Source organism: Corynebacterium sp. 22-2729 (genome assembly GCF_053479475.1).
The window spans coordinates 1-57036 of sequence record NZ_JBRBCA010000011.1; the positions used below are offsets into that span (position 1 = coordinate 1).

55 protein-coding genes and 1 pseudogene (1 of these 56 only partly in view) are annotated in these 57036 nt (G+C 58.2%); 41 read left to right on the forward strand and 15 right to left on the reverse strand.

What is annotated here, in order from left to right; translation table 11 throughout:
- Positions 1-396: 396 nt before the first annotated feature.
- From ACUY2T_RS08605 to ACUY2T_RS08620, 4 genes are read left to right on the forward strand one after another with little or no spacing between them, the layout of a single operon-like run.
- Entirely contained in the window at positions 397-1047 is a 651-nt protein-coding gene (locus ACUY2T_RS08605; RefSeq protein ID WP_434828373.1) for a tRNA-dependent cyclodipeptide synthase, read from the forward strand.
- On the forward strand, positions 1040-2251 hold the full coding sequence (locus ACUY2T_RS08610) for a cytochrome P450, cyclodipeptide synthase-associated (RefSeq protein ID WP_434815899.1): 1212 nt from the start codon (positions 1040-1042) through the stop codon (positions 2249-2251). The genes ACUY2T_RS08605 and ACUY2T_RS08610 overlap by 8 nt, the downstream gene beginning before the upstream one ends.
- A gap of 8 nt (positions 2252-2259) precedes the next feature.
- Positions 2260-3591, forward strand: a complete 1332-nt coding sequence (locus ACUY2T_RS08615) for an MFS transporter (protein ID WP_448308290.1) — start codon at positions 2260-2262, stop codon at positions 3589-3591.
- Between the two features lie 23 nt (positions 3592-3614).
- On the forward strand, positions 3615-4499 hold the full coding sequence (locus ACUY2T_RS08620; RefSeq protein ID WP_448308291.1) for a helix-turn-helix domain-containing protein: 885 nt from the start codon (positions 3615-3617) through the stop codon (positions 4497-4499).
- 44 nt (positions 4500-4543) lie between these two features.
- Here ACUY2T_RS08620 and ACUY2T_RS08625 read toward each other — a convergent pair whose 3' ends face one another.
- Positions 4544-5362, reverse strand: coding sequence for a DUF3515 domain-containing protein (locus tag ACUY2T_RS08625; RefSeq protein WP_448308292.1), 819 nt, complete (start codon positions 5360-5362; stop codon positions 4544-4546).
- Between ACUY2T_RS08625 and ACUY2T_RS08630 the strand changes: the two genes are divergently transcribed.
- From ACUY2T_RS08630 to ACUY2T_RS08650, 5 genes are read left to right on the forward strand one after another with little or no spacing between them, the layout of a single operon-like run.
- Positions 5341-5715, forward strand: a complete 375-nt coding sequence (locus ACUY2T_RS08630; RefSeq protein WP_448308293.1) for a hypothetical protein — start codon at positions 5341-5343, stop codon at positions 5713-5715. The genes ACUY2T_RS08625 and ACUY2T_RS08630 overlap by 22 nt on opposite strands.
- Before the next feature lie 59 nt (positions 5716-5774).
- The gene (locus ACUY2T_RS08635; protein ID WP_296213163.1) at positions 5775-6710 is read left to right on the forward strand and encodes an ABC transporter ATP-binding protein; all 936 of its coding nucleotides are present in this window, start codon (positions 5775-5777) and stop codon (positions 6708-6710) included.
- 25 nt (positions 6711-6735) lie between these two features.
- The gene (locus tag ACUY2T_RS08640) at positions 6736-7476 is read left to right on the forward strand and encodes an ABC transporter permease (protein ID WP_448308294.1); all 741 of its coding nucleotides are present in this window, start codon (positions 6736-6738) and stop codon (positions 7474-7476) included.
- Positions 7477-7495: 19 nt separating this feature from the next.
- Positions 7496-8425 carry an ATP-binding cassette domain-containing protein gene (locus tag ACUY2T_RS08645; protein ID WP_448308295.1) on the forward strand — a complete coding sequence of 310 codons (930 nt, stop codon included), beginning with the start codon at positions 7496-7498 and terminating at the stop codon, positions 8423-8425.
- A 2-nt stretch (positions 8426-8427) separates the two neighbouring features.
- Positions 8428-9162: an ABC transporter permease gene (locus ACUY2T_RS08650; RefSeq protein ID WP_448308296.1), complete on the forward strand. Its 735-nt coding sequence runs from the start codon at positions 8428-8430 to the stop codon at positions 9160-9162.
- Here ACUY2T_RS08650 and ACUY2T_RS08655 read toward each other — a convergent pair.
- The gene (locus tag ACUY2T_RS08655; protein ID WP_448308297.1) at positions 9155-9736 is read right to left on the reverse strand and encodes a TIGR03089 family protein; all 582 of its coding nucleotides are present in this window, start codon (positions 9734-9736) and stop codon (positions 9155-9157) included. The two genes, ACUY2T_RS08650 and ACUY2T_RS08655, sit on opposite strands and share 8 nt — an antisense overlap.
- Complete coding sequence (locus ACUY2T_RS08660) at positions 9736-11421, reverse strand: LCP family protein (RefSeq protein WP_448308298.1); 1686 nt, start codon at positions 11419-11421, stop codon at positions 9736-9738. Before ACUY2T_RS08660 ends, ACUY2T_RS08655 begins: the two co-directional genes overlap by 1 nt.
- 47 nt (positions 11422-11468) lie before the next feature.
- Between ACUY2T_RS08660 and ACUY2T_RS08665 the strand changes: the two genes are divergently transcribed.
- The 4 genes from ACUY2T_RS08665 (at position 11469) to ACUY2T_RS08680 (ending at position 15027) form a co-directional block, all read left to right on the forward strand.
- The gene (locus ACUY2T_RS08665) at positions 11469-12293 is read left to right on the forward strand and encodes an SDR family oxidoreductase (protein ID WP_448308300.1); all 825 of its coding nucleotides are present in this window, start codon (positions 11469-11471) and stop codon (positions 12291-12293) included.
- An 11-nt stretch (positions 12294-12304) separates the two neighbouring features.
- On the forward strand, positions 12305-13174 hold the full coding sequence (locus ACUY2T_RS08670; RefSeq protein WP_448308301.1) for a glycosyltransferase family 2 protein: 870 nt from the start codon (positions 12305-12307) through the stop codon (positions 13172-13174).
- Between the two features lie 75 nt (positions 13175-13249).
- Complete coding sequence (locus ACUY2T_RS08675; RefSeq protein ID WP_293790779.1) at positions 13250-14332, forward strand: NDP-sugar synthase; 1083 nt, start codon at positions 13250-13252, stop codon at positions 14330-14332.
- Between the two features lie 329 nt (positions 14333-14661).
- Complete coding sequence (locus ACUY2T_RS08680; protein ID WP_293790780.1) at positions 14662-15027, forward strand: WhiB family transcriptional regulator; 366 nt, start codon at positions 14662-14664, stop codon at positions 15025-15027.
- A 4-nt stretch (positions 15028-15031) separates the two neighbouring features.
- On the opposite strand, the gene ACUY2T_RS08685 is transcribed toward ACUY2T_RS08680, so the two are convergent.
- On the reverse strand, positions 15032-15484 hold the full coding sequence (locus ACUY2T_RS08685) for a metallopeptidase family protein (protein ID WP_293790781.1): 453 nt from the start codon (positions 15482-15484) through the stop codon (positions 15032-15034).
- A gap of 76 nt (positions 15485-15560) precedes the next feature.
- Between ACUY2T_RS08685 and ACUY2T_RS08690 the strand changes: the two genes are divergently transcribed.
- The 3 genes from ACUY2T_RS08690 to manA are packed head-to-tail and all read left to right on the forward strand — an operon-like array spanning position 15561 to position 18473.
- On the forward strand, positions 15561-15989 hold the full coding sequence (locus tag ACUY2T_RS08690) for a DUF3499 domain-containing protein (RefSeq protein ID WP_448308302.1): 429 nt from the start codon (positions 15561-15563) through the stop codon (positions 15987-15989).
- A gap of 13 nt (positions 15990-16002) precedes the next feature.
- Complete coding sequence (locus ACUY2T_RS08695; RefSeq protein ID WP_448308303.1) at positions 16003-17379, forward strand: phosphomannomutase/phosphoglucomutase; 1377 nt, start codon at positions 16003-16005, stop codon at positions 17377-17379.
- 11 nt (positions 17380-17390) lie between these two features.
- Positions 17391-18473 carry a mannose-6-phosphate isomerase, class I gene (manA, locus tag ACUY2T_RS08700; protein WP_448308304.1) on the forward strand — a complete coding sequence of 361 codons (1083 nt, stop codon included), beginning with the start codon at positions 17391-17393 and terminating at the stop codon, positions 18471-18473.
- On the opposite strand, the gene ACUY2T_RS08705 is transcribed toward manA, so the two are convergent.
- Positions 18451-19260 carry a hypothetical protein gene (locus tag ACUY2T_RS08705; protein ID WP_448308305.1) on the reverse strand — a complete coding sequence of 270 codons (810 nt, stop codon included), beginning with the start codon at positions 19258-19260 and terminating at the stop codon, positions 18451-18453. The genes manA and ACUY2T_RS08705 overlap by 23 nt on opposite strands.
- A 153-nt stretch (positions 19261-19413) precedes the next feature.
- Between ACUY2T_RS08705 and ACUY2T_RS08710 the strand changes: the two genes are divergently transcribed.
- The 9 genes from ACUY2T_RS08710 (at position 19414) to secA (ending at position 30539) form a co-directional block, all read left to right on the forward strand.
- On the forward strand, positions 19414-19818 hold the full coding sequence (locus ACUY2T_RS08710) for a DUF4259 domain-containing protein (RefSeq protein WP_448308326.1): 405 nt from the start codon (positions 19414-19416) through the stop codon (positions 19816-19818).
- Positions 19819-19911: 93 nt separating this feature from the next.
- Positions 19912-21351 carry an adenosylhomocysteinase gene (ahcY, locus tag ACUY2T_RS08715; protein ID WP_448308306.1) on the forward strand — a complete coding sequence of 480 codons (1440 nt, stop codon included), beginning with the start codon at positions 19912-19914 and terminating at the stop codon, positions 21349-21351.
- 2 nt (positions 21352-21353) lie between these two features.
- The gene (locus tag ACUY2T_RS08720) at positions 21354-22004 is read left to right on the forward strand and encodes a dTMP kinase (protein WP_293790787.1); all 651 of its coding nucleotides are present in this window, start codon (positions 21354-21356) and stop codon (positions 22002-22004) included.
- Positions 22005-22009: 5 nt separating this feature from the next.
- The gene (gene mtrA, locus ACUY2T_RS08725; RefSeq protein WP_293790788.1) at positions 22010-22687 is read left to right on the forward strand and encodes an MtrAB system response regulator MtrA; all 678 of its coding nucleotides are present in this window, start codon (positions 22010-22012) and stop codon (positions 22685-22687) included.
- A 9-nt stretch (positions 22688-22696) separates the two neighbouring features.
- Positions 22697-24475 carry an MtrAB system histidine kinase MtrB gene (mtrB, locus tag ACUY2T_RS08730; RefSeq protein WP_448308307.1) on the forward strand — a complete coding sequence of 593 codons (1779 nt, stop codon included), beginning with the start codon at positions 22697-22699 and terminating at the stop codon, positions 24473-24475.
- Entirely contained in the window at positions 24468-26192 is a 1725-nt protein-coding gene (gene lpqB, locus ACUY2T_RS08735; protein ID WP_448308308.1) for an MtrAB system accessory lipoprotein LpqB, read from the forward strand. Before mtrB ends, lpqB begins: the two co-directional genes overlap by 8 nt.
- Positions 26193-26301: 109 nt before the next feature.
- Complete coding sequence (locus tag ACUY2T_RS08740; RefSeq protein WP_448308309.1) at positions 26302-26904, forward strand: ComF family protein; 603 nt, start codon at positions 26302-26304, stop codon at positions 26902-26904.
- A 161-nt stretch (positions 26905-27065) separates the two neighbouring features.
- Entirely contained in the window at positions 27066-27752 is a 687-nt protein-coding gene (hpf, locus tag ACUY2T_RS08745) for a ribosome hibernation-promoting factor, HPF/YfiA family (RefSeq protein ID WP_293790791.1), read from the forward strand.
- A gap of 183 nt (positions 27753-27935) precedes the next feature.
- Positions 27936-30539 carry a preprotein translocase subunit SecA gene (secA, locus tag ACUY2T_RS08750; RefSeq protein WP_448308310.1) on the forward strand — a complete coding sequence of 868 codons (2604 nt, stop codon included), beginning with the start codon at positions 27936-27938 and terminating at the stop codon, positions 30537-30539.
- Between the two features lie 2 nt (positions 30540-30541).
- Here the strand turns inward: secA and ACUY2T_RS08755 are convergent, their stop codons facing one another.
- On the reverse strand, positions 30542-31042 hold the full coding sequence (locus tag ACUY2T_RS08755; RefSeq protein WP_293790793.1) for an Rv3235 family protein: 501 nt from the start codon (positions 31040-31042) through the stop codon (positions 30542-30544).
- Positions 31043-31167: 125 nt separating this feature from the next.
- On the opposite strand from ACUY2T_RS08755, the gene ACUY2T_RS08760 reads away from it, so the two are divergent.
- Positions 31168-31578, forward strand: coding sequence for an HAD family hydrolase (locus ACUY2T_RS08760; RefSeq protein ID WP_293790794.1), 411 nt, complete (start codon positions 31168-31170; stop codon positions 31576-31578).
- Between the two features lie 3 nt (positions 31579-31581).
- Positions 31582-32088: a DUF6912 family protein gene (locus ACUY2T_RS08765; RefSeq protein WP_448308311.1), complete on the forward strand. Its 507-nt coding sequence runs from the start codon at positions 31582-31584 to the stop codon at positions 32086-32088.
- 7 nt (positions 32089-32095) lie between these two features.
- Here ACUY2T_RS08765 and rsgA read toward each other — a convergent pair whose 3' ends face one another.
- Together rsgA and aroA are read right to left on the reverse strand one after the other, a co-directional pair.
- Entirely contained in the window at positions 32096-33103 is a 1008-nt protein-coding gene (gene rsgA, locus ACUY2T_RS08770) for a ribosome small subunit-dependent GTPase A (RefSeq protein ID WP_448308312.1), read from the reverse strand.
- Positions 33104-34393, reverse strand: a complete 1290-nt coding sequence (aroA, locus tag ACUY2T_RS08775) for a 3-phosphoshikimate 1-carboxyvinyltransferase (protein ID WP_448308313.1) — start codon at positions 34391-34393, stop codon at positions 33104-33106. It lies immediately after the preceding gene.
- A gap of 72 nt (positions 34394-34465) precedes the next feature.
- Between aroA and ACUY2T_RS08780 the strand changes: the two genes are divergently transcribed.
- From ACUY2T_RS08780 to ACUY2T_RS08795, 4 genes are all read left to right on the forward strand, one after another.
- Complete coding sequence (locus tag ACUY2T_RS08780; RefSeq protein WP_448308314.1) at positions 34466-35098, forward strand: SOS response-associated peptidase; 633 nt, start codon at positions 34466-34468, stop codon at positions 35096-35098.
- A gap of 33 nt (positions 35099-35131) precedes the next feature.
- On the forward strand, positions 35132-35746 hold the full coding sequence (locus ACUY2T_RS08785) for a sigma-70 family RNA polymerase sigma factor (RefSeq protein ID WP_293790799.1): 615 nt from the start codon (positions 35132-35134) through the stop codon (positions 35744-35746).
- Between the two features lie 5 nt (positions 35747-35751).
- Positions 35752-36015: a mycothiol system anti-sigma-R factor gene (rsrA, locus tag ACUY2T_RS08790; RefSeq protein ID WP_293790800.1), complete on the forward strand. Its 264-nt coding sequence runs from the start codon at positions 35752-35754 to the stop codon at positions 36013-36015.
- 72 nt (positions 36016-36087) lie between these two features.
- On the forward strand, positions 36088-36459 hold the full coding sequence (locus tag ACUY2T_RS08795; protein ID WP_293790801.1) for a PH domain-containing protein: 372 nt from the start codon (positions 36088-36090) through the stop codon (positions 36457-36459).
- A 97-nt stretch (positions 36460-36556) separates the two neighbouring features.
- Here ACUY2T_RS08795 and ACUY2T_RS08800 read toward each other — a convergent pair whose 3' ends face one another.
- The 4 genes from ACUY2T_RS08800 to ACUY2T_RS08815 form a co-directional block, all read right to left on the reverse strand.
- Entirely contained in the window at positions 36557-36631 is a 75-nt protein-coding gene (locus tag ACUY2T_RS08800; RefSeq protein ID WP_011274008.1) for a 50S ribosomal protein bL37, read from the reverse strand.
- Between the two features lie 83 nt (positions 36632-36714).
- A complete protein-coding gene (locus ACUY2T_RS08805) occupies positions 36715-36981 on the reverse strand; it encodes a WhiB family transcriptional regulator (protein ID WP_448308315.1) in 267 nt (88 codons plus the stop codon).
- A 365-nt stretch (positions 36982-37346) separates the two neighbouring features.
- Positions 37347-38654 (reverse strand): Rv3212 family protein, encoded by a 1308-nt coding sequence (locus ACUY2T_RS08810; protein ID WP_448308316.1) that lies wholly within the window; start codon positions 38652-38654, stop codon positions 37347-37349.
- A complete protein-coding gene (locus ACUY2T_RS08815; protein WP_434815592.1) occupies positions 38651-39979 on the reverse strand; it encodes a DEAD/DEAH box helicase in 1329 nt (442 codons plus the stop codon). The genes ACUY2T_RS08810 and ACUY2T_RS08815 overlap by 4 nt, the downstream gene beginning before the upstream one ends.
- A gap of 110 nt (positions 39980-40089) precedes the next feature.
- Here ACUY2T_RS08815 and ACUY2T_RS08820 point away from each other — a divergent pair, with 110 nt between their 5' ends.
- The 9 genes and pseudogenes from ACUY2T_RS08820 (at position 40090) to ACUY2T_RS08860 (ending at position 53669) form a co-directional block, all read left to right on the forward strand.
- Complete coding sequence (locus tag ACUY2T_RS08820) at positions 40090-40353, forward strand: DUF3107 domain-containing protein (protein WP_448308317.1); 264 nt, start codon at positions 40090-40092, stop codon at positions 40351-40353.
- Positions 40354-40476: 123 nt separating this feature from the next.
- Positions 40477-41334, forward strand: coding sequence for a DUF3152 domain-containing protein (locus tag ACUY2T_RS08825; protein WP_448308318.1), 858 nt, complete (start codon positions 40477-40479; stop codon positions 41332-41334).
- A gap of 8 nt (positions 41335-41342) precedes the next feature.
- Entirely contained in the window at positions 41343-42263 is a 921-nt protein-coding gene (locus ACUY2T_RS08830) for a TIGR02569 family protein (protein WP_293790806.1), read from the forward strand.
- 59 nt (positions 42264-42322) lie between these two features.
- Positions 42323-45640, forward strand: coding sequence for a PD-(D/E)XK nuclease family protein (locus tag ACUY2T_RS08835; RefSeq protein ID WP_448308319.1), 3318 nt, complete (start codon positions 42323-42325; stop codon positions 45638-45640).
- Entirely contained in the window at positions 45641-49240 is a 3600-nt protein-coding gene (locus ACUY2T_RS08840; protein WP_448308320.1) for a UvrD-helicase domain-containing protein, read from the forward strand.
- Positions 49241-49253: 13 nt separating this feature from the next.
- Entirely contained in the window at positions 49254-50336 is a 1083-nt protein-coding gene (locus tag ACUY2T_RS08845) for a potassium channel family protein (protein ID WP_293790809.1), read from the forward strand.
- An 8-nt stretch (positions 50337-50344) separates the two neighbouring features.
- Entirely contained in the window at positions 50345-52432 is a 2088-nt protein-coding gene (locus tag ACUY2T_RS08850; protein WP_448308321.1) for an ATP-dependent DNA helicase UvrD2, read from the forward strand.
- A gap of 406 nt (positions 52433-52838) precedes the next feature.
- A pseudogene (locus tag ACUY2T_RS08855) lies at positions 52839-53377 on the forward strand (recombinase family protein).
- A 7-nt stretch (positions 53378-53384) separates the two neighbouring features.
- Positions 53385-53669, forward strand: coding sequence for a hypothetical protein (locus ACUY2T_RS08860; RefSeq protein WP_155272454.1), 285 nt, complete (start codon positions 53385-53387; stop codon positions 53667-53669).
- Between the two features lie 27 nt (positions 53670-53696).
- Here the strand turns inward: ACUY2T_RS08860 and ACUY2T_RS08865 are convergent, their stop codons facing one another.
- The 3 genes from ACUY2T_RS08865 to ACUY2T_RS08875 form a co-directional block, all read right to left on the reverse strand.
- Positions 53697-54227 carry a hypothetical protein gene (locus ACUY2T_RS08865; RefSeq protein ID WP_034977660.1) on the reverse strand — a complete coding sequence of 177 codons (531 nt, stop codon included), beginning with the start codon at positions 54225-54227 and terminating at the stop codon, positions 53697-53699.
- Between the two features lie 179 nt (positions 54228-54406).
- A complete protein-coding gene (locus tag ACUY2T_RS08870; protein WP_051894330.1) occupies positions 54407-55039 on the reverse strand; it encodes a response regulator transcription factor in 633 nt (210 codons plus the stop codon).
- Between the two features lie 185 nt (positions 55040-55224).
- Positions 55225-56322 carry an ATP-binding protein gene (locus ACUY2T_RS08875; protein WP_237744468.1) on the reverse strand — a complete coding sequence of 366 codons (1098 nt, stop codon included), beginning with the start codon at positions 56320-56322 and terminating at the stop codon, positions 55225-55227.
- A gap of 539 nt (positions 56323-56861) precedes the next feature.
- Here ACUY2T_RS08875 and ACUY2T_RS08880 point away from each other — a divergent pair.
- Positions 56862-57036, forward strand: the 5' portion of a protein-coding gene (locus ACUY2T_RS08880) for a hypothetical protein (RefSeq protein ID WP_293790928.1). 53 nt of this gene lie beyond the right edge of the window; 175 of the gene's 228 nt are visible here — the first part of the coding sequence; its start codon is at positions 56862-56864; the stop codon falls past the right edge of the window.

Genomic DNA, 57036 nt, shown 5'->3' on the forward strand with positions numbered 1-57036 from the left:
CTCCTAGAAAACGAGATGGGTATGGCGTTGTTCCAGTCGCTGGCGTCATGACCTTCGTTGCAAGCACCCACGTTACAAAGAGACCTAGTTTGAAACTGGCCGTGTCCCTATCAGCTGTCATCGAAAGCCCTGGCACCCGGCGGCAACACCCCCCGGATTATGGAAACTACAGGGCAGGTAAGCCATACCGGGACCAGCGACTATCCCCATTATCAGGGACACTCACAAGGTAACGGGGGGGGGAGCCCGCTGCAAGATTCTCTTAAAAAGTTCCTAATAGAAACTTCTTGATCAGGCACGATTCATAACGTGCGATGGGGAGGCTGCACGGTCTGAAATTAGTTTCATCCCGGTGTTCTAATGGTCGGTATTAACATCTACTGACTAAGGAACTAAATGGGAGAATCTAAACAAGAGCACTTGATCGTTGGCGTTAGTCCGTTTAACCCACGTTTCACACCAGAGTGGCTATCTTCGGCTTTTCAATGGGGTGCAGAAAGATTTAGCACCGTAGATGTACTTCATCCTGGGGAAATTTCCATGTCGCTGCTTACGTCGACAGGTACGCCACTAGGGAGGGCAAAGAGAAAGGTGCGTCAGCAATGTAATCGTGACATGCGCAACGTTGAGCATGCCCTTGAAATATCAGGAATAAAGTTAGGACGTGGCAAGCCGGTACTGATTTCTGACTACCTTCAAACGCAAAGTTATCAATGCAGACGGCGCAGTGTGATAGCTGAATTTCAGAACAACCAGCTTTTTCAGGATGCTTGTCGTGCTATGAGTAGAGCTGCATGTCAGTCAAGACTGAGGGTAACAAACGTGAATATCGAGCCAGATATAGAAACTGCAGTCAAATACATATTTGACGAGCTACCCGCCTACACTCACTGCAGTGATCTCTTTGAATATGAAACAGCTGCATTGGGATATCCAACAGAATGGCCAATAGGGAAGTTAATAGAATCAGGTCTGACGTCACTGGGCCGGGATCCAAATAGCTCGTTTATTGTTATCGATTTCGAAAAGGAGCTAATCGATGATTAAGCACAACCAACCTTCTCTTTTTAGCTTATCAACCACAGATGATCCCTATTCGATTTATGAGAAAATGAGAAAGTACGGAGATATATATTGGGATGATAAAGCGAGCTCATGGTGCGTTTTATGTTTCGATTATGTCCATAAAATTTTGAATGATGACTCGAATTTCAGTACAGACCATTTGGCAACAAGGGCGGAACCAGTGTTAGGTGATCGTGTTTTAGCGCAGATGACGGGAAAAGAACATTACGAGAAAAAAGCGATTGCTATGAGAGGCTTGGCGCAGATTGCCCTTGATGGTTACTATCTACCTATTGTAAGAGAAAAAGTTAATCATTTGTGGGAGGGGTTAGGGGTATTTAAGGAGGTAGATATCGTTAACAAACTGGCTGCGCCTTTCGCTCATGATGTTACCTGCCAACTACTCGGTATTGATGAACAATGGAAAGCGCAGATTGTTCCTTGGAATAGAAGCATTGTTAAGTTTATTACTTTATTACAGCAGCCGGCTACGGCACGAACAAAGCAACTAGCTGACGCAAAACTTTTTCGTCACTTCATGTTAAAGATGATAGAAGCGAGAAGAAAGGCTCCCCGTCATGACTTGATCAGCTTTCTTGCCGTACGGGGGTATAGAGAAGGGGTAAGCGACACGGAGATAGTTGCTCTAGCATTAAATATATTTTTAGCAGCCTCCGAGCCTCTCGATAAAACTTTAGCCTACTCTATCTTTGAGTTGCTACGAAACCCAGATTGCTTGGCCAGGGTGCAATCCGACAAAAAGTTTTGTGAAGCGATTTTATCGGAAGTTCTAAGGTTGCATCCTCCAGTTCAGATAATTCCCCGAGTTGCCGTCAATGATGTGAAAATTTCTAACTACAGAATTAAGAAGGGAGATACAGTCTATTGTCTAATTGGAGCTGCACATCGCGATCCGGCAAAATACAATGATCCTGCCACTTTTCTCCCGAATAGAGTGGAAGGTGTGCCTAGAAGCGCCTTTACGCCGTCAGCGAAACATCTTGCATTTGGTTCCGGTGTTCATTTCTGTATTGGTTCAATGCTTGCGAAACGACAGTTGTTGGCTGCGCTAGAATCTTCAATTCCGTATTTGGATCAGTGGCAGCTTGTTCCACACTCGCTTGTGGAAGCTGGGCTCTATACACGTGGACCTATCCGGCTTTGCTTAGAAAAGGTTGGGGGGTGATTGGTGGGATGAATTACTTAAACGGTCGCATAACTGTCGCACTCTTATTGGCCACCATACTGCCGCTGCTTGATTCGAGTTTAGTCAATGTTCTTTTGCCATCAATTAGCGCCGATTTCGGCGTTAGTGAAGCTTCGGCCCAACTAGGAATCTCTACCTATATGCTCGCCGCCACGGCGGGGATAGTTTTATCAACAACGTTGTTACGTCGTTTTGGGAGTAGGCGTATTTGGATAGCTTCTGTCGTGGTCTTCGTGGTCGCCTCTACGGCTGTCGGTTGTAGTACTAGCGTGGCTATTTTCGTCATCGCCCGGATAGTCCAAGGCGCAGCCTGCGGATTCATTATGCCTGCTGTACAGAATATAGCGGTGGAGTTAGTTGGTAAAGATGGAATGCGCGCGGTTCTAGCGACGATCGGGCTGCCTGCTGTAATTGCACCAGCCTTTGGCCCGCTTTTTGGTGGAGTTTTGGTTGAAACAATCGGGTGGAGACCAATGTTTATAGTGAACATTCCACTAGGTTTGACAGCTTTGTTGCTCGCCAATATTGAATTACCGAAGTCCTACGGCAGCCGTGTGCCAATAGGTATAAAACAAGCGTCTGCTGCGCTTGCTGGCATGGTCGGGCTTCTTTGGTGCATTTCCAGTATTGGCTCCATGACAGTCGGCTGGCTCTCGATGGTCTTTGTTTTATCGGTATCGTTTTTATCTCTATTTTGCTACATGGATTTAAAAGCGTCTGCTCCTTTACTTGATGTCGCGATTTTTAAAAATATCCGCTTCGCGATAGCGATGATGCTTTGTTTTTTAGTCGGCTTAGTCTTTTATGGAACTCTTTTATCGACTTCTCTTCACATTCAAACAGATCTTGGTAAGCCTGCATGGTGTGCCGGATGTGTGCTTGCTGTTCAAGGTGTAGGTGCATGGGCTGTTCGTTCACTGATCAAAGGCCCGTGGAAAGCTGTTAATCCTTTCCAGGTGATTGCCGCCGGTCTTATTCTCAGCGCTATTGGAACTGTTGGGATACAGCTGGTGACACAGTGGTCCGCTGTGCAATTGGTGGTCTTGTTCTTAAGCGCTCTAATTAGAGGACTTGGCATTGGCGGATGCACCCTAATGGCGCTCTCAGCGGCATATGAAGTCGTGACTGCTGATGACGCGGGAGTTGTGGGAGCTCATACGAGATTGATGCTGCAATTGGGTGGCGCCCTGGGAGCTGCTGCGGTGGGAGTCTGGAGTGGATCGGCTATTGGTTTGGGTGTATTGACCGTAGTTATGGCATTCGCCGGTGCCCTCGCATCACTTATCTTGGTGATCAATCAACGACAGTCGAAAGTTTGAAGCGGATGGCCTAGATTGGCTCCATGGAAGATCACAGTTCTACCGGTGCCGAATTCGGGCGCCGGTTGAGGCATGCCCGGTTGGATAGGGGGCTTTCCCAAAATGCACTCGCCGAAGGTATTTGTTCCGCTAGCGCCATTTCGCGGTGGGAAGCCGGCGTGCATTTACCTCCGGAAGATGCAATTTGGTCGCTTGCGAACCGCCTTGGTATTGACGTTTCCGTTCTCACTGGGCTTGGGTTCGATACCCGGTTTGCTGAGTCACCTGACAGATTCGCAGAAGTAATTTCTGCAGGGGTTGAAAATTGCAGCACTTTTGATGATTGCTCCACGGCTCCACGCTCACCGATCGCGAACTGGTTGCAGTTGGCGCGTAGCTTGTTGAATTGTGTTGATCCGTGGAGCGGGCAGAGCTTTGGAAACGTTTTAGTTGATCGACTCGAAGCCGATCCTCTTACAGATTCCTCCCCGGTGGCTCTGGAAACCATGGAGTTATTTAGATCGCTCGTGGTGCTACGTGAAAATCCGGCACGGGCACAGCTTGAATCTCTAGTCAATACCTTGAAAATTACTCCGGATGCGCCACAAGTTCTTCGTCAGAAGGCGGTAGAGATCGCAGTAGCTGTCTTGGTGTGTGAAAACATGCCGCTGGCAAGCATTGAAGTTATTCGATCCGTGAAGCCAAAGGAAATTACCTACACAACGTGGTTCCTTTTGGGAATTAACGCTGCGGAGCGATCCAACCTGCCAACCGTAGCTAGAGCTCGAAGTACACGGGATAGAGCATTTATTCTGTTGGAAAAATTATGTAGCACTCCAGGAATCAGCCGGCACGATAGACAGGAGATCCTTAATGCCGTGTCTGGAGAAGATAGGCTAGTTGGGGAGATTTTCGACCGGATGATGTGATGTGAACAAGGAGAATCTCACCCAGACGTTGATTGAAATTTTTTTTACTTTAAATCCTCCGTCTTCTTCATCGTCTTCACCATCGCCTTACTGACCTCCGTGATGGTCGAATTGTCCTCTTGAGCACCTGGCATGGAAATACCCACGATCTGCTCCCGGCCTAGGCCGAACCAGTTTCCACTGGTGGAGCCTTGTGCTAGGTTCGGTTCCGCGAACCATGGCACGTCGTTGACGGAAGTCAGGCGTTCCCCAGCCTTGTACCCATTGGGCATATCGAGCCCACAACGCACCACAACAGGTTCGCGGCGATCCGCGCGATATGTTGCCGAAAGGGCCGGGGCTTGGGCCGCCGCCGGATCGTCAGAACCCACGCGGGAATAATCGCCGAGCTTATCCGGAAGCGTGCTCAAGAACTCCCGGCAGACCTTCTCATTGGCCTGCTTCGCGGGTTGCTGCGTGGACATAGGGTAAGGCTTGCGTTCTGGAGCCGCGGCGGCGTCGGTATGCGAAGCAATGGCAGACGAGAAATCATCGAGGGCACCGCTGAAATCAGCCTCAGAGGTAATCGCTAACACAGGTCCGGCGCCCACAGTGTAATAGGTGCTGAGGTTCGAACCAGGAGTGGCATCCTTGATCGGCAGCCATTGGGTACCCTCGTGATCCTCGGTGATGCTGGCTTGGGTGAATTGATCGGGGGCATTAACACCGCAGCGAATCGTCAGCTCCACGCCTTGTTCATTGCGATATGCAGTCGCGCCCGCCGGGGCTGGTTCGCGCACATCGACCTTCCGGAAACCGGAGGCTTTATCCGGGAAAGCTGCGGAAATATCGCGGCACTGGGGTGAATCTGCCTGCGGGGGCATCCACCGGTCCCATCGTCACGGTGGAGTATGTGTTGCGGTCGCTGATGACCTTCGCGCCGCCGAGCACCCCCACAACGAAGATTACGCCCAACGCTAACGCCAGAAAGATGAAGAACCTGCACTTGCTGTGCAGCAAACACCACAACTTAAAGACCGCTGGTAGTTGGGACGTTGCACTGCACCCCGATGGGCATGAGGTGTGGACCTCCCACGGAGACGGTCACAGCGTGATCACCGAAGCGGAAGGGCCGCTGGGACGTGAGACCTTCGCCCAACGAAGCGTTCGCAAGACCCGGGCGCTTGCGGAATATCACCAAGCGATAGAGGAAAGAGGTGGCGGCCCGTCGTACTGAGGTAGGACATGAAAGATCAGTCCACCGTCCGATGTAGAATCCCCGCCTCGGGCGGAACCATGGAAACCATGATCATCGTGGAAAACCTCAGCAAGAGATACGGCAAGAAAACTGTAGTCAACGACCTTTCATTCACTGTCCCGGACGGGCAGGTGACTGGCTTCCTCGGCCCCAACGGTGCGGGCAAGTCCACCACCATGCGCTGCATGCTTGGCCTTGACAAGCCGAGCGCCGGCAAGGTGACCTTCAGCGGCAAGGGGTACGCCGGCGAGTTCGCAGGGCTTAATAACAAGTCCAGCATCGCTGGTGCCGTCCTCGACGCCGGTTGGTTCACCCCGGCCCGCAGCGGCCGCAATCACCTACGCGTCATCGCTAAGGGCGCGGGTATCCCCGACAAGCGCGTCGACGAATGCCTCGACATGGTCGGCCTCACAAGTGCCGGCAAAAAGAAGGTCAGCGGCTACTCTCTGGGCATGAAACAGCGCCTTGGCCTGGCCGCAGCCCTCCTCGGCAACCCGCAGCACTTGATCCTCGACGAGCCGGTCAACGGCCTCGACCCAGAGGGAGTGTCCTGGATGCGACGCATCATTCGCCAGCTTGCCGACGACGGACGCAGCCTGCTTGTAAGCTCCCACCTCCTCAGCGAGATGCAGCAAACCGCCGACCGCCTAGTCCTTATCGGCCAGGGCAAGCTCATCGGAGAGCAAACCTTGGACGACTTCCTCGCCGGGGGCGCCCACGTAGAGGTCGAATGCAAGGAAGCAGTTCTGCTCGCAGAAAGCCTGCGTGCCCATGGCTTCCAGGTCGATCTGGAACGAGATCGGACGCTGCGAGTGGGCGTCAACAACATGCCAGAGCACGAGGTACGCGCGGCGATCGCAGCAACGGCGCTGAAGGAAAAATTCGCGGTAACCAAGCTTGCAACCACGGCAGAAAACCTGGAACAGCGCTTCCTCGCCGCGACGGCAGGACAGCAGGAATACCGCAGCCACTAGGCCAAACAACAGAAAGAGAACCACAATGTTTAAGGCAATTTCCTCCGAGGTCACGAAGCTGCTGAGCCTCCGCAGCACCTGGATCTACGTAATCTTGTTCACGGGCTCGCTCTATGGCCCGACCACTCTGTATATGCTTTTCAATGATTCTCCGCAGATTGACGCAGACTGGCCTGATCTGCTGATTGGCGGAATGATCTTCCTGATGATCGCCTGCGTATTCGGTGCCTCGACCACCGGTGGCGATATTAATAACCACATGACGGCCCACTCTTTCCTAACGCAAAAGAGCCGCAGTTCTTGGCTGCTGGCGCGTGCACTGGTGGTAGCAGCATTCACGGAGCTGAACTTCCTGCTGGGCGCAGCGCTGAGCTGGCTGGTGGCTACCGTCACTCCGGCGGGGCACTTTACTGGTGAAAACTCGCTGGTTCTCTGGGGCTATGTGGTGGCCGCCCCGGCGCTGGCTGTTATGACTGTAGGAATCGCGGCACTGCTGCGCAATCGAGTGGGTGCCATCGCGCTGCCGCTGGTGTGGATGCTGGTGGTCGAGGGGCTGATGTACGCGGGCAGCGAGAAAATCCCGTTCCTCAAGACCCTCTACCACCTCTCCCCAGGTAGCCGCGTCCAAGACATGCAGTCGTGGGTCGTTTCGACGGACCATGCCGGAATGGCTTCTCCTACCTCCGGATTCATTGTGCTTATCGCCTGGATGGTCGTCCTGCTGGCACTGGGGCTGTACAGCAACAAGGTGCGAGATGTGAAATAAGATTTGATAGCCTGACGGCATGATCGCAGTCAAAGAATTAACAAAAAAGTATGGGTCCACGGAGGTTCTCCATGGGCTCACTTTTTCTGTCCCAGATGGCCAGGTCACAGGCTTTCTGGGGCCGAATGGTTCCGGAAAGTCCTCAACGATGCGCTGCATTCTGGGGCTGGATACGATTGGCAGGGGAGAGGTCACTTTCGACGGCCAACCTCTGCATGCCTACCGCGCCCAGCGACCTCACATCGCTGGCGCTCTTCTCGAACCCACCTGGTACATGCCGGGCCATTCCGCCCGGACGCACATCCGCTCCATTGCTCAGGCGGCGGGGATCTCGCAGTCCCGCGCCGACGAGTGCCTGCAGCAAGTCGGCCTGACAGGGGTACAGAAGCGCAAGATCAAGAAGTTCTCCCTCGGTATGAAGCAGCGCCTCGGCCTGGCAGTGGCTTTGCTGGGTAACCCGAAGCATCTCATCCTCGACGAACCGGTCAACGGACTCGACCCCGAGGGCGTGCACTGGATGCGCGAGCTCATTCGTCGCAACGCGTCCGAGGGGCGCGCCGTGCTGGTCAGCTCCCACCTCCTGCACGAAATGGAGCTCACTGCCGACCGCTTGGTCGTCATCGGCAAGGGCTCCCTCATCGGCGAATACACAATGGACGAGTTCCTCCGTTCGGGTACCCAGCCCACCATCCGGATGCGCGTCGCCGATTCCAATGCTTTTATCGACGCCGCCTCGCGCTTGGATGGCATCAACCTCACCCAGCAGCCCGACGGCTCGCTGGAGTTCGCCTCCGAAGCTCCCGACCTGGACCGACGGCTCGGCGAACTGGCACGCGATACCGGTGCTGTGGTTCTGGAGATGGCACCCCAGCGCGCCGGCTTGGAGCAGAAGTTCCTGGACGCGACCGGGCAGGCAGTGGAGTACAAGACCCAGGGGAGGAGAAGCTAAGAATGCTAGGAGTTATCCGCAGCGAATGGACGCGCTCGCGCGCGATGTGGGGCACCTGGATCATGTTGGGCTTCGTCCTGCTGTTCTACGTGGGCGCCAACATCTTGACCCTGAGCTACTACAGATCCGAGTACGGGGCCAACGAGCCCGAGGTGAACTTGGGGGAGCTGGGCGTGGGCCTGCTACCGGCCTACCTGATGATCCTGTCGCTCTCCGCGGTGAGGGTCAGCGGCACCCGAGGGCACAATCTGCACGCGCAATCCTTCCTGGTGATCCCCGCGCGTTGGCAGCAGCTGTTCGCCCAGATGTTCGTCAACGCCGCCCTGGCGATGGTGACCATGGCTGTGGCAGTAGGAGTATCGGTGGCGATGGTGGCCACCCTGCCGCAGAAAATGAACACCGACCAGCTGCCGCTGCTGGGCTACACGATCCTTTTCGCCGGTTTGGTTAGCCTCATGGCCTCGGCGATCGGCGTGTTGATTCCCTCCCCGGCCGGCGCGGTGGCGCTGCCGCTGGTGTGGGCCACTGCGGTGGAGCTGATCTCTCAACAGCTCAGCGAATGGATTGCCGACAACATCGCGCCCTACCTGCCGTTCAACAACATTTGGATGGTCCTGGGAGGCAACGTTTCCGTGGGCGGGCACGATACCCCAGTCAGTATTGCTATCGTGGCTGCCTGGACAGTGGTTCTAGTGGCCTGGGCTTTCCTCGTCCACCAGCGCAGAGACGTTAAATAATCGCGTTCTCAGCCGCTGCGATCTCGGCTGTCGGCTCGGTGGCCATCACTACCGACCCGCCGTCTCGCAGCGGCTTTAGTGTATCCAGCATCGACTGGGTATCGGTCCATGCCGGAACTAGCACTCGTGGACCCGCCGGGGCGGGGGCGGCCACCGGGCCGGGGTAAGCATCGGGCTGCACGCGCAACTCGGGGGAGAAATCATTTACGCCGAAGGGCAATTCGCCGCCGGACTCTTCTACGCCACGGCCAAAAGGATCGTCGGAGAGCAAGAAAACCTCGCCCGAGTGGGCCTCCGCTAGGCTGAGGTCGTCGGTGAAAAGCACGTCGCAAGAGTCGGCGTCAATAATAGGAACGTCGGTTCGCCAACATCCCAGAACAACCATGAGTGGCTGCCAGCCCGGGGCGCAGGCAATACCGACGGAACTTGGGGCGAGAGAATCCAGCAGGTTGGCGGCTTTTGACTGCCAATTGTGCAGGGTCTGCGCGGATAGCTCCATGCGGCCTGAAGGGGTGTAAGTGGTCAGGCGCGGGGAGGCGGGATCCTGGGCTACGAGGGGAGCAATAATATCCATTAGTTCACGCACATCGGACCGTCGCCGCTGGCGTCGATCGGATCCTTTCGGTCGGTACCCTCGCCGGAGCCCGGGGTGCCGACGGTGGAGGATTTCTTAGCGGAGGAGCCTGTACTGTCAGTGCCGGTCGAGGACGTGCTCTCGTCATCGGGAATGCCGTCGCCATCGAGGTCCTTGATGCCTTCGGTCAAGGTGCCGACTGTGGGGTCATCCGGCTTGGTCAGAGGAGCGGATTGCTCCAGTATGCCCGGGCCGGCATAGGTGCCGGATAGGGTGACGGAGAGCTCGTGCTCATCCAGCGAGGAATCCTTCACCACATGCAGCCCACCGAGCTGCTTGGCCAGCGCGCGGGCTGCAGGATCATCGGGATTCTTGGCGTTTACCTGCGACTCGGATACGCCAGTCTCCGGGTGATTTCCCACCTTGCCGGACTTGTAGCCGTACTGCTTAGTCAGATCCGCCACGCGGCCGGCCAGTCCCGTCTGCTCGGAGGCGTTGAAAACGTTGACCTTGTAATCCTTGGCCTTGTAGTCGGTGATGTCAGCTGGCTTATCGGAGGTGGTCTTGTCCTCGCCAGGCTTGTCGCCCAACAGCTCTTCAAAGAAGCCGTGAACCTGCTCGGTATCGACCGTAACGACTGATTCGCCATAGTCTCCCGTGCCGTCGATACTGGTCACGGGGATGGTTTGGAAGCTAACGTCGCCGCCAGCCATGTTTTGCATCTGGGTGGCCAGACCCATGACATCCCAGCCACTATCCAGCACGACGGAACGCTGCACCGCATCGTTGAGCTTGGACATGCTGCCCGGATCCGTCAGCGTCTTAGAGGAAAGTACCTTGCTGGCCAGGCTGGCCATATAGGCCTGCTGGCGGGTGATGCGGTCCAAGTCGCCGCGTGGCAACTCGTGGCGTTGACGGACAAAGCTGAGCGCATTCTGTCCGTTGAGGGTCTGGCGCCCGGCCTTGAACTTCGCGCCAGAAAGTGGCTCGTCGACCTTATTCTTAAGGCAAACATCCACCCCGCCGACTGCGTCTGTCAGGAGCACGAAGCCCAACAGGCCAACCTCGGCGTAGCGATCCACAGTAATGCCGGTGAGATCCGCAACCGAACTGATCAAAGCCTGACGTCCGGCTTCGGTTGATTTCTTCTCGATTTCGGGCTTCTTGCTATCGGCATCCTTGTCGGAGCTGTCCTTGGTGAGCTCTTGAGTCTTTTCGAACTTCGCCGTGCCGTAGACACCATTGAGTTTCATGTTGCCGTAATCGCGGGTGCTCACGTACGTATCTCGCGGCAACGAGACCGCGGTGGCTGAGGAACCGTCATTCGGGATGCGAATCAGGATCATGGTGTCGGTATTCGTGACATCTTCCTCACCCGCGCGCAGCATGTCGATCTCCTTCTGGGAGAGCGGGTTACCCTTAGCGTCCGTGCGGGAGTCCACACCGACCAGCAAAATATCGGTCGCACCGTCCGCCTGGTTGCCGAGGTTAAGGTTATCTGCCTGAGCCAGCCCATCGTTCAGGTTTCCGACGGTCATGTAACCAATGCCCATTACGGCCAGCGCGAGCGCCGAGACCGCAGCCAGCACGCCACGGGAGATTCCGGAGCCAATCTGCTTGGCTTCCGCCTCGCCGGGAGCTGCCTGGATGCGCCGGGAGTGCCGGCTTCTCTCATGCTCTGTCATTGTTCACACTTTAGCGGCTAATTAGCCACTGGTGTAGTACTGATTTTATGAGTGTTTTGGTTTTCGGAGCTTCCGGACAAGTAGGCCGCGCCCTGCTGCGCCTCCGCCCCGACTTCGTGCCGGTCGGTCGCACACAGGCGGATCTAGCGGTGGCAGGGTCTGTGGATTCTTTCCTTTTGACGCCACCATCTCCGGTGCAAGCCATCGTCAATCTCGCTGCATTCACAGCGGTTGATGCGGCTGAAAAGCTCGAAAATGCGGAACAGGTGCGCCGAATCAATGCAGTGGCTCCGGGGCGAATCGCCTCGTGGGCGCAGGTACACGGGGTGCCGATGTGGCATGTCTCCACCGATTATGTGTTTGCGGGAGACCTTCCGGTGGGCTGGGAGAATCCCGTCGATGGTCAACCCGGTCCGCTGAACGCCTATGGTGGCAGCAAATTGGAAGGGGAGCGGCGTGTGCTAAACCTTGGCGGGCATGTAGTGCGCACGGGCTGGGTGTATGACGCGCAGAGCCCAAACTTCTTCACTACGATGGTTCGCCTCGCGCGCTCCGGAGTGAATCCGTCGGTTGTTGATGATCAATATGGCAGGCCCACCCATGCCGATGTGTTAGCTGCCGAGCTCGTTGCGATGGTGGAAGGGCGACAAACCCCGGCCATTAGCCATGTAACTGGCTCAGGTCCAGTGACCACCTGGTGTGGTTTCGCGCGCGAGATCTTCGCCACACTTGGCCACGACCCGCGCCGGGTTAAGGCCATTCCGAGCAGTGATTACCCGACTCCGGCTAGGCGCCCGCGGAATAGCACGCTGCAGATTCCAGCGAGCGGTCTGCCCGCGTGGCGGGACAGTTTGCGAGCCACCCTGGGGTAACCTCAACGGCCATGACAGAGGCACCCATCGCGATCATCACCGTGACTTATTCACCGGGGGAGTACCTGACCAAGTTCCTCGATTCGGTACCAGCCAACTCGCGGGTAGTTATGGTCGACAATGGATCTACAGACGGGGCGCCCGAGGCTGCAGCGGAAGCTGGGAAAGCCGAGCTGTTCTACAGCGGCGGAAATATTGGATATGGGGCGGGTATGAATCTCGGCGCTCGACACCTCCGCGCCGCCCGCGAGGCTGGAAAGATCAACCCAGACTACCTTGTGATTTCCAACCCGGATGTGGTGTTTAGCGACGGCGCCATCGATGAGCTTTTGGAGGCGGCGCGGCGTCATCCTCGAGCAGGCTCTTTGGGACCCCGCATTGTAGAGGCAGACGGCAGTGCCTACCCATCAGCGCGTGCGGTGCCACAACTCGGTTCCGGTATCGGCCATGCACTCCTGGGCAAGGTGTGGCCGACAAACCCGTGGACGAAGCGCTACCTGGACGACGAAGACATGGAAAGTGAGAGAACCGCAGGTTGGCTGAGTGGTTCGTGCCTGCTGTTGCGTTGGGATGCATTTGAGGCGCTGGGAGGGTTCGACGAGCGCTACTTCATGTATATGGAAGACGTCGACTTGGGGGATCGACTCGGACGTGCTGGCTGGTTGAATGTCTTTGTCCCCAGCGCGGAGATTCGTCACGCCAAAGGGCACGCAGCGGGCAAGCACCCAGATGTTGTACTCAAGGCGCACCATGACAGTGCCTATCGATTTCAAGCCGACCGTCTGCCGGGGTGGCGCAATCTGCCCGTGCGGTTAGTCCTTAAAGCGGGGCTGAAAATCCGCGAGAAGATTGCAATTGCGGCGGCGCACGGCGTGGGCTGACTTGCAGAGCGCAAACAGTGACTAGTGTGTGAAAACCAGTAGCAAAAAGCAGCAAGGAATAGAAAGGCCATAGAAGTGGTAGATCTCGCAGCCACCACCGACGCAGTGATCCTGGTCGGCGGCAAGGGGACCCGACTACGCCCCCTGACTAACTCCATCCCGAAGCCGATGCTGCCGGTGGCGGGCGCGCCGTTCCTGGAGCACCTGCTGGCCCGCATCAAGGAGGCCGGTATGACTCACGTCGTGCTGGGAACCTCCTTTAAAGCCGAGGTTTTTGAGGAGCACTTCGGCGACGGAAGCCACTTGGGACTCGAGATCGAATACGTAGTGGAGGAAGAACCGCTGGGAACCGGTGGCGGCATCCGCAACGTGCTGGATCACCTGCGCTACGACCGGGCAATGGTCTTTAATGGCGACGTTCTTGGAGGAACTGACCTGCAGGCCGTTTTGAAGACCCACGTGGAGCAGGAAGCTGATGTAACTCTGCATCTGTTGCGAGTGTCTGATCCCCGAGCCTTCGGATGTGTGCCAACCGACGCTGACGGCCGTGTCAGTGCTTTCCTGGAGAAGACAGAGGATCCGCCGACGGATCAGATCAATGCCGGTAGCTATGTCTTCAACCGCTCCGTGATCGAGAAGATCCCCGCTGGCCGCCCGGTGAGTGTGGAGCGTGAAGTATTCCCGGGCCTGTTGGAAGCTGGTGCCCGCGTATTTGGTCACGTTGACCAGGCCTACTGGCGCGACATGGGTACGCCCGCCGACTTCGTGCGCGGCTCCTCTGATCTCGTGCGCGGTATTGCCCCCTCGCCGCTGCTAGATGGACGCCACGGCGAAAGTCTAGTGGACGAGTCCAGCGCCATCGCTGGTGGTGCCCTGCTGCTGGGTGGAACCGTGATTGGCCGTGGCGTCGAGGTCGGGGGCGGCGCGCGTGTGGAGGAGTCCGTGATCTTCGATGGAGTACAGATCGAAGCGGGCGCGACGGTGGAGCGTTGTGTGATCGGTGCGGGCGTGCGCATTGGTGCGCGAGCTCACCTGGTGGACTGCGTGATCGGCGAAGGAGCCGTGATCGGTGCTCGTTGTGAGCTGCGTGATGGACTGCGCGTGTGGCCGGGAGTGACCCTGCCAGATGGCGGTGTGCGCTTTAGTTCTGACATCTAAAACACGATTTACGGGCGTTTTTGCGCCCAAAGAAAAAATTTAGAGAAAATTCACTACATCTAGTGCGTCCTGAACTAAAGGTTCAAGAAAATGTACACATGTTGTGGTTTTCACTGGTTGCCCGTGCATACATTGTGGTTGCGCACGGGCACCTTTTCTTAGGGGAACGGGATTATTGGGGGCGTTGTGACTGGTGGGGTTGGTGTGACTAGTGGGATTTCCCTAAAGCTTGACGCGATGTAATTACCAGTGTGTAATCTTCAGTAGACCGACAAAGAAGACGCCGCACTAAGGCGCACAGCAAATCCCACTAGAAGAGGAGAAACTCCGTGGACAAGTCAGTAGACATCGCCCTTCGTGGCCACTTTGCTGACGGCTCCTCGGCGGTAGAGCAGGAGGCGAACGTGGACAACGAAGCGCGCCAGAAGAACCTCTTCGATCTAACGCAGGACTTCGACCTGCTTTTCGATGCGGTGGAGCAGGACTGGCAGGAGCAGGCTCTGTGTGCCCAGACTGATCCGGAAGCTTTCTTTCCGGAAAAGGGTGGATCCACCCGCGAGGCTAAGCGTATTTGCCAGGCCTGCGGTGTGCGTGACGAATGCCTTGAATACGCTCTTGAACATGATGAGCGATTCGGTATCTGGGGTGGGCTCTCCGAGCGTGAGCGCCGTCGCTTGAAGAAGCGTATCGGCTAAGACATTACATTCGGGGATCGATCTGGTCGGGGGTTACATTGAGGTAGCACGCGACCAGGCGCACAATAATCATCCGTAGGAGATCCTGCAGGTCCTGTGCGGACGACGCCCGCGACTCCACGGGACGGCGGAATACAATGATCCGTGGACGGGTAGGAGTGCCTTTGTTATCCACTCCCGCAGCGACTAGCCGCCCCAGTGGAACCTGCCCGTCTGCGACGACATCCTCCGGCCACTGGCGGTAGCCCGTATTAAGACGCATGCGCGGTACGACATCGACGGCGATATCAAGGCTGGAAAGTTCGGCGTCGAAACGCTCAAGAATTGGCTCGAACGCATCGATGACCGCATCGTCGAAGCGCTGCGAACGGGACTTGTTGCGCGGCACCTCCGGTAGCAAGATCCCTCGAATTCCCCGTCCTCGGGGATCCTGCCTCATGCGCGCATCCTGCTTCATAGGAACACATCTTAATGACGCCACAGCGACATGCCACGAGGGCACGCTCGAAAGCAGAAGAAAAGGGGTTAGACTAATGCGCGTGACTCTTATCCGACAATGCTCTCGGCCCGGTTGCGGCAAGCCCGCCGTAGCCACGCTGGAGTTCAACTATGCAGAGCAGCGAGCCATCGTAGGGCCGCTGAGCGTTTGCGGAAACCCTCACCGGTGGGATCTGTGTGAGAATCACGCCCGCCGAACAACCGTCCCGCAGGGCTGGACGCTAGAATTTGTCGATGAAGCGGTGGAAGACACCGCAGCCGAGGCTGACGAGGAAGATCTGATGGCACTCGCTGAGGCGGTGCAACAAGCTACCGAGCGCGACAAGGAAGAGGATCTGCAGCCTGCCCCTCGGCTCTATAGGCGATCCGAGATTCCAGAATCCACGCCGCATCACCCCTCTATGAAGAACCTGCCCCGGTCTACGCCGCGCCGACACCTGCGCGCGGTTCGAGACCAGCACTAGAAAGGAAACCACTATGGCTACTCATTCCCCGAAAGACGTGGCGGCAGCTATCAAGGCCTACGATGTCCGCGGTGTGGTCGGCGAAGGAGCCGGCTTCCTGAACGAGGAATTCGTACGCGACGTAGCGGGCTCCTTCGCCCGCCTTATGCGCGAAGAAGGAGCGGAAACCATCGTCGTCGGCCACGATATGCGCGACAGCTCCCCGGCTCTAGTGGCAGCATTCGCCGAAGGTGTGAACGCGCAGGGGCTGAACACTATCTCCCTTGGGCTTACCAGCACCGACGAGCTCTACTACGCCAGTGGTGTGAAGCAGTGTCCGGGAGCCATGTTCACCGCCTCCCACAACCCCGCTAAGTACAACGGCATCAAACTCTGCCGCGCTGGGGCTCGCCCGGTGGGACAGGATTCCGGCCTGGATCGCATCTCCGCAGAACTGGTCGACGGCGTGCCCACGTTTGACGGCGCGCCTGGTACTAACTCCACCGAAGACGTTCTGGCAGGATACGCCGAGTATCTCAACAAGCTGGTGCCGCTGAACATCCGACCGCTGAAGGTCGCGGTGGACGCCGGCAACGGCATGGGCGGATTGACCGTCCCCGCTGTACTGCAGCAGAGCTCGCTGGAAGTCTTTGACCTGTACTTCGAACTCGACGGTAACTTCCCGAACCACGAGGCCAACCCGTTGGATCCGAAGAACCTGGTGGATCTGCAGAAGTTCACCGTGGACAAGGGTGCTGATCTGGGAATAGCCTTCGACGGGGACGCGGATCGTTGCTTCATCGTGGACGAGAAGGGCGAGGCCGTTTCCCCCTCCACGATCTGCGCCATGATTGCCGAGCGCTACCTGGATGAGCAGCCGGGCGCCACAATCATCCATAACCTCATTACTTCCAAGTCCGTCCGCGAACTGGTGGAAGCCAAGGGAGGAAAGCCAGTGCGGACCCGCGTTGGCCACTCCTTCATTAAGGCGCAGATGGCAAAGGAAGGTGCCGTCTTCGGTGGTGAGCACTCCGCGCACTACTACTTTAGCGACTTCTTCAACGCCGATTCCGGCATGCTTGCTGCGCTCCACGTGCTGGCTTCCTTGGGCGAGCAGGACAAGCCCCTGTCCGAGCTAAAGCGCGCCTATGAGACCTACCGCGCCTCCGGCGAGATCAACTCCGAGGTGGCCGACCAGGCGGGACGCACCGAGGCTGTAGTGGAAGCGTTTGCCGACCGCACTGCATCCGTCGACCGCCTCGATGGCGTGACTATCGAATTGCAGGACGGTTCCTGGCTGAACGTGAGGGCGTCGAACACCGAACCGCTGCTGCGCCTCAACGTCGAGGCACGCGACGACGAGGGAGTAAAAGCCATCGTCGACGAAGCGTTGTCCGTCATCCGGGCTTAGGAGGAAAGCTGATGCAGCGTATCGAAGGTGCTGTTCAGAACTATGCCTGGGGGTCACATGAATCCCTCGCCAAGCTGCAGGGGCGTGCTACACCGACCTCAGAGCCGGAGGCCGAGCTGTGGTTCGGAGCTCACCCGGGAGCACCGGGCCCACTCTTGGACCTCATTGAGGCCGATCCGGAAGGCCAGTTGGGCGCCGGGCATAAGCACCTGCCCTTTTTGCTCAAACTTCTGGCTGCAGAGCGTGCACTGAGCATCCAGGTACACCCCACGAAAGCTCAAGCCGAAGCCGGTTTTGCGGCGGAGGACGCCGCCGGAATTCCCCGGAATGCCTTCGAACGCAACTACAAGGATGACAATCACAAGCCTGAGCTTCTGGTAGCGCTGGGCGAGTTTGAGGCTATGGCGGGCTTTCGGCCAGTTGCACGCACCCGTGAACTGCTGGACTGGCTGGCATTGCCGGAGCTTGATTTCCTGCGTGACGACCTGCACGCTGCGGTCGAGCGCGCACTGCACCTTCCGGACGAGGAAGTATCGGCGGTTCTTGACGCCCTCACGCGGCGCTGCCGAGAGCTGGTAACTACCGCTGACGGCTGGATGGGTGACGTGGCGGATCTGGTTCTGCGATTGGAGGAGCAGTACCCCGCGGATCGTGGTGTGCTGTTCGCGCTGCTGCTGAACCGAGTGGAGTTACAGGCGGGGGAGGCCTTGTACCTCGATGCCGGACAGCTGCATGCCTATGTGCGCGGAACAGGGGTGGAGATCATGGCAAACTCCGACAACGTGCTGCGCTGCGGGCTCACGCCAAAGCATATCGATATCAATGAGTTGATGAAGGTGGTGCGCTGGGAGGAACTCTCCGACCCGCGACTGCGTGCCGACGAAACCGGCGTGTACCACACCCCGGCGAAGGAGTTTAGCTTGCGCCGGTTGGCGGGCGAGGGGGCTGTTGAAGGCCCGGCGATCGTGCTGGCGGTCGGTGGAGACGTGGACTGCGAAGGAGCACATGTCGACAGTGGCTCCGCCGTTTGGGTGCCTTTTGGCGAGTCGGCCAGCGTACGCGGCCAGGCTTTTATCGCTCGGCCTGGGGTGTAGTAGCCGGGCCCAGCGTGGTATCGGTGGGCCTGTCAGACTCACCGCTGGGCTTGGGGGCGGGAGCAGTTTGGGGCTTGTTGTCCCCGGCGATTTCGGTGGGCTCGGTAGCCTTGGACGGAGACGGGGTGAAGTCTGGCGGCACGGTGGCGTTTGCGTCGGTACCCTTTTCCGTTTCGATAGGCTTACTCGGCCCGTCGGAACCACCAGGTAGCGCAGGTTTAGTCGGTAGCGTCGGGATCGTCGGAAGGACAGGGCCAGCATTCTGCTCTGGCTTGGGAGCCTGAGTCTGCGGCTGTGCCTGAGTCTGCGGCTGTGCCGGCTGCTGACTCGGTTGCGCTTGTTGCTGGGGCTGGACAGCATCGCGTGAGTTCAGGCCTTCCGCGATGATCGTCTTTGAAGGCTGGGAGTTATACGAACGGTAGCCATCCCAGGAGTTGGGGGGCAAGTAGGGATCTTGCCCTAATGGCGCCACGTTGTTGAACTCTCCCATTTCGCTACCATTCGGGCTATTGGTGGAGTAGGCCGGGGGCGCCTGCTGCTCGGGTTCGTCGGTACCACCATTGCCAGGGACAACGTCATGCTTTTGCGAAGCCGCGCCGGTGCTGATGGCGATCGTAGATTCGTCCGCATTGTTTCGCTTCGGAGCCGTCGCTTCGGAGCCTGCTTGCCACGTCCAAACCCCGATGACACCTGCGAGTACCAAACCGATAATCGCGATCCCGCTAATTACCCGAGGCACGGAGGAGTGCTCTTCGGTGGAGTGCTGTTCGGTTTCTTCTGCTGCCACCTGGCTCACCTCCCTGTTTTGATCTGTGCCCCTCGAAGGTCACAATTTGATTAAGCGCAAAACGAGCCTATCAGGAATCGCGATCCTTGACCAGAGTTGTCGCCCGTGTAAACGCGCTACAGTCGGTAATTGAGCGATAGAAAGGCCGGCACGATGAGCAACTGGGACGAATTCATTTTCTCGCAGGAAGACAATGTGGACTTCCTGGACGAACTGGCAGAGCTGGAGGACCCCGAGGTAGTTGGAGCCCTGGTGGACGCCGTAAATTTGGCGCTGCGGGATGGACAGCCGGACTCCGTGGACTATTCCATCGGGCTGTGCGCCGCCACTGTGGCCGCCATTTGGGGCGGTGCTCCCTTCAGTACAGCCAGCGTGGCAGATGAACACCCTTATATTCGCGCCCATATCGGCGAGTGCCCGGCGAACTTGCAGGAGGTGTCCCTGCAGCTGCTCGATGGGGAGATGGAGCGGCGCGCGGCCAGTGCCAACGACGGCGATGACACCGAAGATGGCGACGAAGCCGACGGCCTGGAGACCTTCGTCGAGGCACTCAGTTAGACATTTCGAGGCATCTCAAACGCCGTTCAATGCCCGTCTAATACACTGTCCATAGAAAATAGACCTGTCATCATTTGAGGAGTCACCCCACCCATGGAGTTTAAAGTCAAGGATCTCTCGCTGGCAGAGGCCGGCCGCCACCAGATCCGCCTGGCGGAATACGAGATGCCCGGGCTCATGCAGCTGCGTCGCGACTACGCCGACGAACAGCCCCTGAAGGGCGCCCGTATCGCTGGCTCCATTCACATGACCGTGCAGACAGCTGTGCTGATCGAAACTCTGGTGGCCCTCGGCGCTGAGGTTCGTTGGGCCTCCTGCAATATCTTTTCCACCCAGGACGAAGCCGCGGCTGCCATTGTCGTTGGTGAGGGAACCCCGGACGCACCCGCCGGCGTGCCAGTGTTCGCTTGGAAGGGCGAGACCCTGGACGAGTACTGGTGGTGCCTGAAGCAGATCTTCACCTGGGGAGAAGGCGTAGAAGCCAACATGATCCTGGACGACGGTGGCGATGCGACCATGGCTGTCATCAAGGGCATGGAATTTGAAAACGCAGGCCTCGTTCCGGATGCCGAGGATCATGACTCCGATGAGTACAAGGCCTTCCTCGGGATGCTGCGTGAAGCCTTGGCGGAGGACGATAAGTTCTGGAACCGGGCGTCACAAAGCATCAAGGGTGTCACCGAAGAAACAACGACGGGCGTGCACCGTCTCTACCACTTCGCCGAGCAAGGCATGCTGCCATTCCCGGCGATGAACGTCAACGATGCCGTGACGAAGTCCAAGTTCGACAACCGCTACGGCACCCGCCACTCGCTGATCGATGGCATCAACCGCGCTACCGACATGCTGATCGGCGGCAAGTCCGTCCTGCTGTGCGGCTACGGTGACGTAGGTAAGGGCTGTGCCGAAGCACTAGCGGGCCAGGGTGCGATCGTTAAGGTCACCGAGGTCGATCCGATCAACGCCCTGCAGGCGCTCATGGACGGCTTCGAGGTAGTGCAGGTAGAGGACTTTATTGGTGACGCCGACATTGTCATCACCGCGACGGGGAACCTCGGGATTATCACGTTTGAGCACATGCAGATGATGAAGAACCACGCGGTGCTGGGCAACATCGGCCACTTCGATAACGAGATCGACATGGCCAGCCTGCTGCACCGCGAGGACGTTAGCCGCGTGAACATTAAGCCGCAGGTTGACGAGTTCACCTTCCCCGGCGCCGACGGCGAGCCGGTATCCATCGTGGTGTTGAGTGAAGGTCGCCTGCTGAACCTGGGTAATGCTACCGGCCACCCATCGTTCGTGATGTCCAACTCCTTTGCCGATCAGACGATTGCACAGATCGAATTGTTTACGAAGTCGGATCAGTATGGCAACGACGTTTATCGCCTGCCGAAGATCTTGGACGAGATGGTCGCCCGCATTCACGTTGAGGCGCTCGGCGGTAAGCTGACGACGTTGACCAAGGAGCAGGCGGAGTACATCGGAGTGGATGTCGCCGGGCCGTTCAAGCCAGAGCACTACCGATACTAAAAATGATCGTTAGCTTTGAAGGAGTCGACGGCGCGGGGAAAAATACCCTGGTCACTGCCGTTGAAAAAGAGTTGGTAGCGCGCGAGGTGCCAGTGGCACGCATCGCATTTCCGCGCTATGAGGAATCGAATCCGGCGATGCTGGCGCGCGAGGCGCTGCATGAGAAGCTGGGCGATCTGATTGACTCAGTGCATGGCATGGCCACGCTTTTCGCACTAGATCGCAGCGAGATCGCAGCGGACCTAGCGGACTTCGATGAGGATGGTTACGTCATTCTGATCGACCGCTACACCGCGTCGAACGTGGCCTACTCAACCGCCCGGTTGGGCAGCAATGTGGCTGAGGTTGGCGACTGGGTGACGCAGCTAGAACAGGAGACCCTGGGGATTCCAGCACCGCATTTGCAGATCCTTGTGGACGTGGAGGCTGAGGTTGCCGGGCAGCGCGCCGAAGCGCGGGAAGCCGTGGACGAGACTCGGGCGCGCGATGCCTATGAGCGCGATAGCAGTTTGCAGGAGCGAACCGTCCAGGCTTATCGAGCGTTGGCGGAGCAGCAGTGGCTGAGCCCATGGGTGACGGTCGATAGCACCGGGGATGACTACGAAGGTCGCGCGGTGAAGGTCGCGGATCTATTGGAAGAAATGAGAGGATGACAACCGTGGACACGAAAATTCTGGTGGTTGATGACGACCCGGCTATTGCTGAAATGCTCACCATCGTCCTGCAGGGCGAGGGGTTCCGCACCATCGTCGTGGGTGACGGCGTGGAGGCCGTAAAGGCCGCCGAGGAGCACAACCCGGATCTCATTCTGCTCGACGTGATGCTGCCTGGCATGAATGGCATCGACGTGTGCAAGGCCATTCGAGAGAGTTCCACGGTACCGATCGTGATGCTGACCGCACGTACCGACACCGTGGACGTGGTCTTGGGGCTGGAATCCGGTGCCGACGACTACGTGCACAAGCCCTTCAAACCGAAGGAACTGGTCGCACGTGTGCGGGCTCGCCTGCGCCGCACCCCGGAAGAAACACAGGTCGATTCCATCGAAGTTGCCGACCTGACGATCGACGTGCCCGGCCACCAGGTCATCCGGGACGGCCAGGAGATCGCACTGACCCCCATAGAGTTTGATCTGCTCGTGACGCTTGCTTCCCGTCCACGCCAGGTGTTCTCCCGCGAAGAGCTTCTGGAGCAGGTGTGGGGCTACCGCAAATCCAGCGATACCCGCCTGGTAAATGTGCATGTCCAGCGCTTGCGCGCAAAGGTGGAGAAGGATCCGGATGATCCGAAGATCATCCAGACCGTTCGCGGAATCGGATACAAGACGGGCGAATAAGTTTTCCACGTGGATCAGGAGCAACAAGAAAACGCCCCCGTCCGGCGGGGTAAAAAGCTGCAGGACGCCACACAGGCTAACCCCCGCCCGTCGCGCTGGCGATCCCCAAATGGCAAGAAATTCCCTTTAAGGAAACGGGAAAAGACCCTTGCCGCGGGTTCGACGTTTTGGTCTGTGCTGCGGGATTTCTTCCGACGGCCGAAGGATACCTGGGTGCGGGCGATCAATTCGCTGAGTCTGCGATGGCGCCAGTCCATTCAGCTGCGCGTTATCGGCAGCGTGCTGGCCTCCAGCACCTTTGCATTCCTGCTAATGGGATTTCTGCTGACGGGTTTCCTTAGCCAGCAACTGCTGGCTACCAAATTCTCCGAAGGCGTCGACAGCATGGATCGAGCGCGTGCTGCAGTGGAGGAGCAGATAGCCTCCACGGACTCCTCTAATCCCGTCTCAGTGAGGCTGACATCTGCCAGAGCCGTGCTCTCGAATCGCTCAACGGGAATGGATCAATCGAGCGCTCCGGTCTATGACTCGGTGCTTATTGCTTCTGACGCCAGCGATTCCGAAACCCGTATTCCCGCGAACATTGACATTCCCGAGAATCTACGCGAGTTTGTGCGTCAGGGGCAGGTCTCGTACCAATACGCCCGCGTCAACGGAGAAAACGGTAGTTACAAAGCACTCATCATCGGCAGTCCCGTCTACTCCGACATTCCCGGGTTAGAGCTCTACTTGCTGGTGCCTTTGACTTCGGAGGAAGTCACGCTGAACCTGATGCGCGGCCTTTTAATGGCCGGCGGAATCGTCCTCATTATCTTGCTCATGGTGATCAGCTGGGTGTTCTCACAACAGATCATTGGGCCGGTGCGCGCCGCGTCCAAAATCGCTGAGAAGCTGGCTGCTGGGCACCTCCACGAGCGCATGGTCGTCGATGGCCAGGATGAGGTGGCCAAGCTTGCATACAGCTTCAATGACATGGCAGAGAAGCTGTCCACCCAGATTCGCAACCTGGAGGAGTTCGGTTCCCTGCAGCGCCAGTTCACCTCGGACGTCTCCCACGAACTACGTACTCCGCTGACAACGGTTCGCATGGCCGCGGACATGATCGAGGACAATGCGGATGAACTTGACCCCCTGACCGCTCGCGCAGCGCACTTGATGACCAAGGAGCTAGATCGCTTCGAGACTCTACTCGGTGACTTGCTGGAGATCTCTCGTCACGACGCGGGCGTGGCGAACCTATCGGCTGAAAAAGTCGACGTGCGCGGTGTCGTGCGCTCCGCTTTGCAGCAGGTGCGCGCCATTGCCGAAGACATCGGCACGGAGTTTATCGTGGATCTTCCGGAGGAACCGGTGGTTGTTGCCGTCGATTCGCGACGGGTGGAGAGGATCCTTCGCAACCTGCTTGCCAATGCTGTCGATCACTCCGAAGGCAATCCAGTTGAGGTGAAGATGGCGGTAGGTGCGGATGCTTTGGCTGTCACTGTCACCGACCACGGTGTGGGACTTAAGCCCGGCGAAGAAGAGATGGTGTTCAACCGTTTTTGGCGCTCCGATCCCTCCCGAGAGCGCCGTACCGGCGGCACTGGCCTGGGACTCGCCATTGCTAAGGAGGACGCAAACCTCCACGGTGGTCGCCTCGAAGCAGCCGGTGAACCTGGCGTGGGAGCCTGCTTCCGGTTGACCCTCCCGCTACAACAAGGGCGCACCGTGCACTCCTCGCCATTACCGATGGCGGTGGAGAATAAGGGCGTCACTACCGAGGAACAGGAAGGTAGCCACGATGAGTAACAAGAGCACAAAGGTACTGGCCGCAGTGGCTGGGCTGGGTCTGCTGGCCGCGTGCTCTACGCTTCCGGACAGCACCAAACCCGAAGCGATCTCTAGCTATGCGCCGGCTCCTAGTGGACAGGAGGCTCCGACGCCTTCTGATGGGCAGCCGTCTGATCTACTTCTGCGTGATTTCTTTACCGCCAGTGCCCACCCGCTACGGGAGCATCAAGCGGCGAAGAAGTTCCTTACCAGTGGTATGCAGGGACGATGGCAATCCGATGCGCCAACCATGGTGCTCGACCGCATCGATATTGCCTCTGAGGGGCAAGGAAGTGACACGAAGATCACCTATCGTGTGCGCGGCAACGTCGTCGGAACCCTTGGCGTGGGTGGTGTGTTCGATCCGCAGTTCACGGCTTTTGAAACCACCTATGAAATGCAGAACATCGATGGGCAATGGCGTATCAGTAATCTGCCGAACGTGGTGGTGCTAGATCGCCAAGATTTTGTGAGCACCTACCGTGCGCGCAATATCTACTTCCCGGATCGCAATGGCAGGGCACTAGTGCCGGATCGCCGTTGGATCTACACCGGTCAGCAGTCCACCGCAGCCTCTCTGGTGTCTTTGCTGGTCGCAGGGCCCCAGGAACGATTAAAAAAGGCCGTGAGGAATCTTCTTCCCGATGGCGCCACCGCCCAGGTGTCTAACGACCGGGAGGGCGACCCTTCCGTTAGCTTTACCGGTCTGCAAGGTCTGTCCGCCGATGGACGACGATTGCTTGCTGCGCAGGTTGTATGGACTTTAGCGGGCTCGGAAGTGCGTGGGCCTTATGAGCTCACTGCCGATGGCACCCCAATGAGCGATGACATGCAGGGGAAATGGTTGGTTCAGGACCTGTCGCAGTACGACCCGAATGTGCGAGTTCAAGTGCCATTGCGGGCAGTTTCTGGCGGAGATATTTATCAACCGGATGGCACGCGGGCGAAGAAGCTCGATGGGTGGCTAACCCAGCGCTATATCGAATCAGCATCGCTGAGTTCCCGCGATGAGGTCTATGCCGCAGTGACCGGGCGGGGCGATGAGCCACGTCAGCTGATGATTGGAGCCAAGGAGGACCAGCCGGTGAGCTCCGTGAAAGCGGATTCTCTGACCAGGCCAAGCTGGGGACTCGATGCGACCTCGGTATACGTCGTCGCCGACGGTGAGAAGATCATTGAGGTTACACGCAATCCCGAGACCGGAAACGTGGGAGAGCAGAAGGTCGATGGATCCACGCTGAGGATGATCCACGGGGACAAAAAACGCATTAGCGTATTCCGTGTTTCTCATGACGGCACGCGAGCTGTGATGGTGGTCAATGGGCGCGTGTATGTTGCGGTGCTGGAGACGACAGACGAGGGCACGAAGCGACTCGGAGCCCCAGTGGAGATCGGTAACGCAGTAGGCGATACGGCGGTAAGCGCCGAGTGGGCGGAAGATGGATCCGTGCTGGTCGGCACACGTGCTAACGACGCCCCAGTGTGGGATATCGAGGTGGACGGATCCTATTCGCAGCAAATTACGGGTCGGAACCTATCCGCACCGGTGGTGTCGGTGGCAACGGATGGCAACAAGATCTACGTCACCGATGCCAATGCGTTGATGCAGTTCGACGTGACTTCAGAGGAGTCGAGGTTCTGGCGTGAAGTTCCCACGATGCAGGGAAAGCGGGCAACACCTTTGTTGGCCGACTAGGCTCTTGCCTGTGGGGATATTGGGGGATTTAAACGCGCTTGCCGGATTGGTGTGGCGCGCGGATTGTGTGTGCTGTGGTCGGATGCAGGCGCTCCCGGCAGGTGTGGCCGTGGGAGAACAGCTGTGCGAGGAGTGCGGGTTACAGCTGATGCACCCGTGGCAGCGCTGGCAGCCACGGGTAGCTGCCGTACCGGTTTTTGTTTCTGGCACGTATGGCGGTGCGCGACGCATGCTGATCCTGAGCGCAAAGGAACGACTGCGCCCGGCGGCTATTGATGTAGCTGGTCGTCTGTTGGCCGCCGGGATTTTGCACGTCAGCGGCTTAGGCTTGGTACCGGATCCGAGGTGGGGGCGGGTCAGGCTGGTGCCCGCTCCAACTCGCAGGTCGGCAGCGCGACACCGCGGAGGGGACATTGTCACGAGGTTCTGCCAAGCAGCCGCTGAACTATATCCCAGGGTGGAGGTTTGTCCGGTGGCATGGCTCGATGAATCGAGCGTGGACTCAGTGGGGTTGGACCGCCACCAGCGGCGAGAAAACGTTGCACGAAATATTCTTTTCGACCCCGTGGCGGTGGGGAGGCTACGCGGGGCAGACGAGGTAGTGATTGTGGATGATGTGTGCACCACTGGCGCTACAACTGCCCAATTCGCATTTGCACTGTCGGCGCACGGGGTCCATCCCCGGTTGGCTTTGGTGCTGGCAGGTGCTTAAAACACATTGGTAACGGAGACAAGTAGCAGAACTAGTATCAATCAGGGGGTTATGTGCGAATGTCGTCTTGTCGATCGGTAGAATAATAGGTGGAACGATCACCGTTGGAAGGTGGGTAATCCGGCCTGATTCTGGCGGTGAATGACCTTGGAGGTTGAGCAATGTCGACCGGCAAAAACTCGTCCAACTTTGGCAACGAGGAACTGTCTGCACCAGAGGCAGGCGTGGAAATCACCGGCCGCAATGTCGAGGTGCCAGAGCACTTCGCAGAGCGAGTCAAGGGCAAGCTGGCAAAGATTGAACGCCTGGATCCTACCCTCACCTTTTTCCACGTAGAGCTGCAGCACGAGCCTAACCCGCGCCGTGGTGACCAGCAGGATCGTCTGCAAATCACCGCAACCGGCAAGGGGCACATCGCTCGCGCGGAGGCCAAGGAAGATTCCTTCTACGCTGCTCTCGAGGTCGCAATCGGACGCATGGAACGCTCCTTGCGCAAGGTGAAGGCTCGCCGCAAGATCGCCCGCTCCGGACACCGCACCCCTATGTCTGTGGGCGAAGCTACTGCCAACCTGGTTGAGGAAGCCCAGCCAAAGGCTGAGACGAAGCCGGAAGAGGTTGGACCTTACGACGTTGATCCTTACGAGGACCAGTTCAAGCCCGGTCAGGTTGTGCGCAAGAAGGTTCACAAGGCCGCCCCGATCAGCGTTGACCAGGCGCTAAGCGAGATGGAACTCGTTGGCCACGACTTCTTCCTATTCATCAACGAAGAAAACGGCCAGCCGTCCGTGGTTTACCGTCGCCACGCTTTCGATTACGGCCTGATCACTCTGGAAGAGAAAGAAGCCTAAGTAGCTTAAAAAGCTTTCCAACTTCCTCCCAACCGACCTTCCGCCCTTCAACCGCGGAAGGTTGGTTTTCTTGGTTTTGTTGTGGGGTGTAGTTGCCCGTGACCTTGGGGGTGGGGGTAGGATTGTCCGAAGCCGACAAGTTAGCTAACAAGTTTTAAAAACCGAGAAAAGGACAGCATCAGCGTGCTAGGACTTTCGAAAATTCTCCGAATGGGCGAAGGCCGTGCGGTCAAGCGTCTCGCGAAGATCGCCGACCAAGTGATGGACCTCGAAGAGGAATACTCCGCGCTCAGCGACGAGGAACTGCAGGCCAAGACCGAAGAGTTCAAAAAGCGAGTCCAAGACGACGGCGAGAGCTTGGATGACATCCTGCTCGAAGCTTTTGCCACCGCGCGTGAGGCATCCTGGCGCGTGCTGGGGCAGAAGCATTACAAGGTGCAGGTCATGGGCGGCGCCGGACTGCACTTTGGCTATGTCTCCGAGATGAAGACCGGTGAGGGTAAGACCCTGACCTGTGTTCTTCCCGCATATCTCAACGCACTGTCCGGTAAGGGCGTCCACGTCGTTACCGTTAACGACTACCTGGCTAAGCGTGACTCGGAGTGGATGGGTCGCGTGCACCGCTTCCTGGGCCTAACTACCGACGTGATCCTCAGCGGCAAGAACCCAGCTGAACGCCGCGAGGCTTATAACGCGGACATCACTTATGGCACGAACAACGAGTTCGGTTTCGACTACCTGCGCGATAACATGGCGCACTCCCTGAACGACTTGGTGCAGCGCGGCCACAACTACGCGATTGTCGATGAGGTTGACTCCATCCTTATCGACGAGGCACGTACCCCGCTGATCATCTCCGGTCCCGTAGAGGGTTCCAGCAAGTGGTTCACCGCCTTCGCAGCTATTGCCCCGAAGCTGACCCGCGACATCCACTACGAAATTGACGAGCGGAAGAAGACCGTGGGCGTCAAGGAAGAAGGCGTGGAGTTCGTCGAGGATCAGCTGGGCATCGAGAACCTCTACGCACCTGAGCACTCGCAGCTTGTTAGCTACCTGAACAACTCCATCAAGGCCAAGGAGCTGTTCACCCGCGATAAGGATTACATCGTCCGCAACGGCGAGGTCGTCATCGTCGACGAGTTCACGGGCCGCATCCTGGATGGACGCCGTTACAACGAGGGCATCCACCAGGCGATTGAGGCGAAGGAACACGTCGAGATCAAGAACGAGAACCAGACGCTGGCCACCGTCACGCTGCAGAACTACTTCCGTCTGTACGACAAGCTGGCGGGTATGACGGGTACGGCAGAGACCGAGGCCGCCGAGCTGAAGTCCACCTACAAGCTGGATGTTGCTCCGATCCCGACGAACAAGGAAAATCAGCGCAAGGATCACGTCGACCTGATCTACAAGACTCAGGAAGCGAAGTTCGAGGCCGTGGCTGAGGACATCGCCGAGCGCGTGGAGGCCGGCCAGCCTGTGCTGGTGGGTACCACCTCCGTCGAACGTTCCGAGTACCTGTCCAAGCTGCTGCAGCGCCGTGGAATCAAGCACAACGTGCTCAACGCGAAGTACCACGAGCAGGAGGCCGAGATCGTCGCCCAGGCAGGACGTCTGGGCGCCGTCACTGTGGCTACGAACATGGCCGGCCGTGGTACCGACATCGTGCTGGGCGGTAACCCGGATATCCTTGCCGACATTAACCTGCGCGAGCGTGGCCTGGATCCCGTCGAAAGCCCGGAGGCTTACGAGGAAGCCTGGGACGACGAGATTGAAAAGGTACGCGCCGAGTCCAAGGAAGAGGCGGAAAAGGTCCGCGAGGTTGGTGGCCTGTACGTGCTGGGCACGGAGCGTCACGAGTCCCGCCGTATCGATAACCAGCTGCGCGGTCGTTCGGCACGTCAGGGTGACCCGGGCGAAACCCGTTTCTACCTGTCCATGCGTGACGACCTGATGGTGCGCTTCGTTGGCCAGACAATGGAAACCCTGATGACTCGTCTGAATATCCCGGATGACGAGGCCATCGACTCGAAGATGGTCACCAACGCCATCAAGGGTGCACAGTCGCAGGTGGAGTCCGCCAACTTCGAGATGCGCAAGAACGTGCTCAAATATGACGAAGTCATGAACGAGCAGCGCAAGGTGATCTACAGTGAGCGCCGCCAGATCCTCGAGGGCGAGGATGTGGAATCCCAGATCCGCAGCATGCTGAAGGACACCGTCGAGGCATACGTGGATGGTGCAACCGCTGAGGGCTATGTCGAAGACTGGGACCTGGATACCCTGTGGAACGCCCTGGATTCCCTCTACGGCCCGACCTTCACCCACGAGTCCCTCGTCGAGGGAGACGAGTACGGTCGCTCGGGCGAGCTGAGCTCTTCCCAGCTGTTGGACGCCCTACTCGAGGATGCAAACCACGAGTACGACGAGCTGGAAGAGAATGTCACCGAAATCGCCGGCGAAGAGCAGATGCGTGGCATGGAGCGCGCAGCCTTGCTGAACGTCGTGGATCAGAAGTGGCGCGAGCACCTCTACGAGATGGATTACCTCAAGGAGGGCATTGGCCTGCGCGCGATGGCACAGCGCGATCCTCTGGTGGAATACCAGCGCGAGGGTGGCGACATGTTTAACCGTATGAAGGACGGCATTAAGGAAGAAACCGTTCGCCAAATGTTCCTAGTTCGCAACCAGCTGAAGCAGGCCAACACCGTGCATGTCGAGGATCCGGCAGCGGGTAACGAGGGCGTGGCCGTGGATCGCGCCACCCAGACCACCATGGGCGGCTAGTTTCAGATCAGGCTGAGGCTATCGATAGCCCAGACTTTCTTCCCGCGCCGTGCGGAGCTACGCAGTTGATGTAGCCCCGCGCGGCGCTTTTGCGTGTGTTGCGACATGGCACCCGCCAGCGCTCGCACCCTGTCCCCCATCTGTACCGACGCACAAAAGCGCACGCAGTCGCCTGCGCTCGGTTGTATGTGCAGGCTTATTATCGACGCCCCCTGTTCCGCGCGCCCGATTGTCGGGGTCGGTCGCACGGTTCGGCGGACACGCAATTGCTCTAGCACTCGCTCGCTAAAGGGCGCGCGACGCAGGTGCTCGATGGGGCGGCGGCCTTCCAATGCCTCCAGCCACAACTTGACGATCTGCGCAATGCGTTGGGGTGGAGGCGTGTGGGCGTCAAGAAAAGAATCGGTAGCTTCGGCCGTTGTTGGCTGTACAGCAATAGCCGGGGTGGGCGGGCGTAGAAATACGAACTTTGACAGTGGACGTGTAGAAGCAGATGTGGTCACGAAGAATTCCCCCTAGAAAATGTATTGCTGGCGCGTTCCCCCGAAGGCGCCATACGGCCATAACTATAGCGAAGTGTGCGCCCCTGAGGGGCGGCGGGAGCAGAAAAGATGGCAGAATGTAGGGCATGCGTGGACTAGTAGTTGATTATTGCGGAGTATTGGACGGCGCCGAGGAAGATCGTCGCCGGTGGAGGAAGCTACTCGCAGCGGCGCGGGCGGAGGGCATCGCTACGGCGATCTTGTCCAATGATCCAGGTGGGGCTGGAGCCGCGCCGATTCGAACTTGGCTAGAGGGCGGCTACGTGGATGCCGTGATCCTGTCCGGTGAAGTGGGGGCGGAGAAGCCTTCCGAGGAGATTTTCCGCATTACCGCTGAGCGTCTGGAACTGCCGAAGGAGGATCTGGTGCTGGTGGATGACAATATTCTGAACATCCGCGGTGCCGTCGGTGCCGGCCTGATCGGTATTTACTACCAGCAGTTCGACCGTGCGGTCGTGGAGATCACGGGTGTATTCGAGCTCGAGGGGGAGTTCTAAACCATGTTGGTGTACATTCCCGCGACTTTTGACATGCTGGGCACCCTCGCGGAACAGGGCGAGCACCCTGTGCGCTCTGGGGTGGGCTTTGCCCTGACCCCCGCGGTGCGGGAGTTCTACACCGGCGGTGACGAAGAGGAACTGGCATACACCGCTTTCCTCGACGCCGCCCGTGCTTCTCTGCGCCTGTTGAGCGCAGGTGGGGAGGAACGCTTCCCACACCGCCGCGTGGTGATTAGCGCAGAATTCGACGACTCGGCGGTGACGCTGGCGCCAGAAGATGGCGAGTCAGTGGTGCGGCTGGATCCAGCTGTCGTTCAGGTAAAGCAGTTGCTGGCGATCCATGTTGATGACGCCGACGCGGAAGCTGCCACAGCCAAGGCAATTGAGTGCATCGACGCGGCTGACCTGGGGGATGAGGACGCAGAGTTCGCGTTGGGGGATTGTGAAGACAACCTGATGAGCTGGTACGACGGCAAAGAGCTGCCGTTCTTGGTGGACCTGATGTAGCTTGCGGCTACATCTCCCACTCGTTATTACTGCGCAACGCCTCTAGCAGGCGCCGGATTGCGGTGACGCGCCGAGCGGATGGGCCGGTAAGAGAATCCAGTGCGCACTCTGGGTCCGCAGGTGGTCCCATATGAGTGCAGCCGCGGGGGCAGTCATCGATCACCTCGCGTAGATCCTCGAAGACTTCTACGACGGTGTCCGGATCGACATGTGCCAAACCAAGGCTGCGGATACCGGGAGTATCAATGATCCAACCGCCCTGCGGGAGCTGGAGGGCGACCGATTGGGTGGAAGTATGGCGCCCCTTTCCCACGCCACTTACCTCGCCGGTGGCGCGTTCTGCGTCGGGAATAAGGCGGTTGACCAGGGTGGATTTTCCAACACCTGAGTGGCCGACAAGGGCGCTGACGTTGCCCGTGATGTGCTTTGCGAGCGCATCCAGAGAGTCGTCTACACCGGTGGTGAGCACCTCGACGTCAAGGTCGCGGAACTCGGCAGCGAAGGCGTTGGGATCGGCGAGGTCGGACTTGGTGAGGCACACCAACGGAGTCAGCCCGCCGACAAAGGCGGCGATAAGTGCCCGCTCCACAAAGCCAGTACGCGGAGGTGGGTCGGCGACGGCGCTGACGATAAGGAGATAGTCCGCATTGGCGACGACGATGCGCTCATAGGAATCCGTATCGTCTGCCGTTCGACGCAGGACGGACGTGCGGTCTTCAAGACGCACGATGCGCGCCAGTGTGTCCTTTTTGCCAGAAGTGTCGCCGACCACCCCGACGTGGTCGCCGACAACGACATTGGTGCGTCCCATCTCGCGGGCCCGCATGCACGTGACTAGGGTGCCGTCCTCGTCTAACACCACGCCCCAGCGGCCACGGTCTTTGGAGACGACCATGCCACGCTTCGCGTTTTTGTGGCTGGGGCGATCCTTGGTGCGCGGGCGGGAGCCTTTGCCTGGGCGGACACGTACATCGGACTCATCCCAGTGGCGGGCGCTGCTGTGACTCCGCGCCATTTAGCGTTCCTGCCCCAGGAGCTGCGCCCAGCGGCGACGGAATCCGGGAAGGGTCTTGGCGGTTGTGTCTACGTCCGAGACTTCGATGCCCTCGACGCGCAGACCGAGAATAGCTCCCGCAGTGGCCATCCGGTGGTCGGCATAAGATTCCCACCGGCCTCCTTCCAAAGCCGCCGGATGGATGATGAGACCATCGGCGGTCTGCTCCACATTTCCGCCCAGGGTGTTGATATTGTCCGCCAGTGCCTGTAGCCGGTCCGTTTCATGGCCGCGCAGGTGTGCGATGCCATAAAGGTGGCTGCGGGTTTCCGCGAGGGCAGCGAGGGCTGCGACGGTGGGGGTGAGCTCGCCGATATCGTGCATGTCCCAGGTGATGCCGTTGATGCGGCCAGTACCAGCGACTACAAGCTCGTCATTGTGGACATCCAATTCTGCTTCCGCGCCCATGTCCAACAGAATCTGGCGGAATTGGTCACCCGGTTGATTGGTGGTTGCGGGCCAATTCTGGATGCGAACAGTGCCCCCGGTCAGTACGCCGGCGGCCATAAAAGGGGTGGCGTTTGATAGGTCGGGTTCTACCGTCCAACGGCGCCCCTGAATCGGACCCGGATGTACCGTCCAGCGGTTGAAGGACGTCTCCACGGTCACGCCCGCCTCACGCAGCATCTGGACCGTCATTTCTACGTGCGGCTGGCTGGGCAGGGAATTGCCCTCGTGGATAACGGTAACGCCCTCGGTGAAACGCGCGCCGGCCAGCAGTAAGCCACTGACAAATTGGGAGGACTGCGAGGCATCGATCGTGATCTCTCCGCCCTTGACCTCACCGGTGCCCTCGACAAAGAAGGGAAGTCCCTCCGGATTGCACTCTGTGCTGGTATTCACCGTGGCGCCGAGGGCGCGCAGGGAGCTGAGAGTGGTGGACATCGGGCGGCGGCGGGCTTCCACGTCTCCGTCGAAGGCGACTGTGCCAGTGGCCAGAGCGGCGATTGGGGGGACGAAACGCATGACAGTGCCAGCCAGGCCGCAGTCCACCTGTCCGCCGTGGAGCTCCTCGGCAGGTGTGACGTGCATCTGGTCGTTCTTTACCAAGATCTGGGTGCCCATGGATCGCAGTGCTGCCATCATCAGCTCCGTGTCCCGGCTGATGAGCCCACCGGTGATGGTGGATGGCTCATCTGCCAGCGCGGCGAGGATGAGCGCACGATTTGTGATCGACTTCGACCCCGGGATGGCCACGGTGGCCTGTACCGGCTCGGTGGCGACGGGGGCGGGCCAGAGTTCTTTAGACATACCAGCAGACATATTCGTATTGTCTCACTTTTTCCCAGGAAAAGAAGTGCGGGGTAGGCATAATGGGCAGGTATGTGTGGCCGATATGTTCTTTTTAGCTCCCTCGAACAGCTTGCGGATAATCTGCGCAGTCGGCTGGGTACATCCCGCATCCTGCGCGCTGGGGAGGGAGAGTGGCCGGCCAACTTTAACGTGGCCCCAACAATCGAGGTGCCGATCGTACGGGAGTTTAAAAACGAGGCTGCAATCGGACCCGCGCGGTGGGGATATCCTCCTAAGACGGTGTTCAATGCCAGGGGAGAAACGGCATTCTCCAAGCCATTGTTTGCAGGATCGGTGCCCTGTGCGTTCCCCATGGACGGTTGGTACGAGTGGACGGTCGAAGCAGATGGCAAGAAGCAGCCCTGGTTCAGTACTGCTGCAGACAATCATCCGATGTATGCGGCAGGGCTATGCAAGGCAGTGGAGGGACAGCTGTACGGCACGATTATTACCGTCGCAGCTCTCCCGGAACTCGAATGGCTACACAGCCGCATGCCCCGGATCCTGGTCGGCGATGAGCTCGGTGCATGGTTGAAAGGCGAGAGGACGGACATGGTGGCGTCACCAAATAAAGAAACAGTTGTCGACAGCCGCAAGGCCGATAGGAAGGTCGGTTCCGTGGCCAATAACTATCCGGAACTGGTGGGAATGAGTGAGGGATAGAATTGCGTTGGAAGAAAGGTGAGAGGTGAGCGAATGAAACGCAGTAACGACAGCGCTGATGAGCTGCTGCACAGGTTCGAGGCCGAAGCATTGCCTCTGCTGGATCAACTGTATGGAGCGGCACTGCGGATGACACGTAACCCAGCTGATGCGCAGGATCTTGTGCAGGACGCGTATATGAAGGCCTATCAGGCTTTTGGCTCCTTTAAGGAAGGCACCAACCTGAAAGCGTGGATGTATCGAATCCTGACGAATACGTACATCAACAACTACCGCAAGGCACAGCGCAGACCTACGGAATCCAGCGCCGAGGATATGACCGATTGGCAGCTGGCGGAGACGGCAAAGCACGACTCCGTGGGATTGGAATCTGCTGAGGTTGAGGCGCTGAAGAACATTCCGGACAAGCGCATTCAGGATGCGTTAATGAGCTTGGGTGACGACTACCGCATGGTCGTGTATTACGCGGACGTGGAAGGCCTGGCCTATAAGGAAATCGCGGAGATCATGGATACTCCCATAGGAACCGTGATGTCCAGGTTGCACCGCGGGCGTAAGCAGCTGCGCAGCAAGCTTAAAGACGTGGCGGCAGAGCACGGGATTGTGACTGGCGAGGCTCAGAAGAAACTCACGGAAGCGAAGGGATAGGGCATATGTTCGGAGAGAATTCGCGAAAGACCGATTGCGACGACCTGCTGGATGCGCTCTATGAGGTTGCCGATGGTGACGCCGACTGGGAGAGCCGTGAGCGGTTGCGTGCTCATGCGGATGCGTGCCCGGAATGCCTGCGGCAGCTGGGTATTGAGCAACAGGTTCGTGATCTGCTGCGCAGTTGTTGTAGCCAGCCGGCACCGGTGGAGTTGCGCGCGCGGATTTGTACGCAGCTGCGGGTGATTAGCTACCGCGTGGAGGAGTAGATCCAAGTATCGTTGCTTTCTACCGGTTAGTTTTTGGAAGACAATCCAAGTTAAAGGTAGAAGGAGAGAAAGATGGAAGCTGCTCAGATCGCGGAATGGACATTTATCGAAGAAGTCGCGATCCCACAGGACGTAATGGCACTACTAGTGCCCGGCGAACAGGCGGTTGTGGCGTTCAAGACTTTTAGGGATAGCGCGGTTTTTACGACCAAGCGTTTGATCATGCGTGACGCACAGGGGCTGCGCGGTAAGAAGGTTGAGGTCTACTCTTTGCCCTATTCGTCAATTAATATGTGGTCCACCGAGAATGCTGGAACGCTGGACTTCAATGCTGAGATTGAACTATGGACGCGTGCCGGGAAGATCAAGGTGAAGATCGGGCGAGATCTGGATGTTCGCCGTTTAGACTCGTTGATTGCGCACAGTGTTCTGGGAGCACTATAGCTTTTGGTAGCGCAGTAGCGTTGGTCGAGGAGTAGGAAAAGCAAAAGGCCGGTGGGCAAACCGTGTAATACGGTACCCACCGGCCTTTGATTACGGCTTAGCTGTTTGGACGCTTACCGTGGTTAGCCTTCTTCTTGCGACGATCCTTGCGCTTGCGGCCACGCTTGCTCATTGTGCAGCTCCTTGGTGTTTACAGGGGATTGTTTCCAACCACTTCAGCTTAGCGGGGGTGCGAAGCTGGGCAAAATGTCGGTCTTAAACGGTGATGCGCTTGCGGGTGCGGGTGCGTCCGCGGTTGGTGCGGCGCTTCAGGGCGCGACGCTCATCCTCGGCCATGCCGCCCCATACACCGGCATCCTGTCCGGACTCGATGGCCCAATTCAGGCACTGGGAAGCGACGGGGCAGCGGTTGCAGACCAGCTTGGCCTTGGCGATCTGTGCCAGGGCAGGGCCGGAGTTTCCTACGGGGAAGAACAGTTCGGGGTCTTCTTCACGGCAAACGGCGTTGTGGCGCCAATCCATTGTTGTGTTTCCCTTCTATTTTTTCGGGCAACAAATGCCCGGGTGCGTCGTCTTGGTTGCTTGCGTTGTGGGTGGGTGCACTTAAGCCGGAGATCGAAGTTGGGCTCGACGAATTAACCTAGAGAATCTCTAGGTTAATTCAGGCAAAAGTGTTTGTGGCGAAGTGGCGTGCAGGCCCGTGTGTGAAGTGGCCGCGGCGGCTTCTCGCCAGACGATTAAGACCTTGTTGGCTTACTGTTAACCTCTTGGTCTTTTCTCGGTTACTTGGAGAATTTTGGCACGTTTTTGACAGCTTGGCTAGAGTTTAGATTCAAAATGTGAGAAACATCACAAGAAAACGATTTGCTGTAGCGGAAGTGAAGCGATTATTCGGTTGCGCCATCTTCGGCGGAGCCTAGTGCCACCACAGTCTCGCCACGCTTTTCAACCAACACATCGCCCGTCTGCTTCAGCGTCACCATGCCCTCGTAGCCCTTACGGTCTACAGGGATCGTCCGCAAAACCTTGCCATTATCCCAATCGACCACGTCAATTCCCTTGTACGTCGGCACTAACAGCCGCCCACCGAGAGGAACCGCAGGACCTATGGCTCCCTCAACCGTGAACTTTGGTTCCAGTGTCGACGGTCCGAAGGTAACCACCCGTGCGCCGTCGAACCAGCTCATCAAGTGCGCCGAGTCTGCCGTCTGGGGGCTGAAGAGTTCTCCGTTGCGTTGCTGCGGATTCAGCAGGGGAGCAGGGTCTGCCGGGTACTGCTGAAAGTTACCTTCCTTGTCGAGCACCTGGAAGCGCGAACCCTCGTTGTCTTTTCCGTCTTTCGCACGCTTGCCATTACCCGGTACGTAAATCGCCGCTCGATCTATGCCAATGGCCACTAGCTCACTGCCTGCTGGAACCTCGTACTCGTGATATTTCTCCGGCGCGTCCGAGTCCTCCGGCTTTGTCTTCAACAGCCGAATCAGCTTCTTCTCATCGTCCGGGCAGGTCTGTGCGGTAGCCAAGAGTTCCTTGCGGGTCAGCGCGGAGGTAAAACTGCACTCTACGTATTTCTGCCTGCCAGGCTTTACTTCGGTCAGCTTCTCACCGACCTCCACGAGTCGCACGAGATCGGTACGTAGGAGCTCTGTGCGAGCGGGAGCCAACATCCCGATTGCATCGCGGCTCTGGAAAAGACTCACATTATTGGCGGCCAGCATGTCGCGGGTGTGCCGGTATTTGCCGGTGCTGCTGTCTAGGGACACAACCTGCCCACAGCCCTTCGGCCCTTGCAAGAACAGGTTCGTCTTCTGCCAGTTCGCCGCCACTCCGCACAGGTCCTCTGGTGCGCTGTAGTGCCACACCTCCGAGCCGTCCTGCCCGCGCACCATCTTTGCATTGTTGCCGTCAGTCAGTACCACGCCGCCCTGATCCACCACGAGGTCGGTGGAATCGGTTTCTGCGGACCATAATTCCTTCAGCCGCTGAGGGGCCTTTGGAGTTTTGGCATTCTTGCCGGCGTCGAGTGTTCGATCGTCAGCGGTGATTGGATCGCTGGCAACTTGGTGGTCCACCTTGCGCGCATCGGATCCCAGCCACGTGACGCCACCGAGAGCTAAAACGCTGCAGGCAAGCGCTGCGGCAATGACGTGATCGCTGCGGCGCGCACGTTCGGGGAAGGGTAGACGACGGCTCATCGACGAGGCCTCCTACTGGACTTCTTTACCTTCAATGCCGCACCTTTCACTCCACGTGCCGGCCCAATCCGGTCGCTGATGCTCTCTGGCAGGCCAAACTCTGCCAGAAACTCTTTACTTGACGAGAACCACTGGGGTGGATCCGACAAACCCAGCCCCAGCGCTTCGTTGATCGCGTTCCACCGTGTGACTTCATCCCAGCCGATGAGGCTGACGGCAGTGCCCGTATTGCCGGCTCGACCAGTGCGGCCAATGCGGTGTACGTATGTGCGTTCGTCGTCGGGCACCTGATAATTGATGACGTGCGTGACATCCTCGATGTCGATGCCGCGTGCGGCGACGTCGGTAGCGACCATAACGTCGGTTTCGTTGCGGCGGAACTCGCTTAGTGATTCTTCCCGGTCTTTTTGTCGCATGTCACCGTGCACCGCGCCCACGCGAAAGCCCAGCTCGGCCAGCTCTTGCGCCACATTCGCGGCCTGCCGCTTCGTACGTGCGAAAACGATGCTGCGCCCCCGTCCCGGTGACTGCAGGATTCTAGCTAGTGCGGAGAGTCGATCCAGTTTGTGGGACTGAAAAACTACCTGCTTCGTCGTTTCGTGGGTGGCCTCCGTCGCCGCGCTATCAGCCTGAATGAGTATGGGGTGGTGCATTAGCGTCCTGGTCAGTGCAGCAATCGGCCCCGGCATGGTGGCAGAAAACAGCATCGTCTGCCGCTTCGGACTGGTCTGCGTGATGATGTCGCGCACATCATCCAGGAACCCCTGATCCAGCATTTCGTCGGCCTCGTCCAACACCACGATTTCAACTGTCTCCAGTTGCAAGTGCCCTTGCCGGGAAAGATCCAACAATCTGCCCGGCGTGCCCACAATGACGTCCGCTCCACTGGTCAGCGCGGCGGTTTGCTTCTCGAAGCCCACGCCGCCATACACCGCCTGTACCTGCAGAGCACGGGTCTTGCTCTTTCTTGGTGACGCCCCTTCGGCCCCCACCGGCACCCGTAGATTCTTGGCAGCTGCAGTGAGATCGTCGGTGACTTGCAGGCACAACTCTCGAGTAGGCACCACGATCAAGGCGCGTGGGGTGCCGTCGGGGGCGGTGACGGCGGCGTCATCAAAAACCCGATCGAGAACAGGAATGCCAAAACCTAACGTTTTACCCATGCCCGTGCGCGCCTGTCCGATGACGTCCGAACCTTTGAGGGCGATCGGGAGGGTGTATTCCTGGATTGCGAAGGCATGGGTGATACCGGTCTCTGCCAGGGCTTCCGTGATTTCCGCGGCTACTCCGAGGGCGTTAAAAGAGGGGCGGGAGCCGGTATTCATGGGGCTCCCACCTTCCTTCCAAACCTTTTGGGAAATGCGCTTGCAGAATCTTGCGTCGCGTTTGCGATAGCTATGATGGTCACAATACTGCACGTGAGTATAAAACGAATATGAAGGAAAGGTTTCCTATGCAGATCAAGGTCGGATTCGTACACAACGCCCGCGAGCTGGCGATCACCATCGATACTTCTAACGAGCAGAGCAAGTCGCAGGATGAGTATGTGACGGAAATCCAGAATTTCCTGGCCTCCGGTGGCAGCGAGACCCTGACCATCGAGGGCGCCAAGGGAACTCGCTACGTGCTTGTGCGTGAGCAGGTTGCCTACGTTGAGGTAGGCGCAGAGGCTAAGAACTCCGTCGGCTTCGTAAGCTAGGAGCGACGACGAGTTTTGAGTAGCGGCAGCAGTTTTCAGCGCCACCCAATTCCACCGGCTCGGAAGTCAACATCGGTGGAAGGGGGACAGCAGACACGCGGCGAAAACCTTAGCTTTCGCCGTGTGCTACTGGTCATTGCCACATTTGTGCTGGTGTCGCTCCTGATCATGTACAGCGTACTCACTGGCTTGGGGAGTCACGATAGCGCGCAGGGGGGCGGTGGCGTGGCGTCGAAAGGCAACCCTGGACAGTCAGCTAAGTCCACGAACGACGAAAGCTCCATTGATGGGGAAGGTAGCTACGATGACCTAGAGCTGGGCGAGCTGCCCCCTGGCGGAAACTACGCGAAGAAGGGCAGCGGAGAGTTCCGCACCGTCGGCAAGCCCGGCAAGAAAGTCGGAAAGGGAAAGAAGAAGTTCACCTATGTGGTGGAGGTAGAAAGCACCGTTAAATCAGCCGACTACGGTGGCGACGATGCCTTCGCCGCAATGGTGGACGCCACCCTTTCCAACCCGAAATCGTGGGTTGGCGATCCGCAGTACTCCTTCCAACACGTAGATGAAGACAAACTGCCAAAGGGGGAAAAGCCGGATATGCGCATCCAGCTAACCTCAACCAAAACTACCGCCAAGACCTGCGGTAATAGCTATGGGATTGAGACCAGCTGCAATTATTCAGGCGAACGGCGTGTGGTGTTGAACGAAGCACGCTGGGTGCGCGGAGCTATCCCCTTTGAAGGCGACCTGGGTGCTTATCGGCAGTACATGATCAACCACGAAGTTGGCCACGCAGTAGGCCATAGCGCCCATGAGCCATGCACTGTTGATGGCAAACTAGCGCCGATCATGATGCAACAGACGATCAGCTTGAATAACGCCGAAATCTATAAGATCAACCCGGAAGAGCCCTTCGGGCACGACTCAAACACCTGCAAGGTCAACCCGTGGGTATTCCCCTTCGGGTACAAGAAGAGTAAGTAAACGAGAACATGATCAACGACGATTCTCACAGCGACTTTCAATCCCCGCCACCGGCGCATATTTTGGCCAGCTTCCAGGTGCCCTCGGCACATCCGGTGCTTTTGGAGCAGGAATGGAGCCAAGGATGGCGCTGCGATAGGGCAGTGATTTCCCGCGCGGACGAACCGGCAAGGGCAGCGTGGATCGCGAAGATCATGTCCAAGGTGCGCCCCGCAGGCGTGTCAATGTCGCGCCCTATCTTTTCTTCCGACGGGCGGTTTAGCGTATCCGGATGGCGTGCGCGGACGTTTATGTCCGGCCACCAGTCGCCGCGCTTCGATGAGATGGTTGCAGCCGCTCTGCGACTCAACGAAGCCCTGCGAGGCGAGCGGAAGCCGACGTTCCTGGCACCGCCGGTGGCTGGCAAGAAGTGGTATGAATACGACCTCTACGCTGCGGCCGACCAGGCGGCCTTTGCCGAGGACCCGGCAGAGTGGATTACGCCGGTGCTAGCCCCCGAAACTGTGCCGCGCGAAGACGTCGCTGAAGCGTTGGTGAAGGCCGCGAGCTTGGCGGAACTGCGCGGGCCGATCAACGAGGAAGACCAATTGGTGCACGGGGACATTGCCGGCTGCACCATTTTCGACGGCACCGCTGACCCCATCGTGACGGATTTATACCCAGCCTGGCACCCGGCTGCCTGGACTGTCGCGCTGTTGATCGTGGACACGATGGCCTGGGGGAATGCTCCGGATGCGTTGTTGGATCGGTGGGCACACCTGCCTGACTTTGAACAGCTGGTGCTGCGCGCAGTGATGTATCGACTTTTCCTGCACGCGATGCTGCCGAACGCTAGGCCGGATTCGTGGGCGGGGCTAGCGCGCGTCGCGGATGTAGTGGCGGCCTGGGTCGCACAACGCCGAGACGAACAACGCCGAGACGAACAATAATCGAACGCAAAAAGAAGTTCAGCGGGAGGTTGTCCTGTGCGCGTGACAAACTTAAAGACATGGAGCAGGTCAACACTCGAGACATCAACCGCGACCTAGAAAAGCGGCTCGGAGCCAGCGGGAAGCCGCGCGTACGGCTGGGGCAGCCGTCGGCGACGACCGAACCTCAGGAACACTTCGAAGGCCTTGCTGGAGCGCTGGTCGAAGGATCCACACAGGTGGATTATGCGAAGCCGTATGCGATTCTCGGCGGACCTGGTACGGGCAAAACGTCACTGTTGATCGCTGCTGCGCGGGAATTCCTTCTGCGCGGGGGATCGGCGTCAGAAATAATGTTCTTCGCACCGTCGAAACAGGCGGCGACGGCCGTGCGCGCCGCACTGTATCAGCGCATGGCGGGCGAGGGGGACTATGCAGCTTCCGGTACTTTTGTGCGCTCGGTGCATTCGTGGGCCTTCGCGTTTTATCGCAGTGTGCAGACGCTGCGCGGTAAAAAGCAGCCACGGCTGATAACGGGTGCGGAGCATGACATGCAGATCCGCGAAATCCTGCGTGGCACTGTGGAGGACGGCAACCGTTATTGGCCCGCCAATGTGGTACCGGCCTTGGGGTATGCCGGCTTTGCCCAACAGCTGCGTGACCTGCTGCTGCGCGCCACAGAACGGGGAGTATCCGCGGAGCAGCTGCAACAATTAGGCGTGGAGCACGGGCGACCTATGTGGGAGGCCGCGGGGCAATTCCAGGCTGAATATGAGCAGGTGCAGCGCCTGGGCCAGTCCGAGAGCCTGAACGCTTCGGAGTTGTTGCACGCCACTCTTGCCGCATTCGACCAGCCCGAGGGGGAGCAGTTGGTCGAAAGGCAGCGGACGAAGACCAAACTGGTGCTGGTTGACGACGCACACAATTTGGATCCCGCGTCTGCGAGGTTGATCGAGAGCTTCCTGGTCCCCGGAACCCGCACTCTTATCGCAGGCGATCCGGATCAGTGCGTGTTCCACTTCCGTGGGGCCGACGAGGCTTTTTTGGACTCCTACTCGCAGGATCCAGACCACCGGGTTGTGCTTAGTGCTTCCTATCGTTTGACGCCCCCTGCGGTTCAGACAGTGAACGATATCCGCAGTCACTTGAGTTTTCAGCCAAGTCGCGTGGAACTGCGTTCCGCCGCGGCGCGCGAGGGGAACGTGGACGTGACAATCGCTCCGACAGAAACCGCGGAACGCTTGAGGATTGTCGATGTAGTGCGGCGCGCGCATGTCGAGCAGGACGTGGCGTGGGATGACATGGCGGTAATCGTGCGCGGCACGGGCAGTATCGCGCGGGTGCGTAGATCGCTCATGGCCTATGGCGTGCCTGTGAAAGTGGATCCGACATCCATGGTGCTGGCGGAACAACCGCTGGCGCGCATGCTGCTCCTAGCTGCGGAGGCCAGCTACCGCGATCTCACGGTGGCGGAGATGCATGAGCTGTTGGAAGGAAGCGTGGGCGGAGCGGATCCGGTGATGGTGCGCCGCGTACACCGCGCGGTGGCGCTGGCAATTCGTTCTGCACAGGTTGCCGGCCAACAGTTGCGACAGCATGAAAATGCTAAGCCATTCCAGGCTGCGGACTATGTGACGGAGTTTCTCAACCACCCGGGCGACCCGTCAAATCAGTGGATCATTAGCTACTGCGGGCCGCGCGAGCTAGAAGTCATCCAGCGCGTATCCAAGGTTTTGGATGCAGGGCGTAGCGCACTGGCGGAACACCAGAGTACAGAGATGGTGCTTTGGAAGATTTGGCAGGCCACACAGCTGGATATGCATCTGCGGTCGCAGGCGTTGAAGGGTGGATCCCTAGGTGCCCAGGCTGATGCGGACCTGGATGCGGTGATGAGTTTGTTCGACATGGTGGGTGACTTTGCAGAGCGAAATCCGCACGCAAAGGTGAAGAGCTTTGTCGACAGTATTCGTGCCCAGAAGGTGCCAACCGGAGGGCGCGATCAGCGCGGAGTGCGCTCCGGCGCGGTAGAGATTCTGCCAGCCCACGCTGCGGCGGGTAGGCAGTGGCAAGTCGTGGTAGTGGCCGGTGTACAGGAAGGAGAGTGGCCGACCGGCCCGACCGTCGGCGGACTCTTCGGCCAGTTGGAGCTGGTGGATCTGCTGGATCGGGGTATCGACCCGAGCGTGCCCGTTGCACGTATCAACGATGCGATTGAGGAGGAGCGCCGACTATTCCTGCTGGCTGTGAGCCGGGCGACGGAAAGCGTGCACGTGACGTGCGTAGAGAACTCGGGTGACGAAGCGATGGTGCCCTCGCGCTTTATCGCCGAAATGGGCGTGGAGCCCACCACACTGGCGACCTTGGCGGAGTTAGACGGGGCTGTTGGCCATATGGTTTCAGGCTCCGGTGCGGGCACGCTGCCGCGCGTGCTCGCAATTGAATCCTTGCTGGCGGAGCTGCGCGATGCTGCGACTGACCCGCAACGCCCTGGTCACGAACGCCAGGCGGCCATGCGGAACCTGGCGAAGATGGCACGTGCCGGGGTGCATGGCGCAGCGCCCGAGGAATGGTGGGGCATGGTGGAACCGTCCACGAGCGCACGTGTGTTGGCCGGGGACAAGATCCGCCTGAGCCCATCCAAGCTAGAGAGCTGGAGCACTTGCGCCCTGCGTACTTTCTTGGAGTCGAATGGTGGAGTGAGCGAATCCACCGAGCCGATGCGTGTGGGCATCGTCATCCACGCAATCGCCGAGCAGATTGCGCACGGGATGGATCTATACGAAGCGAAGCTGGCAATTCGAGAGATTCTGCCGCATGTGCTTGACGGACCAGAGTGGAAGAATGACCAGACTCTAGAGGACTGGGAAAAGGGCGTCGAAAGGCTCTTTAATTACATCGACGGCCTGCGACAACAAGGCAATGAGCTAGAGACGGAGCGCACGCTCAGGGCCACAGTCGGACAGACACCCGATGGGGTAGAGGTAACGCTGAGTGGTCGTGCCGACTTGCTGGTGACGAACCGGGAGAGCGGCCTGACGAAGGTGATCGACTTCAAGACCGGCAAAAGTGCGGTGACTAAGAAGGTTGCGGAGGAGAGTCCGCAATTGAGCACGTATCAATTCCTGTTGCCTCTCAACGAACGCTCCGGTCAGGCGGGGAGGACGTACCGCCCCGGAGGTGCATCGCTGGTGTACCCGAGGGTGACCAACAAGACAATCGCCGAAAGGCCCCAGGCGGAGTTGACGGAAGAACAACTAGCTGGAGCGCACGACAAGTTGATGGAGATAGCGCCAGTGACGGCAGGGCCGACATACCTGGCCACGCCCAACGATCGCTGCAGAAACTGTGGTTTCAAGGCGATCTGCCCCGCACAGGCCACAGGAAAGCAGGTGGTGTAAATGGATAACAACCGACACATCTACAGCCCTCAGGAGCTGTCAAGGCTGATGGTGCAGAGATTCGAGCCCACCGATGAACAAGCTGACGTGATCCAGGCGGGGCCGTTCGGTAACTTCCTGGTGGTCGCCGGCGCCGGCGCAGGTAAGACCGAAACGATGGCTGCACGTGCCGTTTGGATGGTGGCGAACGGTTACGCTAGGCCTGAACAGATCTTGGGTCTGACCTTCACCCGTAAAGCTGCCGCCGAGCTGGGAGAACGCATTCGCCAACGGCTGCAGACCCTCGCGGAAAGTGCCTTTATGGATGAGCTGGCGCCAGACGATCCACGCCGCGAGGTGCTGAAGAATATCGCTCCGGCAGTGGCGACCTACGATTCCTATGCCGGAGACATCGTCCGTGAATATGGCCTGCTCATCCCATCTGAACCTGCCGCACGGCTAATTACCGACGCCGAACGGTGGATGGTGGCGCGGGACGTGATTCTCAACTCGGGTGGCTCAGTGACCGCCGACAAGTCCATAGCGACCGTTATTGATGACGTGTGCACCCTTTCAGATGAAATGGATAACCACCTGGCCGAATTAGGTGAGGTTAAAAGCGAGAGCCTGAAAGCTAAGGACTTGCTGGAAGAGCTGCCCAAGAAAGCGAATGCAAAGAGTGAGTTCACCGGGGATAACCAGAAGTTTCTTGATGCCCAGCAGTATCGCATTGAGCTGCTGAGCTTCGTGCAGCAATACCGCGAAGCACTGCAGGAACGCGACCTGTTGACCTTTGGACAACAGATGAACAAAGCCGCGCAGCTCGTACGCGACCACGACATCGTGGGACAGGAACAGCGGCGACGCTTCCGCGTGGTCATGCTGGACGAATACCAGGACACCGGCCATGCTCAGCGCATCATGCTGCGATCCTTGTTCGGTGAAGGGCGTGCGAGCGGCAGTGAGTTTTCTGCGATGGCGGTGGGCGACCCAATGCAATCGATCTACCAGTTCCGCGGAGCTACGGCCTCCAACCTGGAGAAGTTCCGCACAGACTTCCCCGATGCTTCTGGCGAGCCGGCGCAGAAACTGCAGTTGCTGACGTCCTGGCGTAACCCCACCAGGGTGTTGGACATGGCCAATAAGGTTTCTACCTGGTCCATGGAACGGAGCACTGAGAGCACCGGGCGCTTGGTTTCGGAGCTGCGCCCGCGCCGCGGAGCCACGGAGGGCGAGACGGCTGTGGCCTTTTTTGATGAGCGCGAACAGGAACTTGACTGGCTGGCCGAGAAGCTTCAGACCCAGTGGGAGGCCTACCAGCAGAAGCTGGAGGCAGCGGAAAACCCGGCGAAGGTTAAGCCCTTTTCCGCCGCAGTGCTGGTGACTGTAAACAAGGATGCGGTGCCGATTTATGAAAAATTGGTGGAACGCGGGGTACCAGCGGACATGACCGCCGGACCGGGACTTTTGGATATTCCCGAGGTCGCTGACGTGTTCTCTACGTTGCGCGTGCTAGTGGATCCCACGGATGACGTAGCACTTTTACGCCTGCTGACCGGACCACGGTGGAACATTGGAGCCGCAGACCTTGCTGTGCTTACACGCCGCGCAGAGCAGATCGTCAATCGTGGAGCCGCGCAGCCTGGTGAATTGGATGAGACCGCAGCGCAGCTACAGGCCGAGAAGATCGACGCTTTCCGAAGCGCCGGGGTGCGGGAGGAGCTTATCGACAAGGTACTGGAGGCCATCCCTGACCCCACTGAGTTTTCCGTGGGGCTGACCGACGCGCTTGCAGACATGACTGATGCGGAGGAGATGGGCATGTCGGCTAAGGGAGTTAGGCGGCTTGCACAGCTCGGGCGAGAGCTCGGATACCTGCGCCGTCATAGCCTGCACAAGAATCTGCCGGATCTGGTGGCGGATATCGAGAAGATGCTGGGAGTGCGCACAGAAGTTCTGATGCGTTGGCACCGTCAGCCGGAGCAGGCAATCGGTACCAGCCACCTCGACAAGTTCGCGCAGATTGTGCGCGAATTCTCCCGCGTTGTTACTGCCAGCCCCCAGGCATTGGTCGAATACCTGCTGGCAGCTCATGCGAAGGAAGACGGCCTGGACCCGGGCGAGGCTCAGCGCAAGGACAACACCGTACAGATCCTCACGGTTCACAAGGCAAAGGGGCTGGAGTGGGACATCGTCGCCGTTCCACATGCCTCCCGCGAACGCTACGGCGATTATTCCCAGCCTAGGAGTGAATCTTCCTGGACGACCAATGCAAAGGTGATGCCCAGCAGCCTGCGTGGCGATGCCGGCGACCAGCCGGGAGCATACCCAGTGCTCTCGCTGGAAAATGCGGACGATCGGAGTGCACACACCGGCGAATACAAGGCGTTCAACAAGCAAGTCAGTCGATTCCGCGCAAAGGAGAACGACCGACTGTTCTACGTGGCAATCACCCGTTCCGAGCGGGTGCTCTATGTCAGTGGATCTGCTTTTAAAGGATCGACAGCGAAGGGAAACGACCCATCCATCTGCCTTTCCCAGCTACGCGAGTATATGCAGGAAAATGGCATAGATAGCCAGGTGGAATACTGGTCTGATTTGGGGAAGTACTACAAGGACCTGGATCAATTGCTGGAAGACTCAGACGGGCCACTTGAGGACAAGCTCTTTTTGCCAACTCCTGAGATCAACGCACAGCGTTTGGACTACGAAGAGGAACGCAAAAACCGTGAATCCGAGGGCACTGTTGGTGCCTCTTGGCCCCGTACCGATCTGGTCGGGAATCGCCCCGAGGTCACTGAAGCCGCAGCTCAGCTGAGGGCGGAAATCACAGCGCTAGAGGAGAAGACCAATGCAGGTACGGCAGGCGACGCCGACACTCCCGACGCTGACCACTCCGTACCCTCGACACTTGCCGAGGCTTGGGATCTGGAGACAGATCTGCTGCTTGAAGAGCTCGCCGAGATGGACAATACCGAACTATTGGTTCCCATGAACGTACGGATGACAGCCACCGAGGCTGTAAGCCTGCGCAAGGACGAGGAAGAGTTTGCCCTCCGCGCCCGCCGACCGATCCCACTGGAGCCGAAGCCCTACGCCAAGCGCGGCACCGCCTTTCACAACTGGGTGGAGCAACGCTACAAGCAGGTTTCGCTGTTGGACGAGGATCAACTCCCCGGAGCCTCCGATGCAACCTTGGAAGACCCCTATCTCGATACCCTCAAGGAGGCCTTCCTCCGTTCCGAGTGGGCACACCGACAGCCCACCAGTGTGGAAGGCGCCTACTCTGTCACCATTGGCGGCCATGTGTTCGAAGGACGAATCGACGCGGTGTTCCACGAAGGGGACGACCCCGCCAACGGCTGGTTCGTCGTCGACTGGAAAACCGGGCGTAAACCCACCGGTGCGGACATGGATGCCGCAGCTATGCAGCTTGCCGTTTACAGGCTGGCATGGGCGAAGCTGCTTAGCGCAAAACTGGGGGTGGAGGTGCCCGCCGACAACGTTCGCGCTGCGTTCCACTACGTCGTGGCCAATGAAACATATGAACCGCGTACACTACTTTCTGCAGACGAGCTCGAAGGGATGCTTGGGAGCGTCACCAAAGGCAACGAGCAATGACGAGAGGATGTAGATGAAGTACCGGCTGCGCGAACGCTTTAGCGCCGACGATGAGGTCGATGAGCTACCGCCGCATGCGCTACTCAATATCGTCCACATTCCAACATCGGTGGCGCAAAGCCCCTGGTGGCTCATCATTCGGCGTATGTTCTACGCCTTCTTGCTCGTGTTCTTCGTTGCTGGACTGGCTTATGTCGACCGCGATGCCTACGAAGGTATGGAAACCTTCATAGACGCGCTGTATTACTCCTCGGTGTCTCTGTCGACAACCGGCTACGGCGATGTATCACCGCAGACCCAAAACGCTCGTCTCGTCAACACACTGATCGTTACCCCGGCTCGCCTGGTGTTCCTGGTGTTGCTGGTCGGTACCACGTTGTCAGTGCTCACCGAAGAGTCTCGTAAAACGCTTGTCATCCGCCGCTGGAGGAAGAAAATGCGCAACCACACCATCGTCATTGGCTACGGCACCAAGGGGCGCTCCGCCATTGCAGCGCTCTTGGCTGACGGCGTATCGCCATCGCAGATCGTCGTCGTGGATACGGATCGGGAGGTACTGGACCAGGCCTCGGCACAGGGGTTGGTCACCGTGCAGGGCTCGGCGACCCGCTCCGACGTGTTGAAGCTCGCAGGTGTGAACCGTGCCCGTGCCGTTGTCGTCGCGCCCAACCAGGACGATACGGCTGTGCTGATTACCTTGTCCGTGCGTGAGATTGCACCTTCGGCCACCATTGTGGCCAGTGTCCGTGAATCGGATAACTCGCACCTGTTGCGCCAATCCGGTGCGGATTCCGTGGTGGTTTCCTCCGAGACTGCTGGCCGCCTGATGGGACTGGCTACCGTTACACCGTCCGTGACGGAAATGATGGAGGATCTGCTGTCACCGGATGAAGGATTCTCCATTGCCGAGCGTCTCGTCAGCGAGGAAGAAGTCGGCGGTAATCCCCGCGTACTGGAAGACGTCGTGCTGGGTGTAGTGCGCTCCGGCGAGCTATACCGCATTGATTCCTCCGAGGCAGAGACCATCGAGCCTGGAGACCGCGTACTTTATGTGCGTTCCAACCCTGGCGCCGACGAGATCCCAGGCGCAAAGTAAGGATATTTGTGAGCTCCCTGCTGGACGGACTGGATCCGGAACAGGCTAAGGCTGCCTCCGCCCCGCGCGGACCTGTGAGCATCATCGCCGGCGCCGGAACCGGTAAAACCCGCACCATTACCCACCGCATTGCGCACCTAGTCGACGGCGGTTTTGTTAACCCCGACCATGTTCTGGCCGTTACCTTCACCGCCCGCGCCGCTGCAGAATTACGCGAGCGCCTAGCGCTGATGAACATCCCCAAAGTGCAGGCCAAGACTTTCCACGCTGCGGCACTGCGACAGCTGAAGTACTTCTGGCCCGCATATGCGGGTGATCTGCCATGGGCATTGTTGGATAACAAGTTCCGCGTTGTCTCCCGTGCCGCCCGCGCGGTTGGCGTCGAGACCAGCACCGCCATGCTCGCGGACCTCATCGGGGAAATCGAGTGGGCAAAGTCCTCCCTGATCAGTGCGGAGGACTATCCGGATTATGTAGAGCCGCGTCGCCGCGATTGCCCGGTAGATCCGCAGACCTTCGTCAAGGTGTTTCAGGGGTACGAAAGGCTCAAGGCCACGCCCGAGGGTATGCTGCTGGACTTCGACGACCTGTTGCTACATATGGCAGCGGCCATTGAGTCGAATGTCGGCATCGCAGATGAGTTCCGCTCTCGCTACCGGACTTTTGTCGTCGATGAGTATCAGGACGTCACGCCGTTGCAACAGCGCGTTCTCGACGCTTGGGTAGGTGACCGCGATGACCTCACAGTGGTGGGGGATGCCAACCAGACGATCTACAGCTTCAACGGCGCAACCCCGGAATATCTGCTGGACTTCACCACCAAATACCCAGAATCCACCACTGTCCGCCTGCATCGCGACTACCGCTCCACCCCGCAAGTTGTAGATCTTGCCAATAGCGTGATTGGCAAAGCGAAGGGGCGCGTGGCGGGCACTCGGCTGAAGCTGGAAGGCCAACGCCCCTCTGGACCTGTCCCGGAGTTTCACGAATACCCGGACGAGCCTGCGGAAGCAGCGGCGGTGGTCAAGGAAATTCAGACCCTCATCAAAAAGGGCGTGGAACCGGCGAACATTGCGATTCTGTACCGCATCAATTCGCAATCTGCGAACTACGAATACGAGCTTGAGCAGGCCGGAATTGGCTACCAAGTCAAGGGCGGTGAAGGCTTCTTTAAGCGTGCGGAAATCCGCGAGGGTATGAATGCGATCATCGCCGCGGCCAAGAAATACGACCCAGACCCCGAAGATGTGCCAGATGCTATCCGCGCCGCTCTGGTACCCGTCGGCTTGACGTCCACGGAGCCCGCGGGTTCCCAGGAGCGTGCTCGATGGCAATCCCTGCAAGCACTGTTTGATCTGGTCAAGGAGATCACCTCCACTGCCGCGGAACCTTTAAGCATGCAGGGAGTGGTTGCGCTGCTTAAGGAGCGCATGAGTGCTAAGAACCCGCCGAAGTTCCAGGGCGTGACCCTCGCCAGCATTCACGCCGCAAAGGGTTTGGAGTGGGATGCGGTGTTCCTCGTTGGCCTAAATGAAGGCACATTGCCGATTCGCCACGCCCTGAAAGGGGCGGGCTCGGAAGAGGCAATCGAGGAGGAGCGTCGCCTGTTCTACGTCGGTATCACTCGTGCGCGTGAGCACCTGCACCTCAGTTGGGCGTTGGCCAGGCAGGAAGGCTCTACATCGAACCGACGCCGCACGCGCTTCCTTGACGGGTTGGTACCACAGGAGGAGGCCATGGCGGCGCAGCGCCGCGAGGGCAACCGAACCCGGGAGCGCCTCGGCGCGCCCAAGAATGCCTGTGTTATCTGCGGCACTCGTTTGGGAAGTCCGGAGCTGAAGATTCTTGGCCGTTGCGGCGAGCACGCCCCGGAAACCGACCACCTCCTGCTCACCGAACTGCGGGAATGGCGCACTACTCAGGCTAAGGACAAGGCTGTGCCGGCGTATGTCATCTTTACTGACGCTACGTTGCGTGCCATCGCCGAACAACTTCCCACTACGGCCGACCAATTGGTGGCGGTGCCGGGCATAGGTCCGGTGAAGGTCAAGGAGTTCGGCGAGGACGTGCTGGCGATCGTCAGCAACTACGCCTGACCCGCCTGAACTAGCCATACCCTAATAGAAAACGTTCGGCGCAAGGTCGCTCTGTCTCGCACCGAATAGCGGCTTACTTTGATGATGCCTATTTCCAGACAGAGGCGTACCCCACTGTTCAAGAGGCAGCGGCAGAGTTCGGCGTATCGAACCGGACAGTCCAGTGCGCGTTAGCCAAGACTGGTATCCAGCTCCCAACTGGCCCCTTAGGGCAGTTAGCTTTTAGATAAACCACTCAACTAAAGGAATCCATGGAATGCTGACTTCAGAGACTAAGCGAGATCTTGCTTTCCGGCTTGGGTTGACTCTTGGGGAGGTTCGTTGGGTTAGCTTATGCTCGGAAAGAGGTACACCCCAAGCGAACAGTTCGTAACTCACAAGAACTCCTGTTCGGCAGGGTAGGTTGATGTATAAACGAGCAGATGTGTCGCTTCCTCTAGACATTGTCGAACAGCCCGAGGCGATAGTCGGCGAGAAAGTTGGCTATGCGCGCGTCAGCTCCAAGGATCAAAACCTAGAGCGGCAGACCGAACTGTTGCGCAAAGAGAGAATCTTCTCTCTTTATGAAGACCGCATGACTGGTTCGACGCGGCATCGCCCAAGACTCGAAGAAGCTCTGCGGTATGTGCGCAAGGGTGATCAGTTGATTGTGTCATCCATGGATCGCCTTGCCCTCTCTCTGACCTGTATTCCATTGTTGGTGACCTCACCGCACGCGGTGTCTCGGTGGAGTTTCTCAAAGAGGGGCAGTTCTACTCGAAGGAATCGACGCCTGTAGCCAAGCTCTTGCTTGGTTTGCTTGGCTCAGTGGCCGAGTTTGAACGTTTCATTATTCGCGAGCACCAGGCCGAGGGCATTGCCCGGGCTAAAAAGCGCGGCGTCTATAAGGGACGAGCGAAAGCACTGACGGCGGAGCAGGTTGAACAGGCGAAAAAGGTGGATTGATGAGGGGATGCCGAATAAAAAGTGGCTGAACGTCTCGGGGTGGGGCGTACGACATTGTATGAATACATTAAGCTTGGCAATCCTTGATTCCGTGGTGGAGGGAAATCCAAAGGAAAGGGAAGTATCCTCCAAGTCGTATCTCTATTTTCTTTTTGTCGAGGATGATGATTCCTTGCTTTCGATTCTTCCGATCAAAAACGCTACCGCAAGTAGAACGAGAGACGCCTCAGGAAAAGATATCTTTGCGATCGCTAATACAATAGAAGCGATCGCAAAGATGCTGCTCAAATAGACTGGCAGGCTCTTCATTTTTGGCACTCTAACACTTCTCGACAGCAAGGCCGATTCCGCTTAGCTCGCTCGCTAGGCTGAGTAATCCATCCCTGATATCGGTTGCCTTGATCGAGCCACCCTTAGTAGCCAAGATCTTCTTGATTCCGCCTGCTTCTTCAATTGCAGCAGCTGCCTTCTTGGCTCCACCTAGGCTCTTTACTAGGCGAACGACATTGACTACCTTAGCGATGGGAACCACCGTACCTGCGAGGATAAGGGCGATTGCACCAGCACATTCCCAAGCGTTACGCGTCTGAACGCCCGTATTGTTCTGCAGATATGCGGCTAGCTGTTCATCCGTACTGTTCTCAACCACATCGTCCGGAATCGTGTCGATGTAGGCTAGCAGTTCGTCGATTTCCTGTTCATCCTCTGCGGTAAGTTCTTGTGCTTGCGCAGAAGGGCTTTCTGGGGATTGTTCGAGGTTTGTGGTTGCGCCTGCAGCGTGTGCCGTTCCGACTGGAATAGTGATGGCAAGACCTAGGGCAACTAGGCGAGAAAGAGTCTTTTCTTTCATCTCAAGCTCCTGTTCTGGTGAGTTTTAGGTTGAGCGATTTTAAACCTAGAAGATTGTTCACTCTTTCTAAACAGGTGTGCGGCTTTTATATCGCATGCGATACTCCTTAAAGGGGGCAATCAATAGATTGAGACTGCCTCGTGTCAGGGAGAGGAGAGAATATTTGCTTGAGGTTGACGTTAAAATGAGTGTTTGATCGACAGGTATTTGATGGCGAGGTCTAAACGGTTCTTCGCGGAGAAGCGAAGAAAGAGCTGCGAGATTATTTTCCTGATGGTGACCTCTGCTAGGCGCATTGATTCGCCAATTTCTACATTTGTTTTACCCTCGCAGATCAGGGATAAGACAATCTGCTCACGATTAGTGATTTTTGGCATATGAAGCTCACTACTAGCGGCTTTGGCGTCAAGAAGTCGGCTGAGGCAGTCGGGAGAGAGAACTGTTCCTCCGTGCGTGGCGTCGCGTAGAGAATGAATGATTGATTCTGGGGCTTGTCCTTTGATGATGTAGCCCACCGCGCCCAGGCTAAGACACTTGAGCATCGTGTCATCGGTGTCGAAGGCGGTCATGGCGACGAATAGGGGCGGGTGTTCAAGGTCTTGGATGTGTTGGAGTAGTTCAATGCCGTCGATATCCGGCATACGAACGTCAGAGAGGACGAGATCACAGGTGTTGGTGTCTATCCAGGCTAGTGCTTGCCTACCAGTTCTGGCCGTACCGGAGACCTCTAGGTCGTCGGTGGTGGAGAAGTATACGGGGAAAGTATCGAGGATGGTAGGGTCATCGTCGACTAGCAGGATGTGCGTGGTCATTTGTTGCACCACGGCAAGTGAGGCTTCTTGGAGCAGCTTAACCAGTCAGTGACGCTGAAGGGTGCTAACACGTTGACTTCATGTGTCAGCGGGTCAGTGATAGCGGGAGCCAGCGGTAGGAGCACACCAAGGGCTGCATATGTGATGGCTTTGGGCATGTATCTAGTTGTAGCCCACGGCTATCTTCACAGGAAGGGAAAATGGGCGACTGTGACCCATTCTTGATCATTGGAGCGAGTTGTCAGTGTGCCGCCGAGTGCGTGCAGTGTCTGGGACATGCTGGTTAAACCCAGATGGGTTGAGTCGGTGGGCGTTGCCTGTGTGGGGGTGTGATGGTTGGTGACAGTAATGGTTACACCCTCATCATCGGATGTTGTGTCGATAGCCACAGTGCTGTGGGGTGTGGCGTGCTTGATGATGTTGGTGGCTGTCTCGCTTAAGACACGTTCAAGAGCGGTGTTGTGTAGGGCCATGGTCACAGGAGTGTCCAGCCGGGTGGTGGTTGTGACGGTAAAGCCGTGGTCACGCAGCCGCTTTGTCGTGGTGTCCAGTGTGATCGGCAGACTGGTCGTTGGTTCGGAGTTGGGGTGGGTGTTGAGTGTGGTGAGCAGTTGCCGGGTGCGGTCAAGGGCGTTACGAGCGGTGCGTGCGATGTCTTTTAGTTCGTCGTGGCGCTGTGGGGTGGTGATGGCGAGTTTTTCTACCTGGACGATGACGGAGGTGAGATCTGCGGCGATGGAGTCATGCAGCAGGCTGGTGAGTTGTTGGCGACGGGCTTGTTGGGTGCGTTGGGTGTTGAGGTGTTGTTGGTGGTTGCGGTGGATCCATAAGCCAAGGAGGTAGGCCAGGGTAACGATGATACAAAAGATCATCAGCGCGATGGCCTCGAAATTGAAGTGTGCTTCGGCTGGTGAGTAGAAGCCGCCGAGGGTGATGGTGACTGCAATTAATAGGGCTAGCAGGTGGTGTCCGGTGGCAGTGATGGCGGTGATGAGGAAGACGCCGAGGAAGAGTTCCATACCTGTGGAATGGCCTGCTAGGAGTGCGCCGAAGAATGCCGTGATATAGATGCCTGTGCTGATGTGCGGGTGACGGGGTGCGACGATGAGGCTGAGGGCCTGGGTGATGATCAAAAAGGTAATCAGCGGCGTGATGGAGTGTTCGTTGAGGATGCTCGCGCCGCTGAAGATCAGTGCGAGAGTGGCCAGGATCACGGTGGTGGGCAGACGCTCGACAAGCATGAACTTCAGGCTACCGGCCGTGGTAGTGCCTGTTATCTGCATGGGGCTCATCATACTGAATGATCTTTACTCGTTGTCGCTGCCATGGGCAAAGAATCTTGCCCGGGGCGTGGAGACCGTACTCGAAGCGTCTTTGTGTTGAGTTTTCTCGTTGCTGTGTACCGCACTACGGTGACCTGGTTTGTTCGCTACCGCTGTATGAAAATGTCTCATCACTCAAACGAGAGGCCGCGATGTGCCCCTAAAGCCACTGAGGCGCGCACTGCGATGTTCGCAGAAAAATGCAATAGCGGAACAGATGTCTCGACGATCGTGACATGCTCAACTGCCACACACCTCTTGCATCTTTACCCATATCGTTTTGTCGGTACGGAATCGGGATGGTGTTACGCCTCTGCTTGGTGGGCGTGGTCGGGGTTTTCTCGGATCCAGCGGCGGGCCTGTTGCCGGGTCCACTGGGAAGGAACACGGAAGTCTTTTTCCGTTCATTGACACGGTCTTGCAGCCCCACAGACGGTCTGATCCGTCTGTGCGTTGCGTAGACCGCAGCGTAATCCGTCTAGTTGTTCTGCCCTCCCAGCGTGACCGTCAGACCATGGCACGCCGTGTCCGCGGCTACGTGCTGTCCGGCAGCCGTAGAGCCGGGACATCGACGTTCTCCGGAGACACCGGGAGGCGTCGGCATGCGCGAGCGTAAGGCTCTCTCCACGATGGATCGTATGGGTGGCCAGAAGGCCGCAGAGCGCTGGAAAGACC

Bases quoted from the DNA above. Each gene is read 5' to 3' on its own strand.
- ACUY2T_RS08605 (WP_434828373.1), top strand. From the start codon at position 397: ATGGGAGAATCTAAACAAGAGCACTTGATCGTTGGCGTTAGTCCGTTT.
- ACUY2T_RS08610 (WP_434815899.1), top strand. From the start codon at position 1,040: ATGATTAAGCACAACCAACCTTCTCTTTTTAGCTTATCAACCACAGAT.
- ACUY2T_RS08615 (WP_448308290.1), top strand. From the start codon at position 2,260: ATGAATTACTTAAACGGTCGCATAACTGTCGCACTCTTATTGGCCACC.
- ACUY2T_RS08620 (WP_448308291.1), top strand. From the start codon at position 3,615: ATGGAAGATCACAGTTCTACCGGTGCCGAATTCGGGCGCCGGTTGAGG.
- ACUY2T_RS08625 (WP_448308292.1), bottom strand. From the start codon at position 5,362: ATGCCCCCGCAGGCAGATTCACCCCAGTGCCGCGATATTTCCGCAGCT.
- ACUY2T_RS08635 (WP_296213163.1), top strand. From the start codon at position 5,775: ATGGAAACCATGATCATCGTGGAAAACCTCAGCAAGAGATACGGCAAG.
- ACUY2T_RS08640 (WP_448308294.1), top strand. From the start codon at position 6,736: ATGTTTAAGGCAATTTCCTCCGAGGTCACGAAGCTGCTGAGCCTCCGC.
- ACUY2T_RS08645 (WP_448308295.1), top strand. From the start codon at position 7,496: ATGATCGCAGTCAAAGAATTAACAAAAAAGTATGGGTCCACGGAGGTT.
- ACUY2T_RS08650 (WP_448308296.1), top strand. From the start codon at position 8,428: ATGCTAGGAGTTATCCGCAGCGAATGGACGCGCTCGCGCGCGATGTGG.
- ACUY2T_RS08655 (WP_448308297.1), bottom strand. From the start codon at position 9,736: ATGGATATTATTGCTCCCCTCGTAGCCCAGGATCCCGCCTCCCCGCGC.
- ACUY2T_RS08660 (WP_448308298.1), bottom strand. From the start codon at position 11,421: ATGACAGAGCATGAGAGAAGCCGGCACTCCCGGCGCATCCAGGCAGCT.
- ACUY2T_RS08665 (WP_448308300.1), top strand. From the start codon at position 11,469: ATGAGTGTTTTGGTTTTCGGAGCTTCCGGACAAGTAGGCCGCGCCCTG.
- ACUY2T_RS08670 (WP_448308301.1), top strand. From the start codon at position 12,305: ATGACAGAGGCACCCATCGCGATCATCACCGTGACTTATTCACCGGGG.
- ACUY2T_RS08685 (WP_293790781.1), bottom strand. From the start codon at position 15,484: ATGAAGCAGGATGCGCGCATGAGGCAGGATCCCCGAGGACGGGGAATT.
- ACUY2T_RS08690 (WP_448308302.1), top strand. From the start codon at position 15,561: ATGCGCGTGACTCTTATCCGACAATGCTCTCGGCCCGGTTGCGGCAAG.
- ACUY2T_RS08695 (WP_448308303.1), top strand. From the start codon at position 16,003: ATGGCTACTCATTCCCCGAAAGACGTGGCGGCAGCTATCAAGGCCTAC.
- manA (WP_448308304.1), top strand. From the start codon at position 17,391: ATGCAGCGTATCGAAGGTGCTGTTCAGAACTATGCCTGGGGGTCACAT.
- ACUY2T_RS08710 (WP_448308326.1), top strand. From the start codon at position 19,414: ATGAGCAACTGGGACGAATTCATTTTCTCGCAGGAAGACAATGTGGAC.
- ahcY (WP_448308306.1), top strand. From the start codon at position 19,912: ATGGAGTTTAAAGTCAAGGATCTCTCGCTGGCAGAGGCCGGCCGCCAC.
- ACUY2T_RS08720 (WP_293790787.1), top strand. From the start codon at position 21,354: ATGATCGTTAGCTTTGAAGGAGTCGACGGCGCGGGGAAAAATACCCTG.
- lpqB (WP_448308308.1), top strand. From the start codon at position 24,468: ATGAGTAACAAGAGCACAAAGGTACTGGCCGCAGTGGCTGGGCTGGGT.
- hpf (WP_293790791.1), top strand. From the start codon at position 27,066: ATGTCGACCGGCAAAAACTCGTCCAACTTTGGCAACGAGGAACTGTCT.
- ACUY2T_RS08760 (WP_293790794.1), top strand. From the start codon at position 31,168: ATGCGTGGACTAGTAGTTGATTATTGCGGAGTATTGGACGGCGCCGAG.
- ACUY2T_RS08765 (WP_448308311.1), top strand. From the start codon at position 31,582: ATGTTGGTGTACATTCCCGCGACTTTTGACATGCTGGGCACCCTCGCG.
- rsgA (WP_448308312.1), bottom strand. From the start codon at position 33,103: ATGGCGCGGAGTCACAGCAGCGCCCGCCACTGGGATGAGTCCGATGTA.
- aroA (WP_448308313.1), bottom strand. From the start codon at position 34,393: ATGTCTAAAGAACTCTGGCCCGCCCCCGTCGCCACCGAGCCGGTACAG.
- ACUY2T_RS08780 (WP_448308314.1), top strand. From the start codon at position 34,466: ATGTGTGGCCGATATGTTCTTTTTAGCTCCCTCGAACAGCTTGCGGAT.
- ACUY2T_RS08785 (WP_293790799.1), top strand. From the start codon at position 35,132: ATGAAACGCAGTAACGACAGCGCTGATGAGCTGCTGCACAGGTTCGAG.
- rsrA (WP_293790800.1), top strand. From the start codon at position 35,752: ATGTTCGGAGAGAATTCGCGAAAGACCGATTGCGACGACCTGCTGGAT.
- ACUY2T_RS08795 (WP_293790801.1), top strand. From the start codon at position 36,088: ATGGAAGCTGCTCAGATCGCGGAATGGACATTTATCGAAGAAGTCGCG.
- ACUY2T_RS08805 (WP_448308315.1), bottom strand. From the start codon at position 36,981: ATGGATTGGCGCCACAACGCCGTTTGCCGTGAAGAAGACCCCGAACTG.
- ACUY2T_RS08810 (WP_448308316.1), bottom strand. From the start codon at position 38,654: ATGAGCCGTCGTCTACCCTTCCCCGAACGTGCGCGCCGCAGCGATCAC.
- ACUY2T_RS08815 (WP_434815592.1), bottom strand. From the start codon at position 39,979: ATGAATACCGGCTCCCGCCCCTCTTTTAACGCCCTCGGAGTAGCCGCG.
- ACUY2T_RS08820 (WP_448308317.1), top strand. From the start codon at position 40,090: ATGAAGGAAAGGTTTCCTATGCAGATCAAGGTCGGATTCGTACACAAC.
- ACUY2T_RS08830 (WP_293790806.1), top strand. From the start codon at position 41,343: ATGATCAACGACGATTCTCACAGCGACTTTCAATCCCCGCCACCGGCG.
- ACUY2T_RS08835 (WP_448308319.1), top strand. From the start codon at position 42,323: ATGGAGCAGGTCAACACTCGAGACATCAACCGCGACCTAGAAAAGCGG.
- ACUY2T_RS08840 (WP_448308320.1), top strand. From the start codon at position 45,641: ATGGATAACAACCGACACATCTACAGCCCTCAGGAGCTGTCAAGGCTG.
- ACUY2T_RS08845 (WP_293790809.1), top strand. From the start codon at position 49,254: ATGAAGTACCGGCTGCGCGAACGCTTTAGCGCCGACGATGAGGTCGAT.
- ACUY2T_RS08860 (WP_155272454.1), top strand. From the start codon at position 53,385: ATGCCGAATAAAAAGTGGCTGAACGTCTCGGGGTGGGGCGTACGACAT.
- ACUY2T_RS08865 (WP_034977660.1), bottom strand. From the start codon at position 54,227: ATGAAAGAAAAGACTCTTTCTCGCCTAGTTGCCCTAGGTCTTGCCATC.
- ACUY2T_RS08870 (WP_051894330.1), bottom strand. From the start codon at position 55,039: ATGACCACGCACATCCTGCTAGTCGACGATGACCCTACCATCCTCGAT.
- ACUY2T_RS08875 (WP_237744468.1), bottom strand. From the start codon at position 56,322: ATGCAGATAACAGGCACTACCACGGCCGGTAGCCTGAAGTTCATGCTT.